Annotated in this window: 32 protein-coding genes and 1 riboswitch (1 of these 33 only partly in view); of the genes, 14 read left to right on the forward strand and 18 right to left on the reverse strand. The window is 66.7% G+C overall.

What is annotated here, in order from left to right; genetic code table 11:
- The 3 genes from cblC to cblB all read right to left on the reverse strand — a co-directional run.
- On the reverse strand, positions 1-789 hold the 5' end (the start) of the coding sequence (cblC, locus tag WS45_RS06655) for a cable pilus usher protein CblC (protein ID WP_059698946.1). It extends 1914 nt beyond the left edge of the window; the window shows 789 of its 2703 coding nt (coding positions 1-789); the start codon lies at positions 787-789; its stop codon lies beyond the left edge, outside the window.
- An 84-nt stretch (positions 790-873) separates the two neighbouring features.
- Positions 874-1374 (reverse strand): cable pilus major pilin CblA, encoded by a 501-nt coding sequence (gene cblA, locus WS45_RS06660; RefSeq protein ID WP_059447391.1) that lies wholly within the window; start codon positions 1372-1374, stop codon positions 874-876.
- A 3-nt stretch (positions 1375-1377) separates the two neighbouring features.
- Positions 1378-2199, reverse strand: coding sequence for a cable pilus chaperone CblB (gene cblB / locus WS45_RS06665; RefSeq protein WP_059698948.1), 822 nt, complete (start codon positions 2197-2199; stop codon positions 1378-1380).
- An 868-nt stretch (positions 2200-3067) separates the two neighbouring features.
- On the opposite strand from cblB, the gene msrB reads away from it, so the two are divergent.
- The 4 genes from msrB (at position 3068) to WS45_RS06685 (ending at position 7673) form a co-directional block, all read left to right on the forward strand.
- Positions 3068-3601, forward strand: coding sequence for a peptide-methionine (R)-S-oxide reductase MsrB (gene msrB, locus WS45_RS06670; protein WP_059698950.1), 534 nt, complete (start codon positions 3068-3070; stop codon positions 3599-3601).
- A 35-nt stretch (positions 3602-3636) separates the two neighbouring features.
- Positions 3637-5517 (forward strand): cytochrome c biogenesis protein DipZ, encoded by a 1881-nt coding sequence (locus WS45_RS06675; RefSeq protein ID WP_059698952.1) that lies wholly within the window; start codon positions 3637-3639, stop codon positions 5515-5517.
- 60 nt (positions 5518-5577) lie between these two features.
- Positions 5578-6321 (forward strand): peptide-methionine (S)-S-oxide reductase MsrA, encoded by a 744-nt coding sequence (msrA, locus tag WS45_RS06680; protein WP_059534445.1) that lies wholly within the window; start codon positions 5578-5580, stop codon positions 6319-6321.
- A gap of 236 nt (positions 6322-6557) precedes the next feature.
- Complete coding sequence (locus WS45_RS06685) at positions 6558-7673, forward strand: aromatic ring-hydroxylating oxygenase subunit alpha (RefSeq protein ID WP_059534449.1); 1116 nt, start codon at positions 6558-6560, stop codon at positions 7671-7673.
- A 21-nt stretch (positions 7674-7694) separates the two neighbouring features.
- Here the strand turns inward: WS45_RS06685 and WS45_RS06690 are convergent, their stop codons facing one another.
- The 8 genes from WS45_RS06690 to WS45_RS06725 all read right to left on the reverse strand — a co-directional run bounded on the left by WS45_RS06690 (position 7695) and on the right by WS45_RS06725 (position 18425).
- Positions 7695-8084: a cytidine deaminase gene (locus WS45_RS06690; protein WP_059534451.1), complete on the reverse strand. Its 390-nt coding sequence runs from the start codon at positions 8082-8084 to the stop codon at positions 7695-7697.
- Between the two features lie 127 nt (positions 8085-8211).
- Positions 8212-9528: a thymidine phosphorylase gene (gene deoA, locus WS45_RS06695; protein WP_059698954.1), complete on the reverse strand. Its 1317-nt coding sequence runs from the start codon at positions 9526-9528 to the stop codon at positions 8212-8214.
- A 20-nt stretch (positions 9529-9548) separates the two neighbouring features.
- The gene (locus WS45_RS06700) at positions 9549-10823 is read right to left on the reverse strand and encodes a NupC/NupG family nucleoside CNT transporter (protein ID WP_059690276.1); all 1275 of its coding nucleotides are present in this window, start codon (positions 10821-10823) and stop codon (positions 9549-9551) included.
- A 345-nt stretch (positions 10824-11168) separates the two neighbouring features.
- Positions 11169-12626 (reverse strand): dihydropyrimidinase, encoded by a 1458-nt coding sequence (gene hydA, locus WS45_RS06705; protein ID WP_059534457.1) that lies wholly within the window; start codon positions 12624-12626, stop codon positions 11169-11171.
- Positions 12627-12672: 46 nt separating this feature from the next.
- Complete coding sequence (locus tag WS45_RS06710; RefSeq protein WP_059690277.1) at positions 12673-14181, reverse strand: NCS1 family nucleobase:cation symporter-1; 1509 nt, start codon at positions 14179-14181, stop codon at positions 12673-12675.
- Positions 14182-14280: 99 nt separating this feature from the next.
- A complete protein-coding gene (preA, locus tag WS45_RS06715; protein WP_059606025.1) occupies positions 14281-15588 on the reverse strand; it encodes an NAD-dependent dihydropyrimidine dehydrogenase subunit PreA in 1308 nt (435 codons plus the stop codon).
- Positions 15589-15678: 90 nt separating this feature from the next.
- Entirely contained in the window at positions 15679-17016 is a 1338-nt protein-coding gene (locus WS45_RS06720) for an NAD(P)-dependent oxidoreductase (RefSeq protein ID WP_059698956.1), read from the reverse strand.
- 128 nt (positions 17017-17144) lie between these two features.
- Positions 17145-18425 carry a Zn-dependent hydrolase gene (locus WS45_RS06725; protein ID WP_059698958.1) on the reverse strand — a complete coding sequence of 427 codons (1281 nt, stop codon included), beginning with the start codon at positions 18423-18425 and terminating at the stop codon, positions 17145-17147.
- Between the two features lie 362 nt (positions 18426-18787).
- Between WS45_RS06725 and WS45_RS06730 the strand changes: the two genes are divergently transcribed.
- Complete coding sequence (locus WS45_RS06730) at positions 18788-19486, forward strand: TetR/AcrR family transcriptional regulator (RefSeq protein ID WP_059698960.1); 699 nt, start codon at positions 18788-18790, stop codon at positions 19484-19486.
- A gap of 35 nt (positions 19487-19521) precedes the next feature.
- Here the strand turns inward: WS45_RS06730 and betA are convergent, their stop codons facing one another.
- From betA to speB, 4 genes are all read right to left on the reverse strand, one after another.
- Positions 19522-21207 carry a choline dehydrogenase gene (gene betA / locus WS45_RS06735; protein ID WP_059690281.1) on the reverse strand — a complete coding sequence of 562 codons (1686 nt, stop codon included), beginning with the start codon at positions 21205-21207 and terminating at the stop codon, positions 19522-19524.
- 40 nt (positions 21208-21247) lie between these two features.
- Complete coding sequence (locus tag WS45_RS06740) at positions 21248-22753, reverse strand: purine-cytosine permease family protein (protein WP_059698987.1); 1506 nt, start codon at positions 22751-22753, stop codon at positions 21248-21250.
- Between the two features lie 158 nt (positions 22754-22911).
- The gene (locus tag WS45_RS06745; RefSeq protein ID WP_059698962.1) at positions 22912-24420 is read right to left on the reverse strand and encodes an aldehyde dehydrogenase family protein; all 1509 of its coding nucleotides are present in this window, start codon (positions 24418-24420) and stop codon (positions 22912-22914) included.
- 113 nt (positions 24421-24533) lie between these two features.
- Positions 24534-25511, reverse strand: coding sequence for an agmatinase (gene speB / locus WS45_RS06750; protein WP_059534472.1), 978 nt, complete (start codon positions 25509-25511; stop codon positions 24534-24536).
- 160 nt (positions 25512-25671) lie between these two features.
- On the opposite strand from speB, the gene WS45_RS06755 reads away from it, so the two are divergent.
- The 6 genes from WS45_RS06755 to lipA all read left to right on the forward strand — a co-directional run bounded on the left by WS45_RS06755 (position 25672) and on the right by lipA (position 33963).
- Positions 25672-26595, forward strand: a complete 924-nt coding sequence (locus WS45_RS06755) for a LysR family transcriptional regulator (protein ID WP_059698964.1) — start codon at positions 25672-25674, stop codon at positions 26593-26595.
- Between the two features lie 192 nt (positions 26596-26787).
- A riboswitch (glycine riboswitch) is annotated at positions 26788-26874 on the forward strand.
- A gap of 121 nt (positions 26875-26995) precedes the next feature.
- Positions 26996-27478 (forward strand): glycine cleavage system protein GcvH, encoded by a 483-nt coding sequence (gene gcvH, locus WS45_RS06760; protein WP_306459395.1) that lies wholly within the window; start codon positions 26996-26998, stop codon positions 27476-27478.
- Positions 27475-30354: an aminomethyl-transferring glycine dehydrogenase gene (gene gcvP, locus WS45_RS06765; protein ID WP_218921630.1), complete on the forward strand. Its 2880-nt coding sequence runs from the start codon at positions 27475-27477 to the stop codon at positions 30352-30354. Before gcvH ends, gcvP begins: the two co-directional genes overlap by 4 nt.
- A 93-nt stretch (positions 30355-30447) precedes the next feature.
- Entirely contained in the window at positions 30448-31704 is a 1257-nt protein-coding gene (glyA, locus tag WS45_RS06770) for a serine hydroxymethyltransferase (protein ID WP_059534479.1), read from the forward strand.
- A 162-nt stretch (positions 31705-31866) separates the two neighbouring features.
- Positions 31867-32985, forward strand: coding sequence for a glycine cleavage system aminomethyltransferase GcvT (gene gcvT / locus WS45_RS06775; RefSeq protein WP_059698968.1), 1119 nt, complete (start codon positions 31867-31869; stop codon positions 32983-32985).
- Between the two features lie 3 nt (positions 32986-32988).
- Entirely contained in the window at positions 32989-33963 is a 975-nt protein-coding gene (lipA, locus tag WS45_RS06780; RefSeq protein ID WP_059698970.1) for a lipoyl synthase, read from the forward strand.
- Positions 33964-34051: 88 nt separating this feature from the next.
- Here lipA and WS45_RS06785 read toward each other — a convergent pair whose 3' ends face one another.
- The 3 genes from WS45_RS06785 to WS45_RS06795 are packed head-to-tail and all read right to left on the reverse strand — an operon-like array spanning position 34052 to position 37722.
- Positions 34052-35242 carry an acetyl-CoA C-acetyltransferase gene (locus WS45_RS06785; protein ID WP_059534484.1) on the reverse strand — a complete coding sequence of 397 codons (1191 nt, stop codon included), beginning with the start codon at positions 35240-35242 and terminating at the stop codon, positions 34052-34054.
- An 18-nt stretch (positions 35243-35260) separates the two neighbouring features.
- Positions 35261-36028 carry a 3-hydroxyacyl-CoA dehydrogenase gene (locus WS45_RS06790; RefSeq protein WP_059698972.1) on the reverse strand — a complete coding sequence of 256 codons (768 nt, stop codon included), beginning with the start codon at positions 36026-36028 and terminating at the stop codon, positions 35261-35263.
- 20 nt (positions 36029-36048) lie between these two features.
- Complete coding sequence (locus WS45_RS06795) at positions 36049-37722, reverse strand: acyl-CoA synthetase (protein ID WP_059698974.1); 1674 nt, start codon at positions 37720-37722, stop codon at positions 36049-36051.
- Between the two features lie 135 nt (positions 37723-37857).
- Here WS45_RS06795 and WS45_RS06800 point away from each other — a divergent pair, with 135 nt between their 5' ends.
- From WS45_RS06800 to WS45_RS06810, 3 genes are all read left to right on the forward strand, one after another.
- A complete protein-coding gene (locus tag WS45_RS06800) occupies positions 37858-38862 on the forward strand; it encodes an AraC family transcriptional regulator (protein ID WP_059698976.1) in 1005 nt (334 codons plus the stop codon).
- 351 nt (positions 38863-39213) lie between these two features.
- A complete protein-coding gene (locus WS45_RS06805; RefSeq protein WP_059698991.1) occupies positions 39214-39813 on the forward strand; it encodes a hypothetical protein in 600 nt (199 codons plus the stop codon).
- Positions 39814-39918: 105 nt separating this feature from the next.
- Entirely contained in the window at positions 39919-40290 is a 372-nt protein-coding gene (locus tag WS45_RS06810) for a nuclear transport factor 2 family protein (protein ID WP_059690290.1), read from the forward strand.
- The last annotated feature ends 320 nt before the right edge of the window (positions 40291-40610 follow it).

Here is a 40610-nt window from a genome sequence, read left to right on the forward strand (position 1 = left end):
GAGCGTGCCGACCGGCAGCATCGTGAACCCGAAGTTGCCGCCGAGCGCGCTCGCGAGATTGCGGTTGTCCATCCGGCCGGCCTGCGCGTAATGCTCGGCGCCGAGATCGTGGCGGTAGTAGAGATCCTGAAGCTGGACGTGGCTGTCCGATCCTCGCGAATAGCCCGTATGGGTGAAATTCCAGTTCCCGCCGATGAAACTCTTCGGCGTGATGCCGAGCGCGCCCGTGCCCGACACGGACAGGCTCTTGTAGCCGCGCCCGCCCGACAGGTTGATCGTCTGCTGATGGATCAGCGCGTTTTCGGTCATCGGCGACGGCTCGCGAAACCGCTGGTCACGCTCTTCGGTGCTCAGCCAGTCGCGCGACAGGAACAGCTCGATGTTGCCTTCGCTTTCGTCGTAGATCACGGCCGCGCTGTCGGTGTCGACATATCCACAGCCGTTCACGCCCGACTGCCCCGCGCAGGCGAGATTGCCGTTGCGCGCCATCGACTTGGACAGCGCGTCGCCGATCGTCGACACGTCGGTCGCCGGGTTCACGTGCGAGCCGAGCGCCTGCAACAGGCCTGCGGGATCCTCGAAACGGACCGTGTCCGGTGTCACATACACGCGGAACAAGCCGAGCGGCTTGCCCAGAAAGTTGACGTTGATGCGTTCGTCGTGCCCCGTCATGATGTCCTCGAAGCCCGGCGGCACGGATGAAGCAGCCTGCGCGACGGACACGATGTCCGTCACACACAGAGCGCTCAGACATGCGACAACGGTTTTCTTGAGGTCGAATGGAATCATGCGGGAGATTGAACGTTTTTTGAAGGAGTACTACAAAAAACAGGGCGCGCCGTTCAGGCGCGCCCATCGATACAGCCGGGGAGCTTAGCTACCCGACGCCGCGCTCTGCGTAACGATCACGCTGACGAGGCCCTGATAGCTGCCGGACGCCGTGACGGCTGCGACGGTCTTCTGACCGATCGACAGCGGCAGCACGTTCGAACCTTGTGCCAGTTCGCCGGGGAAGAGTTCTGCCGTCTTCAGCGTCGCCGCCGTGGTGGTCAGCTCGGTTTCACCCAGCTTGACCGACAGCGGAATTTCCGCCGCGCCCGGGCTCGTCTGGTTCTTCAGCGACGGAACAGTCGCGAGGCGGATCTGCAGATCCTTCGCCTTGTCGTTCGTGAAGATCTTCGTGTTCACTACAGCTGCCTGAAGACCCGTACCCGGCAGATATTGCATCTGCATGGTGGTCGGCAGTGCCGAGCCGTCCGCCGACAGCATTTCGAGCGTCGTGTCGACGTTGGCCGTGACGGTGATGTCCTTCTGAACGGCGTAAGCCGACATCGACATCAGGGCTGCGGCAGCGATCGGAACATATTTCAGCATGGGTTAGTCCTTCTGGTTGGTTGAAACAATGGAATGACCCGCCAGGGTCTCGTTATTCGCGCTCGGCGCGTTTATCGCGTCGGCGGAATGCGTGCGCACAATCTTCTGTTGTACTTCTGCCATTCCCCCCACTCGATATCGGATTCGCACATACGGTGCGGAATGCAGCCCCTCCAGCGTGAAGTGCTGGTCCGGGTAGACACTGCGGTCAAATTTCGTCCATTGGCACGACGCGGCGTCCTGTTCGGACTGGCACGCGCCGGCTTCGATCAAACCGATCCGGACGTTGCCGGTATTGGCCAGCGCGCCTTTCGACACGTGGAAATCCGGCACGAGCGTCTTCGGCAGCACACGGACGAGCGGCGCCCAGACGAGGCTGAAGTCGACCTTGCCGGACACATCGTCCTTCGCCGCGGAGTCGTCATCCGACGGTGCCGCCACCGGTTGCAGATAGACGCGATACAGCACCTCCTTTTTCGGCACGCCCAGCGGTATCACCCGCACGAGCCGTGTGCCGCCAGCCGGCAACGCGAACTTGGCCGGCGAGATCACGATTGCGTCGTCGCCGGAATTCATGCTGGCCTCCTCGCGCTCGTGATCCGTCGCCGGATCGATCACGCGCTTCGCGATCGCCTTCACGTATTGCGTCGTATCGGATTTCGAATAGATGCGCAGCTCCGCGGCCGACTCCTTGCCGCCGCCGATCGACGCAGACATCGGATAGACCAGCATGTTCGCGCTGGCAATCGACGATGCAAGCGACATCGCGACTGCGACGAGCGACATCCCATACGGACTGCATTTCAATATGTTAATAATTCGCATAACTTATCTGTATAGAATCCAGATTAATTCCGATATCAAATCGGCTCGCGCATCCCTCATCGATCAGATCCAGAACCGTCTTGGATCTGATCGGTTCGACGTCGTTTGCCACACCTAATTTTCATCGCGTTGACCTTCCGCGCTGATGGCCTACCTGCCTTTCTTCATGCGCTCCGCAATCTGACTTCCCCTCATTCCAGACGAGTAAAGCCGGATCACCTCCATCCCGTGCGGCGACAGCCTGGATGCACGCTTTCGCCGTCAAGGTTTATCGACTCGAGAGACATCTTGATCATCGGCGACTAATTCGCAATGCGTGCGCGACATCGAATCGATTAGAGTATCTGTAGTCCTACATATAATTACGACATCGATCGCGTTAGAATCGCCTTCGATATACTTCATGCCCGCAAGCGGCGATGGCCGCCGCTTGCAAAAATAGGTCCCGCGCGAAATTTTCTCATTTGAATTTCCTGCTTCACCTCGAGCCGCCGTCATTCGCCGCAAATACTGAATCGCCGCCGTTCCCGCCCGAGGTCATCTTGCGAAATTCTTTGATAGATATTTTATAAATACCTTACAAAGCAAGATATAGGACCAGCGCCCAATCTAGGTTTCGCCGAATTAGACAAGTCCTAGATATGACGAATTTTGACAGTTTGGCGACCCACCACCTCCTGCAAAGTCGACTCGGTGCGCGCCACGCGGGTTCTCCCACCCTTCTCGCGATATCAGGCGGTTCCCGTCGAGCGCGCCCCGACGGAGCACCACAAACATCACAATTCCTTTAACTTTCCGTGAGGACTTCGACACCGGCCGCTGTCTACGATAGGCGCATGTTTTCAGGACCTGCTTCCAGGAGCCCATCATGCCCACCCGCAGACATCTGCTGCTGTTCGCCGGCGCCACCGGCCTCGCCACGCTCGCGGCGCTGTCGTCGGCCGGCCGCCGCGCACTGGTCGGCCGCGCGTTCGCCGCGTCGACGGCTGCGCCGAAGATGGCCGCGCCATACGAGGTCACCCTCAGCGACGCCGAATGGCATCGCCGGCTCACGCCCGCCCAGTACGCGATCCTGCGCGACGCCGGCACCGAGCGGCCGTACAGCAGCCCGCTGAACGACGAGCACCGCCCCGGCACGTTCGCGTGCGCGGGCTGCGGCCTCGCGCTGTTCTCGTCGGCCACCAAGTTCGACAGCCACACGGGCTGGCCGAGCTTCTGGAAGCCGCTCGACCACGCGGTCGCGACCGACACCGACACGTCGTTCGGGATGGTCCGCACCGAAGTGCACTGCCGCCGCTGCGGCGGCCATCTCGGCCACGTGTTCGACGACGGCCCGCCGCCCACCGGCCTGCGCTACTGCATGAACGGCCTCGCACTCGCCTTCCACCCGGCCGCCGCCTGATCCGGCCCCACTCCCGACCGACTGGAGAACGCATCATGCTGCTCATCGTCCTCGCCTATCTCGGCGGCGTGCTCACGATCCTGAGCCCGTGCATCCTGCCCGTGCTGCCGTTCGTGTTCGCGCGCGCCGACCAGCCGTTCGTGCGCACCGGCCTGCCGCTGCTGGCCGGCATGGCGCTCACGTTCGCCGTCGTCGCGACGCTCGCCGCCGTCGGCGGCGGCTGGGTCGCGCAGGCCAACCAGGCCGGCCGCTGGGCCGCCATCGTGCTGCTCGCGGTATTCGGCCTGACGCTGCTGATGCCGCGCCTCGCCGAACACCTGACGCGCCCGCTCGTCGCCGCAGGCAACCGCCTCACCGGCCTCGCGCAGCGCGACGGCCGCCCGGCCGGCCCGCTGTCGTCGCTGCTGCTCGGCGTCGCCACCGGCCTGCTGTGGGCGCCGTGCGCCGGCCCGATCCTCGGGCTCGTGCTGACCGGCGCCGCGCTGCGCGGCGCGAGCGTCGGCACCACGCTGCTGCTCGTGGCTTACGCGGCCGGCGCGGCGACGTCGCTCGGCGTCGCGCTCGTGATCGGCGGCAAGGTGTTCGCCGCGATGAAGCGCTCGCTCGGCGCGGGCGAATGGATCAAGCGCGGGATCGGCGCCGCGCTGCTGGCGGGCGTCGCCGCGATCGCGCTCGGCCTCGATACGGGGGCGCTCGCGCAGCTGTCGACCGTCACGACGGGCGGCCTCGAGGCGAAGCTCGTCGACCGGCTCGGCGGGCGCTCGAACGGCGCGCCGGCGGCGACGGTCGCGACGGGCTCGCCGGCGGACCGCCCGGCAGACCGCACCGCGAACGATTCGGGCGGCGCGATGATGGCAGCCACGGCCGATGCCGCGCAGCCCGGCGGCGCGATGATGCGCGCGGCCGAGGTCACACCCGCGCCGCAGGCGCCGGCCGCGCTGCCCGTCGAAGGCACGCTGCCGTCGCTCGACGGCGCCGTGCAGTGGCTGAATTCGCCGCCGCTGACCGCGGCCGGCCTGCGCGGCAAGGTCGTGCTCGTCGACTTCTGGACCTATTCGTGCATCAACTGCCTGCGCACGCTGCCGTACACCACGGCCTGGGCACGCAAGTACGCGCCGTACGGGCTCGTCGTGATCGGCGTGCACGCACCGGAGTTCGCGTTCGAGCGCGACATCGGCAACGTGAAGAAGGCCGTGCACGACCTCGGCATCGACTTCCCGGTCGCGATCGACAACCACTACACGATCTGGCGCGCGTTCAGCAACGAATACTGGCCCGCGCACTACTTCGTCGACGCGCAGGGGCGCGTGCGCCGCCATCACTTCGGCGAAGGCGAATACGCGCAGTCGGAACGCGCGATCCAGTCGCTGCTCGCCGAAGCCGGCCACCCGGAAGCGCTGAAGGTGCCGCTCGGGCTCGCCGGCGCGCCCGCGAAAGGCGCGCTCGCGGCGGCCGACAGCGCCGACGTCCGCTCGCCCGAAACCTATGTCGGCTATGCGCGCGCGGACGACTTCACGTCGCCGGGCGGCTTGGTGCGCGACACGGCACACCGCTACGACGCGCCCGCGCATCCCGACCTGAACGACTGGGGCCTCGCGGGCACCTGGCAGGTCGGCGCCGAGCGCGCGTCGCTCGCCGCGCCGTCCGGCCGGATCGTCTACCGCTTCCATGCGCGCGACCTGCATCTCGTGCTCGGCCCGGGTGCAAACGGCAAGCCGGTGCGCTTTCGCGTGACGCTCGACGGCGCGGCGCCCGGGGCCGCGCACGGCGCCGACGTCGACGCGCAGGGCTACGGCTCGGTCACCGGGCAGCGCCTGTACCAGCTCGTCCGCCAGCCCGGCGCGATCGCCGATCGCACGTTCGCGATCGAGTTTCTCGATCCGGGTGTCGATGCGTACGCATTCACGTTCGGTTGAACGCATGCCAGGCCGACATCCGACCGCCGTCTTCCCCAACGCATTCCGAAGGAGCCAACGATGAACCCGACACCCACCCGCGCCGCCACGCCACGACGGCGCACAGCGATGCTGCGCCGCATCGGCGCCCTCGCCGTCGCGGCCGCCGCCGTGTTCGGCTACCAGCGCATCGTCAACTCCGCCGAGCCGATGCGCACCGTGCCCGCGCCGACCCTCGACGAAACGCCCGGCGCATCGCACGACGAGACGGCCGTGCTTGCCGGCGGCTGTTTCTGGGGTGTGCAGGGCGTGTTCGAGCACGTGAAGGGCGTGAAGCAGGTCACGGCCGGTTATGCGGGCGGCGCGTCCGAAACCGCGCACTATGCACTCGTCGGGTCCGGGCTGACGGGGCACGCGGAATCGGTACGCATCGTCTACGACCCGACGCAGATCACCTACGGACGGCTGCTGCAGGTGTTCTTCTCGGTCGCGCACGATCCGACCCAGCTCAACCGGCAAGGCCCCGACGAAGGGTCGCAGTACCGGTCGGCGATCTTCCCGACCACCGCGCAGCAACGCGCGGTCGCGACCGCGTACATCGCGCAGCTCGGCACCGCGCACGCGTTTCCGGCGCCGGTCGTCACGCGTATCGAGGCCTACAAGGGGTTCTACCCGGCCGAGGCCTATCACCAGAACTACCTCGAACTGCATCCCGACGCGCCGTACATCGCGTTCAACGACCTGCCGAAGGTCGCCGGGCTGAAACACTACTTCCCGGCGCTGTACCGCGCCGACCCGGTGCTGTGGCGCGACGCCCGCTCGTGACCGGCAACCGGCCGCGTGACGGGCTGCGGCCCGTTGCGCGGCCGAGGCCGGGCGGCCTCGCATGCCGCCCCTGCCGCCCGTGCCGCGGATTGCGCCGCATCAAACAAATCGCACCCGCCGTGCCGGTGCAAACCCGCATCGCGTCCGCCATGCGGTGCAACTTCGCGTAGACTTCTCCCAAGCCACGCCGCGTGTTGCGGCGTCCGGACCTTCCGTCCAGCCAGGAGGCGTCACGCATGCGCGCAGTGCCTTTGTCTGACAGCGGCACCCTTGAAGAACCGTCCACCGGCGCGGTCGTGCGCGACCTGCGCCGCGTGCCCATCCATCCCGATCACTGGTATCCGCTCGCGTGGTCGCGCGAACTGAAGCGCGGCAAGACGCTCGGCGTGCGCTTCGCCGGCGATCCGATCGTGCTCGTGCGGACCGAATCCGGCGCCGTATACGCGCTCGAAGATCGTTGCGCGCACCGCCAGGTGCCGCTGCATGCGGGCGTCGTGAGCGGCGAAACGCTGCGCTGCTGCTACCACGGCTGGACCTACGCGTGCGACAGCGGCCGCTGCGTCGACGTACCCTACCTCGGCCGCGAGCGCTTGCCCAACGGCGTGCGCGCCTATCCGTGCCGCGAGGCGCACGGGGTGATCTTCGTGTTCCCCGGCGATGCGACGCTCGCCGACGAACGCCCGTTCCCCGCGCTCGAATCGGCGGACGACCCTGCATTCAAGACGCGCCGCTTCGGCCGCGAGGTCAAGTGCCACTACTCGTTCATGCACGAGAACCTGATGGACATGAACCATCAGTTCCTGCATCGCAAGCAGATGGGGCAGATGCGGGCGCGCGCGCTCGGCCGGCGTCGCGGCGACGACTGGGTCGAGGTCGATTACACGTTCGCGCGCATGGAAGGCAAGCAGCCGGTCGGCGAGGCGCTCGTGTTCGGCTCGAGCAAGAAGCCCGGCGACCAGGCCGACAAGAGCGTGATGACGGTGCGCACCGGCTACCCGTACCAGACGCTGCAGATCCGCTCGAGCGAAGGCACGCTCGTGATGGACCTGTGGATCGTCTACGTGCCGCTCGATGCGGAGCAGCGTACCAATCGCACGTTCGGACTGCTGTCGATCCACAAGCCCGGCATCCCGTTCGCGCTCGATCTCGCGTGGCCGCTGCTCGTCTGGTTCACCGAGCGGATCTTCCGCGAGGATCGCTGGATCGTCGAGCGCGAGCAGGAAGCGCACGACCGGCAGGGCGCCGACTGGAATCACGAGGTGTTTCCGGTCATCAACGAACTGCGCGACCTGCTGCGCCAGTGCGGCGCGCGCACCGTGATCCCAATCCGCGACGCGCGCGACGGCGCGTGATGCGTGCCGCGGCGTGCTCCGCTACAGGCTGAACGCGCCGGGCAGCAACGCGCGGGCCGTCGTAATCTCGACGGCCCCTTTCAGGTTGGCCAGGATCACTTCGATATCGGGCCGGCCGATCTCGATGATCACCTGGCGGCACGCGCCGCACGGCGCGATCGGGCCGTCGGTGTCGCCGATCACCGCGAGCCGCGTGAAGTCGCCCGGACGATAGCCGGCGGCGATCGCCGCGAACATCGCCGTGCGTTCCGCGCAATTGCACAGTCCGTACGACGCGTTCTCGACGTTGCAGCCGTGAAAAACCGTTCCGTCGCGCGCCTGCAGCGCAGCGCCGACCTTGAAGCGCGAATACGGCGCATACGCGCGTTCGCGCGCCGCCCTGGCCTGTTCGATGAGTTCGTCTCGTTCCATCTCGATGGTGCCTCCAGTCGTGTGCGGGGATGCCTCGACGCGATACATCCCGGCCGGCACGATACACCCGTCATGTGAAACGGACGCCGATACCCGCACGTTCCGCCGCGCCGGGATCGGCGTCCGGTCAGCCGATCTGCCCGTAAATGGTCGGCGGCGCCTCGCCCGTCTCGCCCAGCAAGTAGCTTTGCCGCACCTCGTCCACCGCACGTGCGGCGGCCGCGTCGTCGCGGGCATGCACGTAGCCGAGCGGCTGGCCGGCTTCGACGCGCTGCCCGATCTCCGCGAGCGCCGTCAGGCCGACACGGTAGTCGATGGCATCCTCCGCGCGCGTGCGGCCGCCGCCGAGCGCGACGACCGCGAGCCCGAGCGCGCGGCAGTCGACCCGCTGCACCACACCGCTCGCGGGCGCCGGAACCGGCACGATCACATCCGCCCGCGCAAGATGACGCGCGGGTGCTTCGATCAGGTCCACCGGGCCGCCGAGCGCCGCCACCATTCTCGCGAAGCGTTCCGCCGCCGCGCCCGAGTCGAGCGCCTGCTGCAACATCGTGCGCGCCTGCGCGACATCGCGCGCCAATCCGCCGGTGACGAGCAACTGCGCCGACAGCGCCATCGTCACGTCATGCAGGCGCGCCGGTCGCGACTGGCCCGTCAGGTAATCGATCGCACACGCGACTTCGAGCGCATTGCCCGCGCACGGCGCGAGCGACTGGTTCATGTCGGTCAGGATCGCGGTGGTCTTCATGCCGGCGCCGTTGCCGACGTCGACGATGCTGCGTGCCAGCTCGGCCGATTTCTCGGCGGTCGGCATGAACGCGCCGGAGCCGACCTTGACGTCCATCACGAGCCCGTCGAGCCCCGCCGCGAGCTTCTTCGACAGGATCGACGCGGTGATCATCGCGACCGACTCGACGGTCGCCGTCACGTCGCGAATCGCATAAATGCGCTTGTCCGCCGGCGCGAGCCGCGCGGTCTGCCCGATGATCGCGACGCCGACGTCGCGCACCGTGCGGCGAAACGCATCCGTGTCCGGTGTCACGTCGTAGCCGGGGATCGCACTGAGCTTGTCGAGCGTGCCGCCCGTGTGGCCGAGCCCGCGCCCCGAGATCATCGGCACGTAGCCGCCGCATGCGGCCACCATCGGCCCGAGCATCAGCGACACGACATCGCCGACGCCGCCCGTCGAATGCTTGTCGATCACCGGTCCGCCGAGATCGAGCGCGCGCCAGTCGAGCACGTCGCCCGAGTCGCGCTGCGCGATCGTCAGCGCGACGCGCTCATCGGTGCTCAGGTCGTTGAAGTACACGGCCATCGCGAACGCCGCCACCTGGCCCTCGGTCACGCTGCCGTCGGTCACGCCGCGCACGAACGCGGCGATCTCGTCGCGATCGAGCGGCTGCCGGTCGCGCTTGCGGCGAATGAACTCCTGCGGCAAAAACATCGTTGCGTCTCCTCGATTGCTCAGTGCAGCGAAAAGAACAGGCCGGCGATCGCCGCGCTCATCAGGTTCGACAGCGTCGCGGCCGTCAGCGCACGCAAGCCGTGCCGCGCGACTTCCGAGCGGCGCTCGGGCGCGACCGCGCTGAAGCCGCCCGCGAGAATGGCGATCGACGAGAAGTTCGCGAAGCCGCACAGCGCGAACGACACGATCGCGAGCGTCTTCGGGTCGAGCACCTGCAGGCCGGCCGCCGCGACGTGCTCGCCGCCCTTCAGATACGGCGACAGGTCGCCGTACGCGACGAACTCGTTGAAGATCAGTTTCTCGCCGATGAAGTTGCCGGCCAGCGCCGCGTCGTGCCACGGCACGCCGATGATCCACGCCAGCGGCGCGAACAGGTGGCCGATGATGCCCAGCAGCGTCACCTGCGGAAAGCCCGCGAACGCGGCCACGCCGCCGACGATGAGGTTCATCAGCGCGATGAGCCCCACGAACGCGATCAGCATCGCGCCGACGTTGATCGCGATCCGCAGGCCCACCGACGCGCCGGATGCCGCCGCCTCGATCACGTTGGCGGCCCGCTTGTCGTCGAAATCGAGCCCGTCGACCACGACGCGACTCGGCTCGACGGTCGGAAACAGCAGCTTGCCGAACAGCAGCCCGCCCGGCACCGCCATGAACGATGCGGCGAGCAGGTACTCCATCTTCACGCCGAGACCGGCATAGCCGACCAGCACCGAGCCCGCGACCGACGCCATGCCGCTCGCCATCACCGTGAAGATCTCGGCGCCCGTCATGTGCCGCACGAACGGCTTCACGAGCGCGGGCATCTCGCTCTGCCCGAGAAAGATCGTCGCGACGGCCGAGCACGCCTCGATGCGGCTCACGCCGAGCACTTTCGCGAGCCCCGCGCCGAGGATCGCGACGATCCACTTCATCACGCCGACGTAGTAGAGCACCGCGATCAGCGCGGTGACGAAGATGATCATCGGCAGCACGCGCAGCCCGAACACGAACCCGCCGTCGCCGAACAGCTGAAACATCCGGGCGTCGACCAGCCCGCCAAATACGAACGCGATGCCGTGATTGCCCATGTCGAGCACGCGATTGACGCCGTTCGCGGCCGCCGCCAGCGCCGCGCGGCCCGACGGCACGAACAACACCAGCGCGCCGATCGCGAACTGCGTGAGCAGCGCGGCGATCAAGGTCCGGCCGCTCACCGCGCGCCGGTTGTTCGACAGCAGATAAGCGACCAGCAGCAGGAACAGCATGCCCAGGAGACTGCGCAGAATATCCACCTTGTGCTCCTTTCTCTCTATGTTTATTGGACTGCTCGGCAGGCGGCCCGGCCCGGCACGCGCGTGTAACGCCGTCGGTGGATATTACTCGCCGTCATGCATGACGACAACGCAAACAAAATGGCGTGCTCCGCGCGGTGTCGCTTGCGTCGTCGATTTGCTCAGTTCTTCTATTTACCTGCAAGTTGAACGGACGCGACGACGTTCGATCGGTCCCATATATTGAAAGAATCGAGTGGAGGTCGAAAAGGGACGGAGCGGCAATGCACATGACGAGCCGCATGAACGCGCGCGGGGCGTGCCGTTCGAATGGACACGCCCCGCGCAACGGACGACGTATGTCGCTCAGCCCGCGCGTTCGACCGGATGCGGCTCGCGCAGCCGGTTCGCGATGCGCGCAGCCTCGTAGTAGCCGGCCGCGGGCGGCCGTTTCAGATAGCGGCCCGCGCCGCGCACCGCACGCAGTTCGCCGTCGGCCCATGCGAGCGCGCCGCGCGTGAGCGTATGCGTCGCGACGCCCTGCACGGTCATCCCTTCGAACACGTTGAAGTCGACCTGCTGGTGATGGGTCTTCACCGAGATCGTCTTCGTCGCGGCCGGATCCCATACGACCAGATCGGCGTCGGCGCCGACCTGCACGGCCCCCTTGCGCGGATACAGGTTGAAGATCTGCGCGGCGTTCGTCGATGTGATCCGCACGAATTCGTTCGGCGTGATGCGGCCATGATTGACGCCGTGATGCCACAGCACCGACATGCGATCCTCGACGCCGCCGCAGCCGTTCGGGATCTTCGTGAAGTCCTCGCGGCCCATCGCCTTCTGCGACGCGCAGAACACGCAATGATCGGTCGCGGTCGTATGCAGCTGCCCCGCCTGCAGCCCGCGCCACAGCGCCTCGCGATGCTCGGCCGACCGGAACGGCGGGCTCATCACGTGCGCGGCCGCACGCGTCCAGTCCGGATCGCGATACACCGACTCGTCGATCACCAGGTGGCCCGGCAGCACCTCGCCGAACACGCGCAGCCCTTCGCTGCGCGCGCGCGTGATCGCATCGACCGCATCCTTCGCCGACACGTGCACGATATACACGGGCACGCCGAGCACCTGCGCGATGCGAATCGCGCGGTTCGCGGCCTCGCCCTCGACCTCGGGCGGACGCGACAGCGGATGTGCCTCCGGCCCGGTCATCCCGCGCGCGAGCAGCGCCTTCTGCAACTGGAACACGAGCTCGCCGTTCTCCGCGTGCACGGTCGGCAGCGCGCCGAGTTCGAGCGAACGCGAGAAGCTGTTCACGAGGACCTCGTCGTCGGCCATGATCGCGTTCTTGTACGCCATGAAGTGCTTGAAGCTCGACACGCCATGCTCGCGCACGAGCGTGCCCATGTCGCGGTGCACCGATTCGTCCCACCACGTGACGGCCACGTGAAAGCCATAGTCGGCCGCGGCCTTCTCGGCCCAGCCGCGCCACTCGTGGAACGCATCCATCAGCGGCTGCTTCGGGCTCGGAATCACGAAGTCGATGATGCTGGTCGTGCCGCCCGACAGCCCGGCGGCCGTGCCCGAGTAGAAATCGTCGCTCGCCGTCGTGCCCATGAACGGCAGTTCCATGTGCGTATGCGGATCGATGCCGCCCGGCATCACGTACTGGTCGTGCGCATCGACCACCGTCGCGCCGGCCGGCGCGTCGATCGTCTCCGCGATCTGCAGGATCGTGCCGCCATCCTGCGGGTCGGCACACAGTACGTCCGCGCGATAGGTGCGGTCCGCATCGACCACGGTGCCGCCGCGAATCAGGATTGCCATTTGGTTGCCTCCTCGTTGACTGTCGGGTGCCGCTTGCGTTCGCGCATCACGCGCTCGCGATCTGCGCGCGCTGTCCGGCGCGCCACTTCATCCAGGTGCCGTACACGCCGGACGCCAGCACGAGGCCGACGAACCACGCATACGTGTAAAGCGTGTTGAAGAACGCCGGCACGTTCGGAAACGACGCCGGAAACGCGGTATGCAGGAAGCCGGGGAGGTTCGGCAGCACGCCGATCGCGAGCGCCGCCAGCGCGGCCGGGTTCCAGCCGCGTGCGTAGCTGAAGTCGCCGCGCTCGTCGAACAGCGCGCGCGTATCGAGCCGCGTGCCGCGAATCAGGAAGTAGTCGACCATCAGGATGCCCGCGACCGGCCCGAGCAACGCCGAGTAGCCGACGAGCCAGGTGAAGATGTAGCCGTCCGTCGTCGCGAGGATCTTCCACGGCATCATCACGATCGCGAGCGTCGCGGTGATCATCCCGCCCGTGCGGTACGAGATCGCCTTCGGCCACAGGCTCGAGAAATCGTAAGCAGGGCCGACCAGGTTCGCCGCGAGGTTGCAGCACATCGTGTCGAGCGTGAGGATCACGAGCGCGATGCCGACGCCGATGCCGGTCATCCGGCTCGTCAGGTCGATCGGATCCCAGATCGCGTTGCCGTAGATCACGACGGTGGCCGACGTCACCACGACCGACACCACCGACAGCAGCGCCATCGGCAGCGGCAGCCCGATCGACTGCCCGATCACCTGGTCGCGCTGCGAATGCGCGAAGCGCGTGAAGTCGGGAATGTTCAGCGCGAGCGTCGCCCAGAAGCCGACCATCGCCGTCAGGCCCGGCCAGAACGTCGCCCAGAAGAGTCCGGCCTTCTTGCCGCCCGCGACGAACTGCGACGGCGCCGACAGCATCGTGCCGAAGCCGCCCGCCTGCGACGTCGCCCACCAAACGAGCGCGACGCACATCACGACCTTGATCGGCGCGGACCAGCTCTCGAGCCAGCGGATCGAATCGGTGCCGTGCCAGATGAAGTACAGCTGCAGCGCCCAGAACACGAGAAAACACGCGAGCTGCCCGAACGAAATGCCGACGAGCGGCAACGCGGCGCCGTGCAATGCGTTGCCGGTCAGGATGTTCAGCAGCGTGTAGATCGCGCTGCCGCCGAGCCAGGTCTGAATGCCGTACCAGCCGCACGCGACGATTGCGCGCAGCAGCGCGGGCAGCTTCGCGCCCTGCGTGCCGAACGACGCGCGCACGAGCACCGCATACGGAATCCCGTGTTTCGCGCCCGCATGGCCAATCAGCAGCATCGGCACGAGCACGATCAGGTTGCCGAACAGAACGGTCAGCACGGCCTGCCACGGAGACATGCCTTCCTGGATCAGCCCGGCCGCGAGCATGTACGACGCGATGTTCATCACCATCCCGACCCACAGGGCCGCGAAGTGATACCAGCGCCACGTGCGCTGCGACGCCGTCGTCGGCGCGAGGTCGTCGTTGTACAGGCTGCCGGCCGGCGCCGCGGCGCTGTCGGGATCGGCGGGAATCGCTGCTGGTTTCATCGGACGCGCTCCACGTAAACGTCAGCGCCGGCATCGTGCGATGCCGGCAGAACAGGACACAAGCAGCAGCGCGGGCGATACCGCGCCGCCGGCCGCCGGTCAGGCCGCCTTCGCGTGTTTCGCGGGCTCCGCCGGGCTCGCACCCGCGTCGGCACGCGCCGGGTTGTTCGGATGCGTGGTCCAGTTCGCATAGTCGCCCGCGTCGACCCGCTCCATCGTGATGCATTGCTCGACCGGACACACATGCATGCAAAGATTGCACCCGACGCACTCCGCGTCCACCACTTCGAAGTGCCGCACGCCGTCCTTCTCGGCCGTGATCGCCTGGTGCGACGTGTCCTCGCACGCGATATGGCACAGCCCGCACTGGATGCAGCGGTCCTGGTCGATGCGCGCCTTGATGTCGTACTTCAGGTTCAGGTATTTCCAGTCGGTCACGTTCGGCACCGCGCGGCCGCGCACGTCGTCGAGCGTCGCGTAGCCCTTCTCGTCCATCCAGTTCGACAGCCCGTCGGCAAGATCCGACACGATACGGAATCCGTAATGCATCGCGGCGGTGCATACCTGCACGCTGCCGGCGCCGAGCACCATGAACTCGGCCGCGTCGCGCCACGACGAAATCCCGCCGATGCCGGAGATCGGCAGGTTCGGCGTTTCCGGGTCGCGCGCGATCTCCGCGACCATGTTCAGCGCGATCGGCTTGACCGCCGGGCCGCAGTAGCCGCCGTGCGTGCCCTTGCCGTCGACGGTCGGCATCGGCGCCATCTGGTCGAGATCCACCGCGACGATCGAGTTGATCGTGTTGATCAGCGACACGCCGTCCGCGCCGCCCTTGTAGGCGGCGCGCGAGCCCATCCGGATGTCGCTGATGTTCGGCGTGAGCTTCACGAGGCACGGCAGCTTCGTGCCTTCCTTGACCCAGCGCGTGACCATCTCGACGTATTCCGGCACCTGCCCGACGGCCGCGCCCATCCCGCGCTCGCTCATCCCGTGCGGGCAGCCGAAGTTCAGCTCGACCGCATCGGCGCCCGTATCCTCGACGAGCGGCAGGATCCATTTCCAGTCGCGCTCGTTGCACGGCACCATCAGCGACACGATCAGCGCACGGTCGGGCCAGTCGCGCTTCACCTGCGCGATCTCTTTCAGGTTCACGTCGAGCGGGCGGTCGGTGATCAGCTCGATGTTGTTCAGGCCGGCGATGCGCTGACCGTTCCACTGCACCGCGCCGTAGCGCGAGCTGACGTTGACGACGTGCGGATCGAGCCCGAGCGTCTTCCAGACGACGCCGCCCCAGCCCGCCTCGAACGCGCGATTGACGTTGTACGCCTTGTCGGTCGGCGGTGCGGAGGCCAGCCAGAACGGATTCGGCGAAGTGATGCCTGCGATGGTGCAGCGAAGGTCGGCCATGTTCGGCTCCGTGAAAATGGGGCGTTTATCGTGGTTCGCGTGGCGCGCGCCATGCACGCAATACGCGCGATGCCGTTGCGTATGCCGTGCTCACGCGGCCTTGGCAGCGCGCTGCGCGAGCGCCGCGTCGATCGCCGCCGCCGCGCGCTTGCCGTCCTGCACGGCCTGCACCGTGAGGTCGATGCCGTCCGTCCCCGCGCAGTCGCCGCCGGCCCACACGTCGGGCAACGCCGTGCGTCCGTCCGCGTCGACCGCGATGCGCGTGCCGTCCGTCGTCAGCAGCGCGGCCGCGACACCGTCCGGCGCCAGCGTCTGACCGATCGCCTTCAGCACCATGTCCGCGTCGACGGTGAAACGCTCGCCCGACGCGGCCTCGAATTCGACACCCGTCACGTGCCCGTCCGCGCCCGAGATGCGCACCGGCTTCGCGTGCGTGACGAGCGTGACGCCGCTCTTTTGCGCGAACTCGCGTTCGGCCCAGGTCGCGCTCATCGCGTCCACGCCGCGCCGGTACACCATCGTCACGCGCTCCGCGCCGAGCTTGCGGCTCTGCACGGACGCGTCGATCGCCGTGTTGCCACCGCCGATCACGACCACGCGCCGCCCGACCGGCACGTTCTCCAGCGCGTCGGCCTGCCGCACCTGCTCGATGAAGTCGACCGCGTTCATCACGCCGGTCAATTGCTCGCCGTCGATCGCGAGCGTGCGTACGCCGCCCAGGCCCATCGCGAGAAACACCGCGTCATGCCGCTCGCGCAACGCGTCGAGCGTCACGTCGCGGCCGAGCGCGACACCCGTTTCCACCGCGATGCCGCCGACCGACAGCAGCCACTCGACTTCGCGTTGCGCGAAATCGTCGACGGTCTTGTACGCGGCGATCCCGTATTCGTTCAAGCCGCCCGCCTTCGGCCGCGCGTCGAACAGCGTGACGCGATGCCCGGCGAGCGCGAGCCGGTGCGCACAGGCGAGCCCGGCCGGCCCCGCGCCGACCACCGCGACATGCCGCCCCGTATCGGGCGCACGCGTGAAGCGCACCGCGCCGCTCGCCATCGCCCAGTCGGTCGCGTGCCGCTGCAGCGCGCCGATCGCGACCGGCTGCGCATCCTGGTGATTGCGCACGCACGCGCCTTCGCACAGGATCTCGGTCGGGCACACGCGTGCGCACATCCCGCCGAGCGGATTCGCGGACAGGATGTCGGTCGCGGCGCCCTTCAGGTTGCCGTTGCCGATCTTGCGGATGAAGCTCGGGATGTCGATCTGCGTCGGGCAGGCCTGCACGCACGGCGCGTCGTAGCAGTAGTGGCAGCGGCTGGCGGCAGCCGCGGCGGCAGTCGGATCGAGCAGCGGCGCGATATCGGCGAATTCGCACGAGAGTTGCGTGGACGACAGGCGATGCGCGGCGATATCGCCGGTTGGCTTGGTGGTCATACGCGTTCCTTCGACTGGTGGAGACAAAGCCGTCCCCGCCGGCTGCGAATGCACAGTCGGGGCGGTCCTGCTTGGGCATGCCACGGTCAGGCGACGATCAGCCTGCCGGCTGCGCTAGATCCGATCCGTCATGAAGCCGGCTCGCATGCGCGCGACAACATCGCGTGCAGCAGCACGTTCGCGCCGGCCTCGATCCACGCAGGCGTCGCGTCCTCGATCTCGTTGTGACTGATGCCGTCGACGCAGGGTACGAACACCATCGACGTCGGCGCGACCTGCGCCAGATAGCAAGCGTCGTGCCCCGCCCCCGACACGATGTCGCGATGCGAGTAGCCGAAGCGATCGGCCGCGTCGCGCACGGCCGCCACGCAGGCCGGATCGAACGCGACGGGCTTGTAGTAGAAAATCTGCTCGAGCGCGGTGTCGAGCCCGATCTCGCCCGCGATGCGCGCGACGCCGTCGCGCAGCGCGGCGTCCATCTCCGCGAGCACGGCGTCGTCCGGATGACGGAAATCGACGGTGAAGAACACGCGGCCCGGAATCACGTTGCGCGAGTTCGGGTGAACCTGCATCATCCCGACCGTCGCGCAGCCGAACGGCGCGTGATCGAGGCCGATCCGGTTCACGAGATCGACCACGCGCGATGCGCCGAGCAGCGCGTCGCGACGGCGCGGCATCGGCGTCGGCCCCGCGTGCGCTTCCTGGCCGGTGAACGTGATCTCGTACCAGCGCTGCCCCTGCGCGTCCGTCACGACGCCGATCGTCTTGCACTCCGCCTCGAGAATCGGCCCCTGCTCGATATGCAGCTCGAACGCCGCATGCAGCTTGCGACCGCCGCAGGGTACGTCGCCCGCGTAGCCGATGCGCGCGAGTTCCTCGCCGATCGTCTTGCCGTCGACATCCTTGCGCGACAGCCCGTACTCGAGCGGGAACACGCCCGCGAACACGCCCGACGCGACCATCGCCGGCGCGAAGCGCGAGCCTTCCTCGTTGGTCCAGATCACGACCTCGACCGGATGCTCGGTCTCGATGCCGTGATCGTTCAGACTGCGAATCACCTCCAGGCCGCCGAGCACGCCGTAGATGCCGTCGAAGCGGCCGCCCGTCGGCTGCGAATCCGCGTGCGAGCCGGTGACGACCGGCGCCGCGTCGGCCACGCGGCCCGCGCGGCGCATGAACACATTGCCCATCGTATCGACCGTCACCGTGCAGCCGGCGGCTTTCGCCCAGCTGACGATCAAGTCGCGTCCGGCCTTGTCGAGATCGGTCAGCGCGAGGCGGCAGACGCCGCCCTTCGGCGTCGCGCCGATCTTCGCCACCTCCATCAGGCTGTCCCACAACCGCCTGCCGTCGACCTTGATCGACGTGTCGAATGCTGCCCGCTTCACTGTTTCCGATACCGCGTTCATTCGTATCGCTCCTGTGGGGTCGGTCATGCCGTCATTCCGGTCGCCGCCGGTGCGCGCATTGCTGCCGTCGGGGCAAACCCGCACCGGCGAGGTGCAGATGTGCATCGTTCGCGTGATTCGTCCGATCGATCGGCGGATTGCCGGCACTGCATTCCGTCGATCATCAAATCCTGTCCGATTGGACAGGTTTTAGACGATCAAAATGCCCAGCGCAATGTCTTTCTTCCGTGAATCGAACGAGCGAGAAACGTGCCACCGCATCGCAGCATTGCGCACGCCGATGCGGACGAGCACGTGCGTTCGATGCGAACCAGCGGCTAGAATGAAGCGCAACGCGGCATGCACGCCGCGCGAGGGTAACGATGAGACATGACGAAGCGGCCGCCGAAGTCACCGGCGACGACGAAGCGAACATGCCATTGCGGCGACGCAAGGCGCACATCCGCGAGTCCAACGAAGCGCATCTGCTGGCCTGCGCGGAAGCCGTATTCGCGGAGCGCGGGCTCGACGGCGCGAGCACGGCGATGATCGCCGAACGTGCAGGCCTGCCAAAGGCGAACCTGCATTACTACTTCCCGACGAAGCTTGCGCTGTACCGTCGCGTGCTCGACGACCTGTTCGAAGACTGGCACCGCGCGGCCGGGTCGTTCGAGGCCGGCGACGATCCGGTCGAGGCGATCGGCGGCTACGTGCGCGCGAAGATGGATCTGTCGCGACGGCGCCCGCTCGGCTCGAAGGTCTGGGCCAACGAGATCATCCACGGTGCCGCGCACATGCAGGACATCCTGTCGGAACGCGTGAAGCCCTGGTTCGACACGCGGGTGAAGGTGATCGAAGGCTGGATCGCGCGCGGACTGCTCGCGCCGATCGATGCACATGCGTTGATGTACCTGATCTGGGCGACCACGCAGCACTATGCGGATTTCGATGCGCAGATCCGCGCGCTGAGCGGCAAGCGTGCGTTCACGCAGAAGGCGTTCGCCGAAACGACCGAGCAGGTCGTGCAGCTCGTGATCCGCGCGTGCGGTGCGGTGTCGCCGGAGGCGGCGCGCGATCGGTGACGTGACTGCCGAACGCGCGCCGCCGTGCGCCGCGCTTAAGCGGCCACCTTGCGCTTGGGCACACCCGTGCGCTGTTGCGCTTCCCAATTCTCGACGAAGCCGACCGCCGCATCGGACGGCGCGAGCACTTTCCGGCCGCGCACCAGGTCGGCGGCCCGTTCGGCCAGCATGATCGTTGGCGCGTTCAGATTCCCGTTCGGTTCGGTCGGAAACACCGACGAATCGATGACGCGCAGGCCCTGAACGCCGCGCACGCGCAATTCGGAATCCACCACGGCCATCTCGTCCTCGCCCATCCGGCACGAGCCGCACGGATGCATCGTGCTTTCCATGTTGGCGCGCACGAACGCGTCGATCTCGTCGTCCGTCGTCACGTCCGGGCCGGGCGCCAGCTCCACGCCGCGGAAGCGATCCATGGCCGGCTGCCCGACGATCTCGCGCGTGAGGCGCACGCAGCGACGGAACCCCTCGCGATCTTCCTCGCGGTCGAGATAGTTGAACCGGATTTCCGGATGCTCGTACGGATCGGCGGAGCGAACCCGAACGTACCCGCGGCTCTTGGGTTTGTTCGGCCCCGTGAGCACCATGAAGCCATGGCCCTTGTACGGCTTGTCGCCGTCATAACGCATCGCCGCCGGCAGGAAGTGGAACTGGATGTCAGGCCAGCGCAGCCCTGCTTCGGAACGGATGAACCCGCCTGCCTCGAAATGGTTGCTGGCGCCCAGCCCGTCCTTGAACAGCAGCCAGCGCAGGCCGATCATCGCCTTGCCGAGCAGCCCCATCTTGCCGTTGAGCGACACCGGCTCCTTGCACTCGTACTGAATGTAGATTTCCGAGTGGTCCTGAAGATTCTCGCCGACGCCCGGCAGATCGTGCACGACCTCGATCCCCGCCTTGCGCAACACGTCGGCCGGCCCGATCCCCGAGCGCTGCAGCAGGTGCGGCGAGCCGATCGGCCCCGACGACACCAGCACTTCCCGCGTGCAGCGAACCGTGTGCTGGACGCCACCCTGCTCGTAGACCACGCCGACCGCGCGCTTGCCTTCCATCACGATCCGGCGCGTCATCGCATGCGTGACGACGGTCAGGTTGGGTCGCCGCATTGCCGGGCGCAGGTATGCGTTCGCGGTCGACCACCGAACGCCGTTCTTGACCGTCATGTGCATCGCGCCGAACCCTTCCTGCATGTAGCCGTTGCAGTCGTCGGTCTTGATGTAGCCGGCCTCGGCCCCCGCTTCCACCCAGGCGCCGTACAGCGGGTTCTGCATGTTGTTGCCGTTGTTGGTGCTCAGCGGGCCGTCCGCGCCGCGATATTCGTCGCCGCCGAACTTGTAGCTCTCGGCCTTGCGGAAATACGGCAGGCAGTTCCGGTATCCCCAGTCGCGGGCGCCGAGCGATTCCCATTCGTCGAAATCGCACGCGTGACCGCGAATGTAGACCAGGCCGTTGATCGACGACGAGCCGCCGAGCACCTTGCCGCGCGGGCAATGCAGGCGGCGTCCGTCCAGGTTCCGTTCCGGCGCCGTCTCGTAGTGCCAGTTGAACCGCTTCGTGTTCATCGGCATCGAGAACGCGCTCGGCATCTGGATGATCACGCTGCGATCGCTTCCGCCGTACTCCAGAACCAGCACGCTGACGTTCGAATCCTCGGTCAGGCGGTTCGCCAGCACGCATCCCGCCGACCCGGCGCCCACAATGATGTAGTCGTAGTATTTAGTCATCTTGATTATCCTGCTCGATGAATGATCCTGGCGTGCCGGGTCAGCCGCGCTTTTTCTCGCCGGTGGTGAACTCCGGCATGTGCGCTTCGATGTGCGCGATTTCCGCTTCCTCGCGCCGCAGGTCGAGCGACCGGCACAGCACGTAGTACGCGAGCGCCGAGACGATCAGCCCCACCAGCCAGGCCAGGTCGACGCTGCCCATCGCCTTCGCGAGCGGGCCGACGTAGACCTCGCGGTCGCCGTCGAAGATGCAGAAGAACGGCACCATTGCCACAAACCCGATCAGGTACGAAAGCAGGCCGCGTCCGCCCCAGTTCCCGTACAGGCTGTCGCGCGGGCGAAAGAAATGCGGCACCGCGTAGCGCCCCTTGCGCACGAAGAAGTAGTCGGTCAGGTTGACGGCCGTCCACGGCACCAGGAAGTACAGCATCACCACCAGATAGATGTTGAGCACCGACAGGCCGGAACCCGACGCGTAGATGCGCATCGCCACGCCGAACTGCAGCAGCACGACGAAGACGATCGCCGCGATCCGGGCCTTCGCGGTCGGCTCCACCTTCCGGAACGAGTCCACGCTAGTGATGGCCGTCAGCTTCGCGCTGTAGATGTTCATCGCGATCACCGGCAGGAACGCGACGATGGTGATGGCCACGACCGCCGTGCCGAGCTGCGGCGCGATTCCGGCACCCACGCCGTGGAGCGCGACGAGCACATCGGTTGCATGCAGGTGCGCGCCGAGCCATCCGCCCACCGCGATCATCCACGCGCCGGACAGCGATGCCCCGACGAACACCGCGGCAATCAGCCTGCCGCTCGGCGTGTTCTTCGGCAGGTAGCGCGAATAGTCCGACACGTAGGGCGCATACGCGATGTTGTAGCTGGCCGCCGCCGCGAACTGCGCGATGAAGCCGGTCCAGTTGAAACCCAGCTTCGCGACCGGCACACCGGCCGCCGCCGGCGCGTCATGGATCCAGCCGGCCAGCACCGCCAGCGTCACGAGGCCGTATAGCGGCAGCGAAAGATACAACGACCATTTGAACGTCCGGTGCATCCAGTCGTGACCGAGTATCGCGAGGATCGTGGCCGGCACCGTCACGACCAGCGCGACCTCCATCGGATCCCAATGGAACAGCGTCCTCAGGCCCTGCATCATCAATACCAGGTTGACGATGTTGAAGCCCGCGAAGACGAACAATGTCGCCAGCAGCACGAGCACGACGCCGCGATAACCGAACTGCGCGCGCGACTGGATCATCTGCGGCAAGCCGAGATGCGGCCCTTGCGAGCCGTGGAACGCCATGAACAGCGTGCCGAACATGATGCCGAGCGTGCCGGAGACGGTGGTCCAGAACGAATCGAGACCGACGCTCGGCCCGACGAAGCCGATCGTCATCGTGAAGAACGTGAAGTTCCCGACGAACCAGAACGGCCCCTGGCTGGCCAGCCGATCGGTACGCTCGCTTTCCGGGACGAAGTCGATCGAGTGCGCCTCGATGGCACCGTGGTCGCCGCGCGGCGCCTTCAATACGTTTGTTTCTGCCTGCATGTTGTACCCCATGATCGCAAAGGGCTAAGCAGAGCGAATTCCCCGAATCGGTCCGGATGAACAGGTCGAGGATTTCGCATCGGGATCAGGCCGCCTTCGGCCGGCTGCAGGCTTTTGCCGTGCATGCCGGCGGCAGGCGGCACATCACGTGCAACCGGTCACGGAAGCGTGATGCAGACTGCCTTGGTCTCCATCAGATAGTCGAGCTGCTCCGGCCCGAGGTCCTTGCCGAACCCGGACGTCTTGAACCCGCCGAACGGCAGCGCCGGATCGATGGTGCTGTGCGCATTCACATAGACCGTGCCCGCCTGCAACCGCGGAATCAGGCCATGCACGCGCCCCAGGTCGTTCGAGTAGATCGCGGCGGCCAGGCCGAACGACGAATCGTTCGCGAGCGCCACGGCCTCGTCGAGCGTGTCGAACGGCGCGGTCACGAGCACCGGGCCGAAGATTTCCTCGCGGACGATCCGCATGTCGGGACGGCAATGCGCGAAGATCGTCGGTTCGACGAAATGCCCCGGGCCCGCATGGGCGCGGCCGCCGTAGTAGCATTCGGCGCCTTCCCGGATGCCGGATTCGATGTACGACAGGACCGTGTCCTTTTGCCTGGCCGATACGAGCGGGCTGATGAAGCAATCGCGATCCAGCCCGGGGGCGATCTTCAACGTCGCCGTGTAGTCGGCCAGCGCCGCGAGGAAGCGGTCATGGATGTCGCGGTGGATATAGGCCCGCGTGCCCGCGTCACACACCTGGCCGGAGTTGAAGAACACGCCGTTTGCCACGGCCTGCGCGGCGGCATCGATATCGGCGTCGTCCAGCACGATGACCGGGGATTTCCCGCCGAGTTCGAGCGTCACGCGCTTGATGTGCCGCACCGCGTTTTGCCCGACGTCGCGCCCGACCGGCGTCGAACCCGTGAAGGTCAGCTTGTCGATGCCCGGGTGGCTCGCCATCGCGGCGCCGATCACGCTGCCGCGACCGGTCACGATGTTGACCACCCCGTCCGGAATACCGGCTTCCTGCACCAGTTCGGCAAAGCGCAGCGTCGACAGCGACGTGAGTTCGGCCGGCTTCACAACCGTCGTGCAACCGACGGCCAGCGCGGCCGCCAGCTTCCAGGCCATGGTCTGCAGCGGATAGTTCCACGGCACGATCGCGCCCACGACACCGATCGGCTCCTTGCGCGTATAAGCCAGATAGTTGCCCGGCAGCGATGGCTCGACCGTGCGGCCGTGCAGCTTGGACGCCCAGCCGGCGAAATAGCGGAACGTGTCGACGGTGCCCTGGATGTCGATCGCGCGGGCCTGCGCGACGGACTTGCCCATGTCGATCGATTCGATCTCCGCCAGTTCGTCCGCGTGCGCCTCGATCAGGTCGGCCAGCCGGTGCAGCAGCCGCTCGCGCTCCAGCGGCTTGAGGCGGCGCCATTCGCCGTGATCGAACTGGTGACGGGCGGCGGCGACGGCACGGTCGAGATCGGCCGTCGTCGCGAACGGAATCTGCGTGATGACGCCCTCGGTCGACGGCTCGGTGACGGCGCTGAACTGGCCGTCGCTGCCGTCCACCCACGCGCCGCCGATGAACATCTTCATCGGCCTGGCGAGAAAGTTTCGGGTCGCCTGGGAAACATCGTGGCGATCGAGATATTGCGCGACTACGGCATCCATGTTGATCTTCCTTGATAGCGTGCCCGGCACCTCTCGGCGAAGGTACCCGGGCCGTACGGTAATGACTTCGAGCGTCCCGCGAGACGTCGCGCCCGATTCCTGATATGAATGTCTCAGCGGGCGCGGGCCAGGCTGCGCGCGTGGAAAATGAAACCGATGCTGTTCATCAGCAATTGCGCGGCCAGGATCGACGTCGTGCCGGTCGGATCGTAAGCCGGCGCCACTTCCACCAGGTCCATGCCGACGATGCTTCCGTGGCTGCGCTTCGCGAGCGCCTGGATGATCTCGAGCACTTCGTAGTACTGGAAACCGCCGTGGCTCGGCGTGCCGGTTCCCGGCGCGATCGACGGATCGAAGCCGTCGATGTCGATCGTGATGTAGTAGGCGCTGCGCTGCGGAATCTGCTCGAGCACGCCGTCGGTGCCGAGGCGCCGGACATCGCGCACGGACAGGATGTTGGAACCCGCGGCGCGGGCCGCGTCATAGTCGCTGCGGTTGGATGACGAGACGTTGCGGATGCCGAGCTGCGTCATGCCGGCGATGTGGTCCATCTCGGAGGCCCGGCGCAACGGGTTGCCGTGGCCGTATCGCACGCCGTGGCGTTCGTCGACGAAGTCGAGGTGCGCATCGAAATGCACGATGTGAATCGGCCCGCGGCCTTCGAACGCCTTGATCACCGGCGCATGCACCGAATGATCGCCGCCAAGCACCACCGGCATCGCTCCGCCGGCGAGAATCTTGCGCACGGCCAGTTCGATGTTCGCGTTGCTCGTGGCCATGTCGGTGTGCACGATGTCCGCATCGCCGACGTCCACCATGCGAACCTGATCCTCGGTCAGGTAGAGCACGTCGTCTTCGTGATCGTAGGCGCCCGCGTGCCCGAACGAAAACAGCGTCGACGCCTCGCGAATGCCGCGCGGGCCGAAGCGCGCGCCCGAGCGCCACTGGGTGCCCATGTCGTTGGGCGCACCCAGGATCGCGACGTCCGCGTCGATGTTCTCCCAGTCGAGGCACACCGGCGCCTTCGCAAAGGTGCAGTGACCGACGAACGGCAGGTTGAGCCTGCCCTTTTCATAGCTGTTGTTCTGCATTGTCTCCGTCTCCATCTGTATGCGGAATCGTCTTCGGGCGCACGGCCGTCCATGCGCTTGCCTTTGCGGTCACTATGGGCAAAAATTTTTTCCGGAAAAATAGCATCTATCAGATGTCCATATCGGATATTCCGATGTGACGGACGGAGGAGAACGGAACGTGAAACAGCTGCAGGACATCGACCTGAAACTGCTCAGGATTTTCATGACCATCGTGAAATGCGGCGGTTTCTCCGCCGCGCAGGCCGCGCTGAACGTGAGCCAGTCGACCATCAGCGAGCAGATGACCAGCCTCGAAACGCGCCTCGGCGTCAAATTGTGCGAACGCGGCCGCAGCGGCTTTCGTCTGACGGAACACGGCGTCGCGACCTACGAATCCGCGCAGCGCCTCGCGCTCGCGGTGGAAGCGTTCTGCATGGACACCCATGCGCTCAAGCAGCGCATCTCGGGCCGGCTTCATCTCGGCATCATCGACAACACGGTCACCGACACCGACAGCATCCTGCCGCTCGCGCTGCGCCGGTTCGTCTCGCGCGGTCACGACGTCCAGCTCGACATCTACATCGGCACGCCGGCCGAGCTCGAGGAGCGCGTGCTCGACGGGCGGTTGCACCTCGCGATCGGCCACTTCCCGCTCACCGTTGCCGGCCTGTCCTACACGCAGCTGTACGAGGAGCCCGACGGTCTCTACTGCAGCCGCTACCATCCGCTGTTCTCGACCGACGCCACCGGCGACGCGCTGATCGAGCGCGTCCGGCAAAGCCAGGTGGTCGCACGCGCGTTCCTGCAGCAGCGCGACCTGCAATTGCTCGAGAGCGGCAGCGCGGCCGCGACCGTCGACAATGTCGAGGCCCAGGCGATCCTGATCCTGACGGGCGCGTATATCGGCTTTCTGCCGCGGCACTACGCGAGACAGTGGGTCGACGCCGGCCAGATGCGCCAGCTCGCCGCGGAACAGCTCACATCCGCGTGGCCGTTCTCGTCGATCACGCGCCGCGGCGTCGCACAGCCGACCGTGCTTCGCGCGTTCCTCGACGACCTGATGGCCCAGTCGGGCAACCGCCCCGCGCCGGCGGACAGATAGTCGATATCGGATATTCATTTCGGTCCCCACCGAAGTATCGACCGGCCGCGATCGCGGCGCGGGCTTGCTCCGCCAGGCCGCGCGCCGTTTTCGGCGCGCCTGCGCCGTGCCGCGGCATCTGCTTCGCCGCATGGGCGGTCGAACGAGGTGTTGACACCGCCGCAGGCGTACGACTAGATTGTCGCCAGCTATCGGGATGTGTCAGGAGAGACCGCCGTCCGGCGGCGCCGAAGGGGAATCGCCCCAGAAACTCTCAGGCAAAAGGACTGACGCATCGATTAGCGCTCTGGAGAGTAGGCCTCTGGTCGTCGACCAAGCCTCGCCGAAGGAGAAGCGCCCCGCCGGGGCGCGCAATCTCTCAGGCAAACGGACAGAGGGGGCATCAGGCACGCAGCCTGGAATGCCCCGGTCTCGTCCGGATGCCGACTCGTCGATCATCCTCCCGCCCGTGCACTTCCGGCTTGCGTGTGCCGCATCACTCAACGCAACCCTGTCAGGAAGAGAGCACATGAGCGAGGTCCGATACACCGAATCCCATGAATGGCTGCGCGTCGAAGGCGACGGCAGCGCCACCGTCGGCATTACCGACCACGCGCAATCGCAGCTGGGCGATCTGGTTTATGTCGCACTGCCAAGCGAAGGCGACGCCTTTGCCCAGTACGACGAGGCCGCCACCGTCGAATCGGTCAAGGCCGCCGGCGAGGTCAAGATGCCGGTGTCCGGCACCGTGCTGGAAGCGAACGCCGCCCTGGGCGACACGCCGAGCCTCGTCAACGATTCCGCGGAATGCGACGGCTGGTTCTTCAGGATGCGCATCGACAGCCCGGAGCAGCTGACCGGGTTGATGGACGCCGCCGCGTATCGCGCCTATATCGGCGAATGACGGAGACGGCCATGAACGCATTCGATTCCGTCGCGCAGCGCGAGTCGTTCGTCCGCCGCCACATCGGCCCCGATGCAGACGAACAGGCCGCGATGCTGGCCGTGCTCGGCGTGGACTCCGTCGACGAGCTGGTGGAGCAGGTCGTCCCCGCGGCGATCCGCAGCGATGCGCCGCTCGCCCTGCCTCCCGGCTGCACCGAAGCCGACGCGCTGGACCGGCTGGCTGCACTGGCAGGCCGCAACCAGGTATTCCGCTCGTTCATCGGCATGGGATACCACGACACCCACACGCCGCCGGTCATTCAGCGCAACGTGCTGGAAAATCCGGCCTGGTACACGGCCTACACGCCGTACCAGCCTGAAATCTCGCAAGGCCGCCTGGAGGCGCTGCTCAACTTCCAGACCATGATCGCCGACCTGACCGGCCTCGAGATCGCCAACGCGTCGATGCTCGACGAAGGCACCGCGGCCGCCGAGGCGATGACGTTCTGTCGGCGCCTCGCCCGGTCGGACAGCCGGATCTTCTTCGTCGCGCACGATTGCCATCCGCAGACGATCGAGATCGTTCGCACGCGCGCGGAGCCGCTCGGCATCGAGATCGTCGTCGGAGATCCGCGCCGCGATCTGTCCGCCACCGGCTGTTTCGCCGCGCTGCTGCAATACCCGGGCACCTTCGGCGACATCCACGATTACCGCGACGTGGTCGACACCCTGCATGCGAACGGCGCGCTGGCCGTGGTCGCCGCCGACCTGCTCGCGCTGACCCTGCTCGCGCCGCCGGGCGAATTCGGCGCCGACGTGGCGGTCGGCACCACGCAGCGCTTCGGCGTGCCGCTGGGTTACGGCGGCCCGCACGCCGGTTATTTCGCGACGCGCGACACGTTCAAGCGCACGATGCCGGGACGACTGGTCGGCGTGTCGATCGACGCGCACGGCCGCCCGGCGCTGCGCCTCGCGATGCAAACGCGCGAACAGCACATCCGGCGCGAGAAGGCCACCAGCAACATCTGCACCGCGCAAGTACTGCTCGCCAATATCGCCGGCTTCTACGCGGCCTATCACGGCCCGCACGGACTGACCGCGATCGCGCGCCGCATCCACCGCCTCACCGCGATCCTGGCCGCGGGCCTGCGTCGACTCGGCCATGCCGTGCCAACCGAATACTGCTTCGACACCATCGCCGTCGACAGCGGCATTCGCACCGATGCCGTGCACGCGGCGGCACGGGCCCGCCGGGTCAACCTGCGCGCCATCGACGCGCGCCGGATCGGCATCTCGCTCGACGAGACGACCACGTCCGACGATATCGTCATGCTCTGGTCGATCTTCTCCGAAGGGCGCGCCGTTCCCGACTTCGCGGCCGTCGACGCCGCCACCGCCGATGCGTTGCCTGCCCCGCTGCTGCGCCGGAGCGCCTTCCTCACGCACCCGGCGTTCAACAGCCATCATTCCGAAACGCGGATGCTGCGCTACCTGCGCCGGCTCGCCGACCAGGATCTCGCGCTCGACCGCACGATGATTCCGCTCGGCAGCTGCACGATGAAGCTGAACGCCACCGTGGAAATGATGCCGATCACGTGGCCGGCGTTCGCCCGGCTGCATCCGTTCGCACCGGCCGAACAGGCCGACGGCTATCGCGTGCTGGCCCGGGAACTCGAGGCGATGCTGTGCACGATCACCGGATACGACGCGGTGTCGCTGCAGCCGAATGCGGGCTCGCAAGGCGAATACGCGGGCCTGCTCGCGATCCGCGCGTATCACGCGAGCCGCGGCGAGGCACGGCGCGACATCTGCCTGATTCCGTCGTCGGCGCACGGCACGAACCCGGCATCCGCACAGATGGCCGGCATGCAGGTCGTCGTCGTCGACTGCGACGACGACGGCAACGTCGACATCGACGACCTCGCCGACAAGGCAGCGCGGTACGACAGCCGCCTGGCCGCGATCATGATCACCTATCCGTCGACCCACGGCGTGTTCGAGGCCCGCGTACGCGACGCCTGCGACATCGTTCATGCGCACGGCGGCCAGGTCTACATCGACGGCGCCAACATGAACGCGCTGGTCGGCCTCGCCCGGCCGGGCGCGTTCGGCGGCGACGTGTCCCACCTGAACCTGCACAAGACCTTCTGCATCCCGCACGGCGGCGGCGGCCCCGGCGTCGGCCCGATCGGCGTCAAGGCGCATCTCGCGCCGTTCCTGCCCGGGCATCGTGAGGGCAGCGTGCCGGGGATCGGTGCGGTGTCCGCGGCGCCGCTCGGCAGCGCGAGCATCCTGCCGATCACGTGGACCTACGTCACGTTGATGGGGTCGCGCGGCTTGCAGCGTGCCACCGAGGTGGCGATCCTCAACGCCAACTACATCGCCGCGCGCCTCTCGCCACACTACCCGATTCTCTATACGGGGCCGAACGGCCGCGTCGCGCACGAATGCATCATCGACCTGCGGCCGTTGAAGGACAGCAGCGGCATCAGCGTCGACGACGTCGCCAAGCGCCTGATCGATTTCGGCTTCCACGCGCCGACGATGAGCTTCCCCGTCGCCGGCACGCTGATGATCGAGCCGACCGAATCGGAATCGAAGGCCGAACTCGACCGGTTCATCGACGCGATGATCGCGATCCGCGCCGAAATCGCAGCCGTGGAAGCGGGCACGCTGGATGCCGAAGACAATCCGCTCAAGCACGCGCCGCACACGGCGGCCGAACTCGTGGGCGACTGGCGTCACGCGTATTCGCGCGAACAGGCCGTCTATCCGCTCGGCGTCGCGGCGACGGCCGGCGGCAAGTACTGGCCGCCGGTTTCGCGGGTCGACAACGTCTACGGCGACCGCAACCTCGTGTGTTCGTGTCCGCCGATGGAAGCGTATCGATCGTGACGCGCCGGCCGCTCCACTCGTAACGACACTCAACCCTGCTTGCGCGGCCGCGCACCCGACGTGCGCGCCGCACCGATACCAGGAGAAGGACAAATGTTCAGCAAAGACATGCGGATCGAAGGCTTCGATGACGAACTGTGGACAGCGATGGAACGCGAGCGCATTCGCCAGGAGGACCATATCGAGCTCATCGCTTCGGAAAACTACACGAGCCCGCGCGTGCTGCAGGCGCAAGGCTCGGTGCTGACCAACAAGTATGCCGAGGGCTATCCGGGCAAGCGCTACTACGGCGGCTGCGAATTCGTGGACGTTGTCGAACAACTGGCGATCGATCGCGCAAAGGCGCTGTTCGGTGCCGACTACGCGAACGTGCAGCCTCATTCCGGCAGCCAGGCCAACGCCGCCGTCTACATGGCACTGCTCGAGCCGCACGACACGATACTCGGCATGAGCCTCGCGCACGGCGGTCACCTGACGCATGGCGCGCACGTGAATTTCTCGGGCAAGCTCTACCGTGCGGTGCAGTACGGCCTGAACGCGAAAACCGGCGAGATCGATTACGACCAGGTCGAGGCGCTGGCGACCGCACACCGGCCGAAACTGATCACGGCCGGCTTCTCCGCCTATTCCCGCGTGGTGGACTGGGCACGCTTCCGGCAGATCGCCGACGCCATCGGCGCATATCTGTTCGTCGACATGGCTCACGTGGCGGGCCTGGTGGCGGCCGGCGCGTACCCGAATCCGCTACCGCACGCGGACGTGGTCACCACGACGACCCACAAGACGCTACGCGGCCCGCGCGGGGGCCTGATTCTCGCCCGGACGAACCCGGAGATCGAGAAGAAGCTCAATTCCGTCGTGTTCCCCGGCATCCAGGGTGGCCCGCTGATGCATGTCATCGCCGCCAAGGCCGTTGCGTTCAAGGAAGCGCTGTCGCCCGAGTTCCGGATCCATCAGCAGCAGGTGGTCGCCAACGCCCGGGCCATGGCCGATACGTTCGTCAAACGCGGCTTCGACATCGTCTCCGGCGGAACGGACAATCACCTGTTCCTCGTCAGCCTGATCCGCCAGGGACTGACCGGCAAGGCGGCCGATGCGGCGCTGGGCCGCGCGCACATCACCGTGAACAAGAACGCGGTGCCCGACGACCCGCAGAGCCCGTTCGTCACCAGCGGCATTCGCATCGGCACGCCTGCCGTGACGAGCCGCGGTTTCAAGGAAGCGGAAGCGCGCGCGGTGGCCGGCTGGATCTGCGACATCCTGGCCGATATCGAGAACCCGTCGGTCATCGACCGCGTTCGGCGACACGTCGCCGAACTGTGCGGCGCATTCCCGGTATACGGCAAGTAACGGCCGTTCGGGCCATTGCCCGACCGTTCTTCGGAAGCGACTTCGACGTCCCTCCGGAGAACGGAGCACGCCTCCGGATACGGGATTGCCCAAGCCGTTCATTCCGTACTCCGAAGCTGTACCGCGCGCGATCTCCTAACATCCTGTTGATCCGGAATAACGATGACGATCTCACTTTCCCGTACTCCACTCCACGACCTTCACGTCGAGCTCGGCGCGAAGATGGTTCCGTTCGCCGGGTACGAAATGCCCGTCCAGTACCCGCTCGGCATCCTCAAAGAGCATCTTCATACGCGCGAGCAGGCCGGGCTGTTCGATGTCTCGCACATGGGACAGGTGCTGCTGTCGGGTCCGGATGCCGCCGCCGCGCTCGAAACGCTGGTGCCGGTCGACGTGATCGACCTCCCGTTGGGCATGCAGCGCTACGCGTTGTTCACGAACGAGCACGGCGGCATTCTCGACGACCTGATGATCACCCGCCTCGGCGACGCCGAGCTGATCGCGGTCGTCAACGCCGCGTGCAAGGACCGCGACGTCCGCCATCTGAGGGAACGGATCGGCCACCGCTGTGACGTCGTCGAGCTGACCGACCGCGCGCTGCTCGCCCTGCAAGGGCCGGCCGCCGCGTCGGTTCTGGCGCGCCTGGCACCCCGCCTGGCCGAACTGGTCTTCATGCAAAGCACGCGTGTCGAGCTGGCCGGCGCGGCGTGCATGGTCAGCCGCTCCGGCTACACCGGCGAGGACGGCTACGAGATCTCCGTGCCGGCCGATCGGGCGGAAGCGCTCGCACGCCTGCTGCTGGCCGACCCTGCCGTCGAGCCGATCGGTCTCGGCGCGCGTGATTCGCTGCGCCTCGAAGCCGGCCTGTGCCTGTACGGCCACGACATCGACACCGGCACCACGCCGATCGAAGGCGGGCTGTTGTGGGCCCTCTCGAAAGTGCGACGCCCGGGCGGTGCACGCGCCGGCGGTTATCCCGGCGCGGATGTCGTCGCGCGGCAGATCGCCGAGGGCGTGAAAAGAAAACGCGTCGGCTTCGTCGTGAAAGACAGGGTGCCGGTGCGCGAGGGCGCCGACATCGTCGACGCCAACGGACGCCCGATCGGCACGGTGACGAGCGGCGGCTTCGGTCCGACTTGCGGCGGCCCGGTCGCCATCGGCTATGTCGACGTCGAATTCGCGACACCAGGCACTGCACTGCATGCGATCGTCCGCGGCAAACCAGTCCCGATGGAAGTCGCGAAAACGCCGTTCGTCCCGCAACGCTACTACCGGGGGTAAGCCATGGCGAACACGAGCACCCGCAACACGCCGATGGCCGCCGGAACCCGGCTCTCCGCCGCCGAAAAAATGGCGCGCATCCCCGTGAAGATCGTCGCGACCGAACCGGCCGACATGCCACGCAAGCCGGAATGGATTCGTGCGGCCTTTCCGGGTTCGCGGGAGGTGATGGCGCTGAAGAAGATCCTGCGCGAGCAGAAGCTGCATACGGTATGCGAGGAAGCCGGTTGCCCGAACCTCGGCGAGTGCTTCGCTCACGGCACGGCGACCTTCATGATCATGGGTGACATCTGTACACGGCGTTGTCCGTTCTGCGATGTCGGACACGGCCGCCCGCTTCCGCTCGATCCTGACGAACCGGCACGGCTCGCCGAAACGATTGCCGCGATGAGGCTCAAGTACGTGGTGATCACGTCGGTCGATCGCGACGACCTGCGCGACGGCGGCGCCGCACACTTCGCGGCCTGCATCGGCGCCGCACGCGGGATCGATCCGGCACTCCGGATCGAGGCGCTGACGCCGGATTTTCGCGGCAGGCACGAGGCCGCGCTGAACCTGCTCGCGGCCTCCCCGCCGGACGTGTTCAACCATAATCTGGAAACCGTGCCGCGCTTGTATCGCGAGGCGCGGCCGGGCGCCGATTACCGGCACTCGCTGAGCCTGCTGCAGGCATTCAGGTCCGCGGCGCCGAACGTGCCGACCAAATCGGGCCTGATGCTGGGCCTCGGCGAAGAGATCGACGAGGTCGAGCAGGTGATGCGCGACTTGCGCGCGCATGGCGTCGACATGCTGACCCTCGGCCAATATCTGCAGCCAACCCGTCACCACTTGCCCGTGAAGCGCTTCGTTCCTCCCGCGGAATTCGCGCAGTTGCGGCAACGCGCGCTTGCGCTCGGGTTCAGCCAGGTCGCATCGGGGCCGATGGTGCGCTCGTCCTATCACGCCGATCTGCAGGCGAAAGGCGAAATGGTCGAATGACGGCGGGTTCGATGAAGCGCGCGCGACGCGCCTCGCCGATGAGGCGGTATGGCTCCGGTCCATACCGCCCGCGTCCTCCCGGCGCGCGTTACGCGACCCGCTCGATCGCGATCGCCGTCGCCTCGCCGCCGCCGATGCACAGCGACGCGACGCCGCGCTTCAGCCCATACGCTTCGAGCGCGGCCAGCAGCGTCACCATCACGCGTGCGCCCGATGCGCCGATCGGATGGCCGAGCGCACACGCGCCGCCGTGCACGTTGACCTTGTCGTGCGGCAGGTCGAGATCGCGCATCGCGGCCATCGCCACCACCGCGAAGGCTTCGTTGATCTCGAACAGGTCGACGTCGCGCAGGTTCCAGCCGGTTTTCTCCGACAGCTTGCGGATCGCGCCGATCGGTGCCGTCGCGAACAGGCCCGGCTTGTTCGCATAGGTCGAATGCCCGACGATCACCGCCTTCGGCGCGAGGCCGAGCCGGTCCGCTTCCGAGCGACGCATCATCACGAGCGCGGCCGCGCCGTCGGAAATCGACGACGAATTGGCGGCCGTCACCGTACCGCCTTCGCGGAATGCCGGCTTGAGCGTCGGAATCTTGTCGAGCTTCGCGTTACCGGGTTGCTCGTCGATCGACACGACGGCTTCCGTCTTGCCGGCCTTCACCGTCACCGGCGCGATCTCCGATACGAAGCGTCCTTCCGCAATCGCTCGCTGCGCGCGCGTCAGCGATGCGATCGCGAACGCATCCTGCTCCTCGCGCGTGAACTGGTAGGCCTGCGCGCAATCCTCCGCGAACGTGCCCATCAGCCGGCCCTTGTCGTACGCGTCCTCGAGCCCGTCGAGGAACATGTGATCGAGCACCTGGCCATGCCCCATGCGCATCCCCGCGCGCGCCTTCGGCAGCAGGTACGGCGCATTCGTCATGCTCTCCATCCCGCCCGCGACCGCCACGTCCGCCGATCCCGCCAGCAGCAGGTCGTGCACGAACATCGCGGCCTTCATCCCTGAGCCGCACATCTTGTTGACCGTGGTCGCGCCCACCGCCAGCGGCAAGCCCGCCTTCAGCGCGGCCTGCCGCGCCGGTGCCTGCCCCTGGCCGGCCGGCAGCACGCAGCCGAACACGATTTCATCGATGCGCTCGGCAGGCACGTTCGCGCGCTCGAGCGCAGCGCGAATCGCCACCGCGCCGAGCTCGCTCGCGCTGGCCGCGGCCAGGTCGCCCTGAAAACCACCCATCGGCGTGCGCGCCGCACCAACGATTACGATCGGATCCTGTGTCGTCATGATTGCATTCCTCCAGTGTCAACGCGGTGCCATGCGCAGCGCGCCATCGAGACGGATGACTTCGCCGTTCAGCATCGTATTCTCGGCGATGTGGCGCACCAGCGCCGCGAATTCATCGGGGCGGCCGAGCCGCGGCGGGAACGGTACGCTCTTGCCGAGCGCGTCCTGCACGTCCTGCGGCATGCCGGCCATCATCGGCGTCGCGAAGATGCCCGGCGCGATCGTCACCACGCGAATGCCGAACCGCGCGAGTTCGCGCGCGATCGGCAACGTCATGCCCACCACGCCGCTCTTCGATGCCGCATACGCGGCCTGTCCGATCTGTCCGTCGAACGCCGCGACCGACGCGGTGTTGACGATCACGCCGCGCTCGCCTTCCCCGTCGGCGTCCTGCTTCGACATTGCGTCGGCGGCCAGCCGAATCATGTTGAACGTGCCGACCAGATTGATCGACACCGCACGCGCGAAACGGTCGAGCGAATGCGGGCCTTCGCGGCCGACGACCTTCTCGCCCGGCGCGACGCCCGCGCAGTTCACGAGCGCATCGATGCGGCCGAACGCGTCGCGCGCAGCGGCAACGGCGGCCTGCCCGTCGGCTTCGCTCGTCACGTCGGTCTTCACGAAGCGTGCGGCCGCGCCGAGTTCGTGCGCGAGGCTCGTGCCGGCGTCTTCATTGACGTCCAGCAGCACGGCCTTGCCGCCTTCGGCGACCACCATGCGCGCCACCGCCGCGCCGAGGCCCGAACCGGCGCCCGTAATCAGAAAAACGCGATCCTTGATATTCATTCGCAGTCCGTATTCAGTATTCAGGAGTGAGCGGTCTTCTCGGCTTCCAGCTTGCGCAGCACGAAGCGCTGGATCTTGCCGCTCGGGGTTTTCGGCAGTGCGTCGACGAAGTCGATCGCGCGAGGATAGGCGTGTGCCGACAGCCGCCGCTTCACGTGCTGGCTCAGTTCTTCGGCCAGCGCCGATGTGCCGTCGAAGCCTTTCGACAGCACGACGAACGCCTTGACGATCTCGGTGCGCTCCGGGTCCGGCACGCCGATCACCGCGGCCTCGCTGACAGCCGGATGCTCGATCAGCGCGCTTTCCACGTCGAACGGACCGATCCGGTAACCGGACGATGTGATCACGTCGTCCGCGCGGCCGATGAAGCTCACGGTACCGTCCGGCTCGAGCTCGACGTTGTCGCCGGTCCGGTAATAGCCGCCCGCGATCGCCGGCGTGTCCTGCTGCCAGTAACCGTAGAACCACAGCAGCGGCGAGCGCGCGATGTCGATTGCGAGAATGCCGGGTTCGCCGGGGCCAAGTTCGCGGCCGGCTTCGTCGAGCACCGCGACGCGATAGCCGGGCATCGCTAAACCCGCCGAGCCGGCATGGACGACGTGCGCGAGTCCGTGATGATTGTTCACGACCATCCCGAGCTCGGTCTGGCCGTAGTGGTCGTAGATCGGCGCGCCGAGCGCCGCGTGGAACCAGCGCACGACTTCCGGATTCAGCGGTTCTCCCGCGCTGCTGACGACGCGCAGTTGCCCTTTCAGGCGCGCGGCCGCTTCGGTGCCGGCCGCCATCAGCATCCGGAACGCCGTCGGCGAACCGGCGAGGCTCGTGATGCCGAGCCGTTCGATCACGTCGTAGGTACTGTCGACCGTGAAACCACCCTCGTACAGCGTCGTTGCATGGCCGAGCAGCAGCGGGCCCGTGATCGCGTAATAGAGGCCATATGCCCAGCCCGGATCGGCGATGTTCCAGAAGCGGTCGCCGGCGCGAAGGTCCACCGCGTCGCGCATGTACGCGCCGAACGCGAGCAGCGCGCGCAACGGCACCGGCACGCCCTTCGGCAAACCCGTCGTGCCCGACGTCGACATCATCATGAACAGGTCGGTGCCCTTTCGCGGCACCGGTTCGAATACGTCGGACTGTGCGTCGAGCGCCGCGCGGAAATCGATGTCGCGCGCCGGCAGCGCGTCGCCCGACTCGCGCACCGTCGCGACCCGCGGGCAATCGACGATCTCGTCGAGCTTCGCGCGATTCGCGATGTTGGTGACGACCAGCCGTGCATCGCTCATGCGCAGCCGGTGCTCGATCGCCTTCGGCCCGAACGCGGTGAAGAGCGGCTGATAGACGGCGCCCGCGCGCCACGTGCCGAGGATCGTCGCGACGAGTTCGGGCGTACGCGGCAACAGGCCGGCCACCACGTCGCCCGGCTTCACGCCCTGCTCGACCAGCAGGTTCGCAACCCGCGCCGACAGCTCCTGCATCTGTGCGAACGTGAAACTGCGATGCTGGCCGCCGGCGTCGATCCAGTCGAGTGCGATCGCATTCGCGTCCGCCGCCGCATGCCGGTCGCAGCATTCGACGCAGGCGTTCAGGCCCTGCTCCAGGTCGCCGTGCAGATGTGCGGCGGCGGTCTCGATACGGAAGCCGGCCACGGCGTCGGCGTAGGCCGGCACCACCCGGGCGGTTGCTCCATCACGCATGCGTGTCTCCTGTTCGTTATGCCCGCCGGCGAACCGGGGGTATATCGAAGATGGTAGACAGCCGTCACATTGCAATCAATGACAAACAGAATCTAGAATCGTGATCGCTTTTGCCATGTCTGGAGGGCATGAAAAATGGGGCCGCAGATGATCTCGCCGGATTTCGTCGAGGATGCGCTCGAGAGCCTGCGCCGGCTGCGGATTCCGATCGAGCCCGTGCTGCGCATGGCCGGCCTGCCGGCCACCGTGCGCGAGCCCGTCACACCACAGCAGTACGGTCGCCTGTGGCTGGCGATCGCCAACGCGATCGACGACGAATTCTTCGGGCTCGCGGCCCGCCCGATGCGGCGCGGCAGCTTCACGCTGCTGTGCCACGCCGTGCTGCACGCGGGTACGCTCGAGAAAGCGCTGCGGCGTGCGCTGCAGTTCCTGCGCGTGGTGCTCGACGAACCGCGCGGCGAGCTCGTGGTCGCCGACGGCCAGGCGCAGATCGTCCTCACGCAGGCGGGCACACCGTATTCGGCGTTCGCGTACCGGACCTTCTGGCTGATCCTGCTCGGCGTCGCCTGCTGGCTGATCGGCCGACGCATTCCGCTGCAGCGCATCGATTTCGCGTGCCCGAGCCCCGACCAGCGCAGCGACTACCACCAGTTCTTCGGTGTGCCCGTGCATTTTGACCGCCCGGACAGCCGGCTCGCGTTCAACGCCGCGTACCTCGCGCTGCCGACGATCCGCACCGCGCAGGCGCTGAAAACCTTCCTGCGCGGCGCGCCCGGCAACCTGCTCGTGCGCTATCGGCACGACACCGGCTGGGTGGCAAAGACACGTGCGCATCTGAAGGCCCAACCGGCCGCCGAGTGGCCGGACTTCGACACGCTGGCCGTGCGCCTCGGCACAACGCCCGCGACCCTGCGGCGACGGTTGCGCAGCGAGGGGCAGAGCTTCGCGTCGATCAAGGACGAACTGCGCGGTGCGCTGGCCCAGTCGCTGTTACGCGGGCACACGCTCAGCGTCGCGGAAATCGCGGCGGAACTCGGTTTTACCGAGCCCAGCGCGTTTCATCGCGCGTTCCGGAAATGGACCGGGACGAGCCCGGGCGCATTTCGGCGGGATGTCAATGCGGCGCAGGCGGAGCATTGAATCGCGGCGCGGGTATGCGTCACGCTCGGTGCGAGCGCGCTAAAGGGCAAGGCTGACGTGCATGATCGCAGTGAATTTCAGCAGTCGTGCGGTTGCTCGAGCTGTTGGCCTTCAATGGAAGTTCTGGAAGAACCGCTCTCTTTTGCTTCAAGAGGCAATCCCCCCGCATTCGACGGCCACGCAGTCGATTCGGCTGTGAGCACGCAATCACGCTGCAGTCTGTTGGCGTTCAATCGATTCCGGCTTCGGCAACGACACGGCGCAGAATCGACGGCGCCGCATGCCGGCGCGAAGTTGCGCGTTGCGCTGCCTGACCACATACTGACCGCCCATGCGAACAAGACCGCGTTGATGGTGACTGTCGATCAGGGTGCCGCTTTAGTGCTGGGTGTCGTGGGATCTGCCGTGTCCCTGTTGGCAGCCATTCCGTACGCGCTCGCGATCTACCGGCGCACCGTTCGGCCGCACCTGTTCACGTGGCTCATCTGGTCGGTCGTCACGGTGATCGCGGCCGCCGGTCAGTTCGTTGCGGGTGCCGGCCCGTCTGCATGGTGCACGGCGGCGATCGCACTGACCTGCTTTCTGACTTTCGTCGCAAGTCTGTTTCGAGGTGAGCGCGGCTGGACCCGCATCGATTGGCTCTTCCTGTGCGCGGCACTATCGGCCATTCCGCTCTGGATGCTGACCGAGGACCCTACGATGTCGATCTGTCTGGTCACGCTGATCGAGCTTGCCGGCCTGGGACCGACCATACGCAAGACGCTTCGCGATCCGTGGAGCGAGAGCCTCACGTATTTCGCGCTGTGCGTGCTCAAGTACGCATTGGCGCTGCTGGCGCTAAGCACGTGGAATGTCGCGGTCGCGTTCTATCCTTCGGTCAACATCGTCGCGTCGATCGGCATCTGCTTGGTGATGTTGGTGCGACGTCAGGCGCTGTCGAAACCTGAGTAATCTCTGTCGAATAGCCTTCTTGGTGCCGGAACGCGAGGGCCGCCGCAGCCCGGTTACCGGCCGCGTATGAAATGCGGACCCTTCGAACCGTTGCGAGGCCCCGATATGGATGCCGTTCGTGCAGTCATCGAACCGTATGAAGCCGCACTGCGAGCGGCGATGCTCGCCAACGACGTCGACACACTCGACACGTTGCTGGATGACGACCTCGTCTTCACCATCCCGAGCGGGCTGGTCATTTCGAAAGATGACGATCTGTCCGCGCATCGCGCGAAACTGCTGCGCCTCGACACACTCGATATCCAGGAGACTCAGGCAAAGTCGATCGGCGAGATGATCCTCACCACGACGAAGGCGAAGCTTGCCGGTCGTTTCGACGGCAACGCATTCGATGGCATGTTCGCCTATACGCGCCTGTGGCGCCGATCGGGTAGCGAGTGGCGTGTCGTCGCCGGACATGCATCGCAGATCGGTTGAACTTACGACATGCCCGCAAATCAGGAAACTGCTGGATCGAAAGGTAAGCCGATGCTGCCGCTGTCGCGCACCGACAGTGCTCGGCGACCGTTGCCGATGACGGGAGGAAGAGATGGGATCGGTGAAAAGGACTCCTCGGGAGGACATGGAGTTTGCAAGATGGGGACGGTTCTCTGTCATCTCGCGCTTTCCGCCGCGCCAATGCAAAAACCCCCGCCTTGTCGGGCGGGGGTTCTTGGCTTGAGGGAGCCTGACGATTACCTACTTTCACACGGGAATCCGCACTATCATCGGCGTAGAGTCGTTTCACGGTCCTGTTC

It is taken from the genome of Burkholderia sp. RF2-non_BP3 (assembly GCF_001522185.1).
Classification (GTDB): domain Bacteria; phylum Pseudomonadota; class Gammaproteobacteria; order Burkholderiales; family Burkholderiaceae; genus Burkholderia; species Burkholderia diffusa.

Coding starts and splice junctions, on each gene's coding strand:
- betA (WP_059690281.1), bottom strand. CDS start 21,207: ATGACTAAATACTACGACTACATCATTGTGGGCGCCGGGTCGGCGGGA.
- hydA (WP_059534457.1), bottom strand. CDS start 12,626: ATGGCAATCCTGATTCGCGGCGGCACCGTGGTCGATGCGGACCGCACC.
- msrB (WP_059698950.1), top strand. CDS start 3,068: ATGCCCACCCGCAGACATCTGCTGCTGTTCGCCGGCGCCACCGGCCTC.
- WS45_RS06710 (WP_059690277.1), bottom strand. CDS start 14,181: ATGAAACCAGCAGCGATTCCCGCCGATCCCGACAGCGCCGCGGCGCCG.
- WS45_RS06810 (WP_059690290.1), top strand. CDS start 39,919: ATGGATGCCGTTCGTGCAGTCATCGAACCGTATGAAGCCGCACTGCGA.
- preA (WP_059606025.1), bottom strand. CDS start 15,588: ATGGCCGACCTTCGCTGCACCATCGCAGGCATCACTTCGCCGAATCCG.
- WS45_RS06745 (WP_059698962.1), bottom strand. CDS start 24,420: ATGGATGCCGTAGTCGCGCAATATCTCGATCGCCACGATGTTTCCCAG.
- gcvT (WP_059698968.1), top strand. CDS start 31,867: ATGACGATCTCACTTTCCCGTACTCCACTCCACGACCTTCACGTCGAG.
- WS45_RS06805 (WP_059698991.1), top strand. CDS start 39,214: ATGGTGACTGTCGATCAGGGTGCCGCTTTAGTGCTGGGTGTCGTGGGA.
- WS45_RS06795 (WP_059698974.1), bottom strand. CDS start 37,722: ATGCGTGATGGAGCAACCGCCCGGGTGGTGCCGGCCTACGCCGACGCC.
- WS45_RS06790 (WP_059698972.1), bottom strand. CDS start 36,028: ATGAATATCAAGGATCGCGTTTTTCTGATTACGGGCGCCGGTTCGGGC.
- speB (WP_059534472.1), bottom strand. CDS start 25,511: ATGCAGAACAACAGCTATGAAAAGGGCAGGCTCAACCTGCCGTTCGTC.
- gcvP (WP_218921630.1), top strand. CDS start 27,475: ATGACGGAGACGGCCATGAACGCATTCGATTCCGTCGCGCAGCGCGAG.
- WS45_RS06740 (WP_059698987.1), bottom strand. CDS start 22,753: ATGCAGGCAGAAACAAACGTATTGAAGGCGCCGCGCGGCGACCACGGT.
- WS45_RS06720 (WP_059698956.1), bottom strand. CDS start 17,016: ATGACCACCAAGCCAACCGGCGATATCGCCGCGCATCGCCTGTCGTCC.
- WS45_RS06785 (WP_059534484.1), bottom strand. CDS start 35,242: ATGACGACACAGGATCCGATCGTAATCGTTGGTGCGGCGCGCACGCCG.
- cblB (WP_059698948.1), bottom strand. CDS start 2,199: ATGCGAATTATTAACATATTGAAATGCAGTCCGTATGGGATGTCGCTC.
- WS45_RS06800 (WP_059698976.1), top strand. CDS start 37,858: ATGGGGCCGCAGATGATCTCGCCGGATTTCGTCGAGGATGCGCTCGAG.
- glyA (WP_059534479.1), top strand. CDS start 30,448: ATGTTCAGCAAAGACATGCGGATCGAAGGCTTCGATGACGAACTGTGG.
- gcvH (WP_306459395.1), top strand. CDS start 26,996: ATGCCCCGGTCTCGTCCGGATGCCGACTCGTCGATCATCCTCCCGCCC.
- deoA (WP_059698954.1), bottom strand. CDS start 9,528: ATGTTTTTGCCGCAGGAGTTCATTCGCCGCAAGCGCGACCGGCAGCCG.
- msrA (WP_059534445.1), top strand. CDS start 5,578: ATGAACCCGACACCCACCCGCGCCGCCACGCCACGACGGCGCACAGCG.
- WS45_RS06730 (WP_059698960.1), top strand. CDS start 18,788: ATGAGACATGACGAAGCGGCCGCCGAAGTCACCGGCGACGACGAAGCG.
- cblA (WP_059447391.1), bottom strand. CDS start 1,374: ATGCTGAAATATGTTCCGATCGCTGCCGCAGCCCTGATGTCGATGTCG.
- WS45_RS06675 (WP_059698952.1), top strand. CDS start 3,637: ATGCTGCTCATCGTCCTCGCCTATCTCGGCGGCGTGCTCACGATCCTG.
- WS45_RS06685 (WP_059534449.1), top strand. CDS start 6,558: ATGCGCGCAGTGCCTTTGTCTGACAGCGGCACCCTTGAAGAACCGTCC.
- lipA (WP_059698970.1), top strand. CDS start 32,989: ATGGCGAACACGAGCACCCGCAACACGCCGATGGCCGCCGGAACCCGG.
- WS45_RS06690 (WP_059534451.1), bottom strand. CDS start 8,084: ATGGAACGAGACGAACTCATCGAACAGGCCAGGGCGGCGCGCGAACGC.
- WS45_RS06725 (WP_059698958.1), bottom strand. CDS start 18,425: ATGAACGCGGTATCGGAAACAGTGAAGCGGGCAGCATTCGACACGTCG.